This window comes from Streptomonospora nanhaiensis (genome assembly GCF_013410565.1).
GTDB lineage: Bacteria > Actinomycetota > Actinomycetes > Streptosporangiales > Streptosporangiaceae > Streptomonospora > Streptomonospora nanhaiensis.
This window is the reverse complement of the sequence record NZ_JACCFO010000001.1, coordinates 1,254,397-1,312,067: the sequence shown is the minus strand read 5'-3', so window position 1 is coordinate 1,312,067 and position 57,671 is coordinate 1,254,397. Positions and strand designations below refer to the sequence as shown.

Below are 57,671 nucleotides of genomic sequence, written 5' to 3'. Positions count from 1 at the left end.
CGGCCCACTGCGGGCCGGGAAGCGCGCTCCACACCGCGCGCGGCGCCCCGCCCGAGGCCAGCGCCGCCACGAACGACGGCCCGGCCGGGTAGTCGGCCCACGGTCCGGGCTCCGGCGGCGGGGGAGCGGCGGCCGACGCGGAGTCCGGTGAGCCCGGTGCGGCGGGCGCGGGGCCGCCCTGCGGTGCGGACGCCGACGCCACCGCACCGGAGGGGGCCGCCGCGGAGGCGGCACTGGGGGGAGCGCCTTCGGCGGCGGCCGCGTCCTCGCTGTCCGGCGCCGTCCTCGGGGCGCCCCGGTCGCCTTCCGGCGCGGCCGCGCCGTCCCGGTCCGCGGTGCCGTGCGCACGGGCAGGGCGGTCGTCGCCCGCGGTCTCGACGGCCTCCACCGCCTCGCCCGGCGGGTGCGGTGCGGCCGGCGCGCCTTCGGCGTCGGGTGCCGCGACCTCGGCTGCGGCATCGCCGGCCCGCCGGGCCGGGGAACCGTGCCCCGGTGCGCTCGCGCCGCCCCGGCCGGGGGCGCTGTGGTCGCGGGCGGGGGAGTCCCCCGCGGTCTCGACGGCCTCCAGTACCTCGGCCGCCCGGCGCGGCGGGGCCCCCGCGCCTTCGGCGCCCGCCTCCGGGCCCGGGACGGCGGCCGCGGGCGCGGCCCCGTCCGCCGCCGCGCTCTCCCCGCCCCCGGGGCGCGGTGAGGCGGCCTCGGGGTCCTCCTTCTCGACGCGGGCGTGGCGCGGGGGCACGGCCAGCCGCAGGACGTCGCTGAGCGTGCCCGCGTAGCGGTCGGCCACGGCCCGGGCCAGCGCGGCGATCTCAGGCGTCAGCACGGGTTCGGGCGACACCACCTGGTGCAGGTAGGCCAGCCGCCCGGGGAACTCCGAGGTGGCGCGGCGCTCCAGCAGGAACCCCGACAGGAGTTGGCCGTTGAACGGCACCCGCACCCGGCACCCCGGCACCGCCGCCTCGTCCATGGACTCGGGGACCCGGTAGTCGAACAGGCGGTCCAGGTGCGGCAGCGGGGTGTCGACCACCACCCGCGCCACGGGATCGCGCTCGGCCGGGCGGCGCGGCCGGGGCCCGGCCGCGCCCTTGGGGGCCTTGGCCGCCGCCCGCCCGCCGGCGGCCTGGCCCGGCCCCGCCGGCGGCCCGGCGGCGGCCGGACGCGGCAGGTCGAACAGGAGCCCCTCGTCGGGATCGGGCTGGGCGGTCATCAGAACAGGTTTACCAGAGGCCGCCGACACCCCCGTGCCGCGCGCGCCGCGCGCCCGGCCGCCGCGTGTCGGCGCCGCCGTCCTGGTAGACAGGACGCGGTAGCAAGCGGTCAGTGAGGAAGTGCCCAGCAGATGAAGCTCGTCTTCGCAGGAACCCCCGAGGCGGCCGTGCCGTCGCTCAAGACCCTGCTGGCCTCGCGCCACGAAGTCGCGGCCGTGGTCACCCGCCCCGACGCCCGCGCCGGGCGCGGGCGCAAGGTCGTGCCCAGCCCGGTGGCCCAGGTCGCCGCCGAGGCGGGTGTGGAGGTGCTCAAGCCCCACAAGGCCGCCGACCCCGAGTTCCTGGCCCGGCTGCGCGCCATCGCGCCCGACTGCTGCCCGGTCGTCGCCTACGGCGCGCTGCTGCGCCAGGAGGCCCTCGACATCCCCGCCCACGGCTGGGTCAACCTGCACTTCTCGCTGCTGCCGCAGTGGCGCGGCGCCGCGCCCGTCCAGCACGCCCTGCTGCACGGCGACGACCTCACCGGCGCCGCCACCTTCCTCATCGAGCCCGACCTGGACTCCGGCCCCGTGTTCGGCACCGTGGTCGAGCCCATCGGCCCCCACGACACCAGCGGCGACCTGCTGGCCCGCCTCGCCGAGACCGGCGCCGGGCTGCTGCTGCGCACCCTGGACGGCATCGAGGCGGGCACGCTGCGGCCCCAGCCCCAAAGCGCCGACGGCGTGTCCTTCGCGCCCAAGCTCACCAGCGCCGACGCCGAGGTCGACTTCACCGCGCCCGCCATGCGCGTGGACCGGCTGATCCGCGCCTGCACCCCGGCTCCCGGCGCCTGGACCACCTTCCGCGGCGAGCGCCTCAAGCTCGGCCCCGTGCGCCCCCGCACCGACGCCGACGCGCTGCCGCCCGGCGCCCTCGCCGTCACCCGCGCGGGCGTGTTCGCCGGGACCGCCACCCACCCGGTGGAACTGGGCGAGGTCCAGCCGCAGGGCAAGCGCGCCATGCCCGCCGCCGACTGGGCGCGCGGCGTGCGCCCGGCCGAGGCCGACGTCCTGGGCGCCTAGCAGGACCACCGGGCGGGGCGAGGCCGCCCCGGTGCGGCGCGCGCGGCGGCCCGCGCGGCGGCGGCGGTGAGTATCCTCGGTAACCGGCCCGCCCGGTCGCCACGCTCCGCATCGGGCGCGGACGCGGCGGTGGTCGGGTCCTTGGCACACCATCCCCGGCGCGAGGCTGAAGGCTGATTCCAACGTGAGTGACCGTTCCCGTTCGCCCTACCGTTCGACGCGCCGCGGCACCGGCGGCGGCGGTGCCCGGAACGCGCCCCCGCAGCCCAAGGACCCCGCCCGCCGGGCCGCCTACGACGTCCTGCGGGCGGTGCACGACCGGGACGCCTACGCCAACCTGCTCCTGCCCGCCACGCTGCGCGAACGCGGAATCAGCGGGCGCGACGCCGCGCTGGCCACCGAGCTCACCTACGGCGCGCTGCGCCGCCAGGGCACCTACGACGCCGTGCTCGACGCCTGCGTCGACCGCTCGCTGAAGTCCGTGGACGCCGAGGTGCTGCCCGTGCTGCGGCTGGGCGCCCACCAACTGCTGTCCACCAACATCCCGCCGCACGCCGCCGTCAGCGCCACCGTCGACCTCGCCCGCCGCGTCATCGGCCACCACCGCAGCCGCTTCGCCAACGCGGTGCTGCGCAAGGTCGCCGCCCGCGACCTCGCCGCCTGGCTGGAGGTGGTGGCCCCCGACCGCGCCGCCGACCCCGTCGGACACCTCTCCGTCGTGCACAGCCACCCCCGCTGGATCGTCGAGGCACTGGCCGCCGCCCTGGGCGAGGACCCCGCGGCCGGACCCGCCGCGCTCGCCGAGACCGAGCGGCTGCTCGCCGCCCACAACGAGCGCCCCCAGGTCACGCTCGTCGCCAAACCCGGCCGCGCCTCGGTCGCCGACCTCGTGGCGGGCGGCGCCACCGCGGCCCGCTACTCGCCCCACGCCGCCTACCTGGCCGAAGGCGACCCCGCCGGCCTGCGCGAGGTCCGCCAGCGCCGCGCGGCCGTGCAGGACGAGGCCAGCCAGCTCGTGGCGCTGGCGCTGTCCCGGGTGCCCGTGGAGGGCCCCGACTCCCTGTGGCTGGACGCCTGCGCCGGCCCCGGCGGCAAGGCCGGCCTGCTGGCCGGGCTCGCGGGCCAGCGCGAGGCCCGGCTGCTGGCCGCCGAGATCCAGCCCGCCCGCGCCGGGCTCGTCGCCCAGGCGGTCGAGCGCTCGGTGCGCGACGCCGGGCGCGTCGTCGTGGCCGACTCCACCAGCCCGGCCTGGCGCGACGGCGCGTTCGACAGGGTCCTGGTCGACGCCCCCTGCACCGGCCTGGGCGCGCTGCGCCGCCGCCCCGAGTCGCGCTGGCGGCGCACCCCCGAGACCGCCGCCGGGCTCGCGCCCCTGCAGCGCGCCCTGCTGGACCGCGCCCTGGACGCCGCCCGCCCCGGCGGGGTGGTGGCCTACGTGACCTGCTCGCCGCACCTGCCCGAGACCACCGGGACCGTCGCGGCGGTGCTCGCCGACCGCGCCGACGCCGAGCCGCTGCGCGCCGCCGACCACCTGCCCGAGGTCTCCGGCGCCGCGGCCGGGCCCGACGGCGCCTACGCGCAGTTCTGGCCGCACCGCCACGGCACCGACGCCATGTTCCTGGCGCTGCTGCGCAAGCGCTGAGGCGGGCGGGCGGCCGGCGCGGGCCGCGCCCGCGCGCCCGCGACTAGACTCGGCGGCGTGGCAATCCAGATCTCACCCAGCATCCTCTCCGCCGACTTCGCCCGCCTCGCCGAGCAGGCCGAGGCGGTCGCCGGTTCCGCCGACTGGCTGCACGTCGACGTCATGGACAACCATTTCGTCCCCAACCTCACGTTGGGCCTGCCGGTCGTGGAGTCGCTGCTGAAGGCCGTCAGCGTCCCCCTGGACTGCCACCTGATGATCGAGGACCCCGACCGCTGGGCCCCCGCCTACGCCGAGGCCGGCGCGCAGAGCGTCACCATCCACGCCGAGGCCGCCGGCGCGCCCGTGCGCACCCTGCGCGAGATCCGCGCCCAGGGCGCCCGCGCCGGGCTGGCGCTGAACCCGGCCACCGCCCTGGACCCCTACGCCGACCTGATCGGCGAGGTCGACATGCTGCTGCTGATGACCGTCGAGCCCGGGTTCGGCGGGCAGCGGTTCCTCGACCTCGTGCTGCCCAAGATCCGCGCCGCCCGGCAGCTCATCTCGCGCACCGGCGGCTCGGTGTGGCTCCAGGTCGACGGCGGGGTCAGCCCCGAGACCGTGGAGCGCGCGGCCGCCGCCGGGGCCGACGTGTTCGTCGCCGGATCCGCCGTCTACGGCGCCGACGACCCCGCCGCGGCCGTCGACGCGCTGCGCGCCCAGGCCGAGAAGGCCGCCGCGCAGGCCGGGTAGCCGCCCTCCCGCACGCGGGCCGGTCGCCCGCGGGTGTTCGCGCGCGACGTTTGGGTGATCCGCCCCGCGCCGTCTACCATCGGCCCCTGACACCGGGTCTGGACGGCGGCGGGGTCGTTTGGGAGCCGCGCCGGCGGGCACGCTCCAGGCCCTCGACCTTCGCGAGGTGGCCATGGACGCGGTGTGGGACACGGAGATCGCCCTCGTGGCGTGGATCCAGGGCTGGGGCACCTGGCTGCTGGCGCCCATGGAGGCGGTCAGCCTGCTGGGCTCCCAGGCGCTGCTCGTGGTGTTCGTCCCGCTGCTGTTCTGGAGCGTCAGCGCCGGCCTGGGCGCCCGCACCTACCTCGTGGCGGCCGCCGGCGGCGTCGTCAACGGCCTGCTGAAGTTCGCCCTGCACGGCGCCCGCCCCGACTGGTACCACCACGGCGTGCGCTCGCTGGCGCCCTCCCACACCTTCGGCGCGCCCTCCGGCCACGCCCAGAACTCCCTGATGCTGTGGGGCTACCTCGCGCTGCGGCTGGCGCGCCGGTGGGCCTGGTACGCCGCCGCCGCGATCGTCCTGGCCGTCGCCCTCACCCGCCTCTACCTGGGCGCGCACTTCCTCACCGACATCCTGCTGGGGTGGCTGGTGGGCGCCGCCATGCTGTGGGCGGTCGCCCGCAACGAGGACGCCCTGCGCGCCTGGTGGCTGCGCCTGGGCCTGGCCGCGCAGGTCGTGCTGGCGCTGGCGGTGTCGGCCGGGCCGGTGCTGCTCGCCCAGGGCTGGGAGACCCTGGTGCACGCCGGGTGGAGCGCGCCCGAGGACTGGACCGGTGCCGTGCCGCGCGGCCTGGGCGACGGCTCGGTGGAGCACGTGGCCCGCGTCGCCGGCGGCCTGTTCGGCGGCCTGGCCGGGTTCTCCGTGCTCGCCGCGCGCGGCTGGTACAGCGCCGCGGGGCCGCTGGTCTCGCGGGTGGCGCGCTATGTGATCGGCCTCTCGGGAATCGTGCTGCTGCTGGTGGTGATGCGCGTCGCGCTGCCCGAGGCGGGCGGCGCGGCCGGCGCGGCCGTGGACTTCGCGTCCTTCGCGGTCGTGGCCCTGTGGAGCGCGCTGGGCGCGCCCGAACTGTTCGTGCTCACGGGACTGGCCCGCCGGCCCGCCCCCGAGCGCGCCGCCGAGGGACCCGCCGCGCGCCGGGAATGACCCCGCATGGCACACTGTTGCCAGAGACGTTGAGCAAACGCGTGCTCCGGGGTCGGTGCAAGTCCGAACCGGCGGTGACAGTCCGCGACCCGGCCGAATCCATCGGCCGGTTGAACCGGTGGAAATCCGGTACCGACGGTGAAAGTCCGGATGGGAGGCAGTGCGCGTGGGCTCGGCCGAGCCCGGCGCGCCGCTGACGCGCCCCGGCCCCGGCCGCCGCCCTCGACTCGGACCGGTCCGCCCGTCCGCATCCCCGGAGCCTTCGAGCAGGCGAAGGGGTGGGGTGGCAGGTGTTCACCGGGATTGTCGAAGAACTGGGCGAGGTCGCCGCGATCGAGCAGGCGGGCGACTCCCCAGGCGAGGCCGCGCGGATCACCGTCCGCGGGCCCGTTGTGACCTCCGACGCCGCGCACGGCGACTCCATCGCGGTCAACGGCGTGTGCCTGACCGTGGTCGACTCCGCCGACGGCGCGTTCCGCGCCGATGTGATGAAGGAGACCCTGGACCGCTCCAGCCTCGGCGCGCTCGTGCCGGGCTCGCCGGTCAACCTTGAGCGCGCCGCCAAGGTCTCCGACCGGCTGGGCGGCCACATCGTGCAGGGCCACGTCGACGGCACGGCCGAGGTCCTGGAGCGCGTCACCGGGTCACGCTCGGAGACCCTGCGCTTCTCACTGCCCGCCGAGCTCGCCCGCTACGTCGTCGAGAAGGGCTCCATCGCCGTCGACGGGGTCAGCCTCACCGTGGCCTCCGTGGGCGCCGACAACTTCACCGTCAGCCTCATCCCCACCACGCTCGACCTCACCACGCTGGGCCGCAAGGGCATCGGCGCGCCGGTGAACCTGGAGGTCGACGTCATCGCCAAGTACGTCGAGCGCCTGGTCGCCGCCGGCCGCGGGGCGGGCGCCTGATGGCCGGCCCCGCCGGCGCCGGGCGCGGACCCCGCGCCCCCGGCCGTCCCCGCCGGCCCGCCCCCGCCCCGCCCCCCGTGACCCACCGCACCGCAGGCCAAGGAGCAGCACACGCCATGACCAGCACCACCACCGAGCAGCCCGCCCCCTCCCGTGTCGGCGTCCTCGACGACATCACCGACGCGATCGCCGACATCGCCGCCGGGCGCCCGGTGGTCGTGGTGGACGACGAGGACCGCGAGAACGAGGGCGACCTCGTCTTCGCCGCCGAGGCCGCCACCCCCGAGCTGATGGCCTTCATGGTGCGCCACACCTCCGGGCTGGTCTGCGCGCCCATGCTGGGCGAGGACCTGGACCGCCTCCAGCTGCCGCTGATGACCACCGACAACCGCGAGGGCATGCGCACGGCCTACACGGTCACCGTCGACGCCGCCTCCGGTATCACCACCGGAATCTCCGCCGCCGACCGCGCCCGCACCGTCGCGCTGCTCGCCGACGCCGCCACCGGCCCCGCCGACCTCGTGCGGCCCGGCCACGTGCTGCCGCTGCGCTACCGCCCCGGCGGCGTGCTGGCCCGGCGCGGCCACACCGAGGCCTCGGTCGACCTCGCCCGCCTGGCCGGTATGCGCCCGGCGGCGGTCATCGCCGAGGTCGTCAACGACGACGGCACCATGGCGCGCCTGCCGCAGCTGCGCGCCTTCGCCGACGAGCACGGCCTGCGCGTGGTCTCCATCGAGCAGCTGGTGGCCCACCTCCAGCGCCTGGAGGCCCACGCCCCCCGGATCGCCGCCGACCCCGCCACCGGCCCCGTGGTGGAGCGCGTGGTCGAGACCCGGCTGCCCAACGCCCACGGCGAGTGGCGCGCGGTGGGCTACCGGGGCACCGCCGACGGCACCGAGTACGTCGCCCTGGTGTTCGGCGACCTCGGCGACGGTTCGGAGGTCCTGGCGCGGCTGCACTCGGAGTGCCTGACCGGGGACGCGTTCGGCTCCCACCGCTGCGACTGCGGCCCCCAGCTGGAGGCCGCCATGGCGGCCATCGCCGCCGAGGGCCGGGGCGTGCTGGTCTACCTGCGCGGCCACGAGGGGCGCGGGATCGGCCTGCTGCACAAGCTGCGCGCCTACCGGCTGCAGGACGGCGGCGCCGACACCGTCGACGCCAACCTGGAGCTGGGCCTGCCCGCCGACGCCCGCGACTTCACACCCGGCGCCCACATCCTGGCCGACCTGGGCGTCAGATCGGTGCGGCTGCTCAGCAACAACCCCGCCAAGACCGAGGGGCTGACCGCACACGGGATCGCGGTCGCCGAGCGGATCCCCATGCCCACCGCCGTCACCCCCGACAACCTGCGCTACCTGCAGACCAAGCGCGACCGGATGGGCCACGACCTGCCCGGGATCGCCGCCGCCACCTGACCCCGCCCGTGCGCGGCGCCGGCGCGACCCGCCCGGCCACCCGGCCACCCGGTCGCGCCGCGCCCGCACCGGCCCGGTCCCCGCCGTCACCGCCGCGCACGCGGCGCCCCAGCAAGGAAGCACGCACCCATGAGCGGAACAGGACGCCCCGCCGAGCACACCGTCGACGCCTCCGGGCTGCGCGTGGCCATCGTCGCCACCCGGTGGAACGCCGAGGTGGTGGAACCCATGGTCGAGCGCGCACGCGCGGCGCTCGCCCGCACCGGCGCGCACGAACCCGTTGTCGTGCGGGTGGCCGGCGCCGTGGAGATCCCGGTCGTCGCCCAGCAGCTCGCCCGCACCCACGACGCCGTCGTGGCTCTGGGCGCGGTCATCCGCGGCGGCACCCCGCACTTCGACTACGTCTGCCAGTCGGTCACCCACGGCCTGACCGAGGCCGCGCTGCGGGAGTCCACCCCCATCGGCAACGGAGTGCTCACCTGTGATACCCAGGAGCAGGCGCGCGACCGCGCCGGCCTGCCCGGCAGCCACGAGGACAAGGGCTGGGAGGCCGCGATCGCGGCCGTGGACACCGCCGTGGTGCTGCGCGGCCTGCGCGAGGGCGCGGCCGCACCCGCGGCGGGCTAGTCGGCGCGCCGCCACCCCGTTGCACACCGAGGAGAAGGGCGCCGCGTGCGGCCTGGAGACGCGAAAGAAGACGACATGGTGGACGACGCCGCCGCCGAGGTGCCCGCTCCGGCCCTGCCGGTGACCTGGCGGCCCCGCAACATGCGGATCGTCGGCTACGGACTCGCGGCGGTGATCATGGTGACCATGGTGCTGCTGGCGGTCGTGCTGCCGCCGGACTGGCGGCTGGCCGACCGGCTGGGCCTGGTCGCGCTGGGCCTGGTCGGCGTCGGGGTGATGCACCTGCTCGCCCGGCCCCGCCTCACCGCCACCGAGACCCGGGTCACCGTGGTCAACAGCATCCGCACCCACGTGCTGGAGTGGCCCGAGATCGTGGACGCCCGCATGCCGGTGGGCGAGCCCTGGCCCACCATCGACCTCGCCGACGGCTCCACCCTCGCCGTGATGGGCATCCAGAGCAACGACGGCGACCTGGCGCGGACCAACCTCGCCCGGTTCCAGGCGCTGCTGCGCAACCGGGGCGAGGCCCAGGAGCCGCCGCGCCCGGCGTGAGGCGCGGCCGTGCGGCGCGCGCCCTCCCCGGCCGCCCGCCCGCCCGCGGCGACGACCACGTGCCCCCGGTTCGCCATCGGCCGGTTCGCCGACGGCGCCCCGGGCGGTCGCCGCCGTGGTGCTGTTCCTCACGCCGGGGGCGGGGCCGGTGCTGTGGGCCGGGCTCCGGGGACCGCGCCGACACGGCCGCCCGAGACGCGGGAAAATCAGTTGAACACGGAGCGCCACCGCTGCGTCATAAAGGTATGGACACCGAGATCCGGCGCACCGAGCGCACGCGACAGGGGTCGTCCCGCCGTCGGCGCCCCCGCATCACCGTTGTCGCCGCCCTGATCTGGGCGGCCGTCCTGGGCCTCGTCATCGTCGACCTCATCGGGCTGCTGTCCGCCTGACCCCCGCCTTCCGCGCGGCGGCCGCACCGCGGCGGCCGCCGCGCCGGGCGGGAGGGAGCAGGCGGGTCGGAAAAGCGCCTGTGGACACCGCTGTGCGCGCGCCTTCAACCAACTAGCCTGGCCACCAAGGAACGAGGGGGGAGGCCGGGCCCATGGCGCGCACGATTGCCGCCGGCGGTGCCGCGCACGCGGCCGCCGCCGACCGCCCCGCTGCCCCGCTCCGTCCGGTCCAGCGCCGCGAGGGCGCCGAACCCGCCCCGGCCCACCGGGAGCGCCCGCGCCGACCGCGCCCGCGCGCCGCCCACGGCTTCGTGTCCGGGCCCGTCCCGGAGACGCCGGAACCACCCGCCACCGCCGCCTCCGGCGGGCGGGTCCTGGAAAGGAGTGCCCGTGCGTGACATCCGCACGGCCGTCGCCGAACTGTACGCCTCGGGCGACACCTTCGCCCTGGCGACCGTCATCGACACCTACCGCAGCTCCCCGCGCGAACCCGGCGCGGCCATGGCCGTCAGCGCCACCGGCGAGGTCGCCGGCAGCGTGTCCGGCGGCTGCGTCGAGGGGGCCGTCTACGAACTCGCCCAGGAGGTCATGGCCGAGGGCCGCGCCCAAAGAGCCACCTACGGCGTCAGCGACGACGACGCCTTCGCGGTCGGCCTGACCTGCGGCGGAACCCTGCACGTCCTGGTCGAGCCCGTCGACCCCGCCCGCCACCCGCACCTGGGCGGGGTCATCGCCGACATCGAGGCGCACCGCCCGGTGGCCGTGGCCACGGTCGCGGGCGGCCCCGGGCGCCTGGGCGCCCGCCGCGTCATCTGGCCCGACCGCGCCGAGGGCGACCTCGGCGGCAGCCGCCTGGAGGCCGCCGTCGACGACGACGCCCGCGGCATGCTCGCCCAGGGCAGCACCGGGATCCTGCGCTACGGCGCCCAGGGCGAGCGGCGCGGCGACGACCTGGAGGTGTTCGTCCAGTCCTTCGCGCCCGCGCCCCGCATGCTCGTCTTCGGCGCCATCGACTTCGCGGCGGCCGTCACCGAGATCGGCGCCTACCTGGGCTACCGCGTGACCGTGTGCGACGCCCGCCCGGTCTTCGCCACCGCCAAGCGGTTCCCCAAGGCCGACGAGGTCGTCGTGAAGTGGCCGCACGTCTTCCTCGCCGAGATCGAGGCGCAGATCGACGAGCGCACCGCCATCTGCGTCCTCACCCACGACCCCAAGTTCGACGTCCCGGTGCTGGAGGTCGCCCTGCGCACCCCGGCCGGCTACATCGGCGCCATGGGCAGCCGCCGCACCCACGACGACCGCCTCGCCCGGCTGCGCGAGGCCGGAATCCCCGAGGACCGGCTGGCCCGCCTGCGCTCGCCGATCGGGCTGGACCTCGGCGCCCGCACTCCCGAGGAGACCGCGGTCTCCATCGCCGCCGAACTCATCCAGACCCGCTGGGGCGGCAGCGGCCGCCCCCTGTCGGCCACCGAGGGGCGCATCCACATCGACCCGCTCGCGGCCGCGCCCGGCGGCGGCCCCGCGGCCGCGCCCGCGCGCCGACCCGCGGGCACCCGCTGAGGGGCGTCGCGTCGGCGCCGCGCACGGGTCAGGGCCCGTGCGCGGCGCCGCCCCCGGCGGCGACACCCCCGGCCGCGGGGGCGCACGCGGCCGGAACCGGTCAGCCTGTCCCGGTAACGGCGTCGATCGTTCGCCCAGAACCTCCCGGAGTCACCGGATTTCGGCCCGCAGCCTGGGCAAGCGAGCCCGAAGACCGCGTCCCCGGCGGCAGCGGGCGTGGCATCATCACGTCATGACCACACGCGAGCAGAGCATGAACGGCACCGACGACACGTCGATCGCCGGGCTGTTGCTGGCCGCGGGGGAGGGGAGTCGGCTGGGCCGGCCCAAGGCGCTGATCGAGGTGGCCGGGGAGCGGTTGGTCGACCGTGGGGTGCGGCTCCTGCGCGAAGCGGGATGCGCACCGGTCTACGTCGTGACGGGTGCCGCCGAGGTGGAGGTCGAGCACGCCACCCCGGTGCACAACCCGGACTGGGACTCGGGCATGGGGTCCTCGCTGCGCACCGGACTGGACGCCATGCCCGAGGAGGTCGACGCCGTCGTCGTGGCACTGGCCGACCAGCCGCTGGTGACCTCGGCGGCGGTGCGCCGGCTGCTCGACGCCTACGGCGACGGCGCCCGTGCGGCCGTCGCCACCTACTCGGGCAACCTGCGCAACCCGGTCCTGCTGGGCCGCGAGCACTGGCCGAGCGTGCACGCCCTCGCCGAGGGCGATGTCGGCGCCCGGCCGTTCCTGCGGGCCTACTCCCACCTGGTGACCACGGTCCCCTGCGACGACGTCGCGAGCCCCGACGACATCGACACCCCCGAAGACCTCGCCCGGCTGAGCCACTCCCTCGACGCGCCGCACGCGGCACCGCCGCAGCCGGGCTGACCCCTCGTCCCCGTGTTTCGGGCGTGCCCAAATCCCGCCGCGCCCGCGACTCCGCCATCGACCGCCGCCCATCCCGGCCGCCCCGGGCGGGGCGGTCCCGGTCCGCGAGGCCGGGACCTACACCTCGCCCGGGTCCACCGCGCAGATGCCGAACCGCGACCGCACGGCCGCGGCCCCCGGCTCCAGCACCAGCAGGTCCGTCCCCGAGTTGAACGCGTCCGGCGGGCAGGTCATGGGCTCCACCGCGAACGCGCTGCGCGCCAGGCCGCCGGGCAGCCCCTCGGCGCTGAACACCTGGAGCCAGCCGTAGGAGCGGTCGGCCCAGACCCCCACGGCGCGGCCGCCCGCGGCCAGGACCGTCCACGCCCGCCCTTCGGCATCGCGCTCCAGATCGGTGAACGCGGTGTCGAAGGCGGTCGTGCCGATGCGCCGGGGCGTGCGGAAGTCGTGCTCGGTGCCGGCGACCGGTTCGGGCGGGCCGTCGGGCAGCAGGCGGCCGTCGACCGGCAAGCGCTTACCTGCCGGCAGGCGCAGCACCGCGTCGTCCAGCGGCAGCGGCACCCGCAGGTAGGGGTGGGCGCCCACGCCGTAGGGGGCCGCGCCGTCGCCGGTGTTGCGCGCCTCGACCGCGACCTCCAGCCCGCCCGCGGCGTCCAGCGCGTAGGTGACACTCAGCTCCAGCCGGAACGGGTAGCCCGGGGCGCCGTCGATCAGGTGGGTCAGCGTCGTGCGGTCGCCGGCGATCTCCACCGGCAGCCACGGCACCGCGTGCACCAGTCCGTGCAGCGCCGTGCCGCGCTCGGGCTCGGTGACCTCCAGCCGGTGCTCCAGCCCGCCGAAGCGGTAGCGGCCGTCGGCGATCCGGTTGGGCCAGGGCGCCAGCAGTTGCCCCTGGTAGGAGGCGGGGGCCTGCTCCGGCGGGTACCCCCACACCAGGTCCCGGCCCTCGTGCGTCAGGCCGCACAGCGCCGCTCCGCGGCGGCTGACGACGGCCCGGTAGCCGCCCGCCGCCAACTCGATCGCATCGCCCACCGCAGACCGCCTCTCCGCTCCGTTGTCGATCCCGGGCGATCATAGTCCCCCCGCCGACGCTGGCACCCGGCGCCGCGCCCGCGCGGCGCGCCCGGCCCGGCGCGGGGGCGGGGTCAGCCGAAGACGTTGTAGAGCGGGATGAGCACGCCGGCCGCCAGGGTCAGCAGGCCCGTGGACAGCGCCACGATGAGCATCAGCACCGACCCTGCCGCCGCCAGGCGGTAGGCCATCAGCCGGGTCCGGGCGCGCGCCTTGCCCGCCGCCGTGCGGCCCAGGACCAGCAGCACCGCGGCCAGCACCACCGGCGGCCACCACTGCTCCGCCACGGCCCCGGGCAGCAGGCCCACCACGGCGCCGGCGGCGTCGGCCACCGCCGAGACCAGCGGCAGCCCGGTGAACTCCACCATGCCCTCGTAGGCGCCCGCGAACGGGCCGCCGGGGTCGGGGTAGAAGCCGTCGGCGCGCAGCGCCCGGCCCAGCCCGTCGACCAGCCCCGCCGCGGCGGCCGGGTAGGCGAAGCGGCGGGCGCGCCCCGCGCCCATGGCGCGCTCGATCTGCTGCATGCCCCGGTCCACCCGGCGCCGCTCGGTCTCCTCGCGGCGGCGGGCGCGGGCGCGGTCGGCCTCGCTCAGCGGCGCCCCGTAGGGCCCGGCCCCCCACGGGCCGGGCGGTGCGCCGGGCCTGGTGGCATCGTGCGGTCCGGGCACCCCGGCGTTGAGCCGCTCGCGCACCCGCTCCCAGCGGTCGGCCGCCGCGCCCGACACCGCGGCCCAGCGGTCGCGGCGCCGCGAGCGGCTGTCCTGCCGGTCGCGCTCGCGCTGGACCTCGCCCATCCGCACCGCGACCGGGAGCAGCAGGTTGGCCGTCACCAGCGCCGCGTGGGTGGCGGTCTCGGTGGAGCGGCGGCCCAGCCCGGTGTCGCGCTGCTCGCGCCACCAGTCCACCAGCGGCGCGGGGCTGCGGTGGCGCGGGTGCCAGGACTGGGCGCGCAGCAGGCGCCGCGCCCGCCCGCGTGCCTCGGGGTCCAAGACGAGTTCGACGGCCTGCGCCCAGGCGCCGTCCCAGGCGTGCTCGGGCAGGTCGGCGGCCCCGGCGGCGCCCGCCGGGCCGGCCGCCAGGTGGGCCACCGTGGCCTCGACCTGGCGCACGATGAGCGGGGCCTCGTGCTGGACGTGCTCCAGCAGCGCGCACCGCCCCGACCCCTCGGCCCGGCAGCCCGGGTGCCCGCACCAGTGCCGCGCGGCCAGGTTCAGCGCGCCCAGCTCCAGCGCCTCGCGCAGCACGCCGTGCCGGCTGCGGTCGCCCTGGGCGAGGGCGAGCACGCCCTCGGCACTGACCTCCAGCCCCCGGTACCGGGGCGGCATGCCCGGCACGTAGCGCGCGGCCAGCGCGCTGATGGCCAGGTGCACCCGCTCGGGGTGGGCGTCCAGGTCGGTGAGGTAGCTCCGGTCGAACGTGTAGTCGTTGACCTCGCGGTCCAGCCAGGTGCGCAGGGTGGGCCAGTGGGTGCGCAGCCAGACCTCGCCGCGGTCCCAGCGGTCCAGCAGGTCGAACGCCAGGCTCGGCGGGTCGTCGTGGGAGACGTCGGCGAAGCGGATGGGCGCGTGGCTGTGCGGCGTGACGATCTGCGGGCGCTCGCCGGCCAGCCACTGGGTGACCTCGGCGTAGCCCCAGCGCGCCGAGGGCGCCGGGGTGAGCAGGCCCCGGGCCAGCAGCCGCCAGGACTCGTCGGCGATGGCCGACACGTCGATCTCGGTGGTGCGCGCGGTCAGCCAGCTCTCGCCGCGCTCGGGACGGCGCCCGGTCACCAGTTCGTGCACCATGATGCCCAGCGACCACCAGGCGGCGGGCGCCTCGCGCCGGCCCTCGATCACCTCGGGCGCGGCGTAGGCCTCGGTGATGGCCAGGCCGCCGTAGACGCGGCTCATGGTGGCGCGCACGGCGCCGCCGAAGTCGGTGAGCGCGAAGACCGGCGGGTCCAGCGAGCGGATCAGCAGGTTCTCGGGCTTGACGTCGGTGTGGTTGTGCTGGAGGGTCTCCTGCCAGTGGTGCAGGCACTCGGCCACCGCCCGCACGATCGCGCGGGCGCGGGCGTCCTCGACCGGCCCCTTCTCCAGGACCGTGCGCAGCGACCCCTCGGCGAAGTACTCCTGGGCCTCCCAGGCGACGTCCTCGCCCCAGGCGCTGCGCGCCCGCCCGTAGCCGTGGATGGCGGGGGTGTGGGGGTCGGCGGCCCCGCGGGCGCGCAGCCGGTCCAGCAGTTCGCGGTTGACGTCGTGCCCGGGCCGGTAGACCTTCAGCGCCACGCGGGCGGGCGCCGCGCCCCCGGGTTCGGCGCCGGCCGGTTCGGCCAGGTAGACCACTGCCTCGCCGCCGGCGCCGATGTGGCCCAGCACGCGGTAGTCGCGGCGGAGCTGGGCGGGCACCGCGTAGTCGATCTCGCCGGCCGGCCCCACCACCACGCGCGCGATCAGCCGGGGGAACCACGACACCAGCGGCGCGAGGAGCCGCCGCCACCACGGCGCCGGGCCGGCGGAGGAGGGGCCGGCCGCGCCGGAGGGCCCCGCCGCGCCGGGCCGCGCGGGGCGGCGCAACGTGCGGGTGGCGGCGCGCAGCACCCGGGTGGCGCCCCCGGCTCCGCCGGGGGGGCCGTGGCGCGTGGGATCGTCGGGCGCGGCGGCTTCGTCGGAGGCCGGCCCGGGGCGGGCGCCTCCGGGGTTGAGGATGCGGGTGACCCAGCGGGTGCGGGCGCGCCGGGGGTCGAGCCGGGTGGTTGCGGCGACCGGCTCGACTTTGCGGGTGGGAGCGTCGGAATCCGAGGACTCGGGGTGGACCATCGTGGCGGCGGTGTCCCTCGTGGCCTTTCGGCGGTCGGCGGTTGCGCTGGCACCGCCCGGGGGAGGGCGGCCCCTCCAGCCTAGGCGAGGGGGGCGGGCCGCCGCCGCTGCCGGCGACCCGGATTCGTCCCTGATATGGGGGCCGGGGTCAGTGCCGGCCGGGGCCGGCACCGGGGGAGACACCCAGGAGGCCGCACGCCTCCCGGTACATGCGCACCACCTCGGCGCGGACCTGGGCGCGTTCGCGCAGCGGCTGCGACCAGGGGATGCGCACCGCGACCTCGGCGCCGTCGACCACCGCGCGGTAGTCGCCGCCCTCGGCGTCGAGCCCGACCATGCGCGCCGACTCCGCGCGCGGCAGCCCGCCGAGCGCCCGGCAGATGAGCAGGGTCTCGCGGGGGTGGTCGCCGTTCATGTGGGCGGTGACCGCGCGGACGACCTCGGCCGTGAACGGCGTGGCGGGCGGGACGGGATCGGGCTCCATGGGCGCTCCTGGGGCGGCGGGTCCGGCGGGCTCGCGGCGAGGATACCCAGCCCGGGCGCGCCGGGCCGCGCGCGGGCGCTCACTCGCCCTGGTGGGTGAACTCCGCGTCGATGTCGATCTTGATGCGGTCGGCCACCACCACCCCGCCGCCGTCCATGGGCATCTCGATGTCGACGCCGAACTCCCTGCGACTGATCTCGGTCTCGGCGTGGAACCCGGCGCGGGTGAGGCCGTAGGTGTCCAGGGTGACGCCGTTGTACTCCAGGCGGAGTTCGACGGGGCGGGTGGTGCCCTTGACGGTGAGGTCGCCGCGCAGCAGGAAGTCCTCGCCCTGGGTGCCGATCCCGGTGGAGGTGAAGGTCCACTGCGGGTGGTTGGCGACGTCGAAGAAGTCGGCGGAGCGCACGTGGTTGTCGCGGTCGGCGTTGTCGGTGTTGAGTGAGGCGGCGTCGATCGTGGCGCGCACCGAGGACTCCATGGGGTTCTCGGGCACGGTGAGCACGGCGTCGAAGGACTCGAAGCGCCCCCGGACGCGGCTGACCATCATGTGCCGCACCGAGAACCCGATCACGGAGTGGGCGGTGTCGATCCGCCAGGTACCGGGCTTGAGGTGCTGTTCGGCCATGTCTCCCCCTGTGTTGGGCGGGCCTGTCCCGCGACAACCGACATGACCCATCGTAATCACATGACTCCGAATTGTGGCGATCGACATGGTCGGCTGTGGACGAACCGCCCCGACTCGTTCCGGCCCGGGGCACGGCCCCGTACCGCCGCGCCGACGCCCGCCCGGACGGCCCGCACCGTTGGCTAAGCTGGTCCGCGGACATCCCGACAGGGGCGGACACGCCCCGAAACCCAGGAGCCGATCCCGTCGTGACCCGCCCCAGCATCTTCGGCGCGCAGCGCTTTCGCGACGACGACGGATCCGCCGACCCCGAACTCGCCTCCCGCCTCGCCGCCTACTCCCAGGGCGAGGCCGGCGACCGCCAGGTGCTGGCCGCCCTCGGCGCCTCCCGCCTGCTGGTCCCCGTCGTGGCCGTCGCCGGCGAGGTCGAGCGCGACGCCGCCGGGCGCACCCGCGAGAAGACCAGCGACATCGCGCTGCCGCTGATGATCGGCAAGGACGGCCGCCGGGGCGTGCTCGCCTTCACCAGCGTCGCCGCCGCCCGCGCCTGGCGCGAGGACGCCCGCCCGGTGCCGGTCACCGCCGTCGAGGCGTGCCAGGCCGCCCTGGAGGAGGACGCCGACGCCGTCGTGGTCGACGTCGCCGGGCCCGTCACCTACGCCGTCCAGGGCCGGTTCCTCACCACCCTGGCCGAGCACGGCACCGTGCCCGCGCCCAAGGAGGACCCCCAGGTCCTCGCCGTCATCTACCGCGTCACCCACAACGAGTTCGGCATCGGCCGGGTGCGCGTCCACGACTCCGAGCGCGCCGACATCGGCATCCGCCTGGAGCTGGACCGGCGCGACGACGAGTCGCTGCGCCGCGTCGCCGAGCGCCTGTCCGCCCAGCTCGCCCCGATGCTGCCCGGGGGCGTCGAGTTGAGCGCCGTCGTGCGCGCCAGCCGCGGCGACTGACCCCGCCTGTGGACACCGCCGCGCGCACCCCCGGCGCGGTCGGCTAGGTTCCGGCCATGCCCGCCTTGCCCGCCCTCCTCCCCGGCGCCGCCGCCCTGCCGGGTGCCGCCCCCGCCGTGCCCCTGACCGGTCTCGGCCCCGCCGACCTGCTCCTGGCCGCCGCCCTGGCGGCCCTGGGCGCGGTGGCGGGCGCCGCCGGCGCGCGCGTGGTGCCGCTGTTCGCCCGCCACGACCCCGGACCCGCCGACGACACGCCCCCGCCGCCGCCCACCTGCCCGCACTGCGCCCGCCCCGTGCCCTTCCACCGGCTGCTGCCCGTGCCCCGGGGCGGCGCGGTCGCGCTGCGCGGGCGCTGCCCCTCCTGCGCGGCCCGCCTCGCGGCGCCGCCCGGCCTGAGCGCCGCCACCGCCGTGCTGTTCGCGGCGGCGGGCCTGAGCCTGGGGGTCGAGGGGGCCGCCCGCGCGCCCCTCTGGCTCGCCGCCCTGCTGCTCTTCGCCGCCCTGGGCGCGCTGCTCAGCGCCGTGGACATCCGCGTCCACCGGCTGCCCAACGCCCTGGTCCTGGCCGCCTACCCCGCGGCCGTGGCCCTGGTGGCCGGGGCGGCCCTGCTGGCGCCCCTCACCGACCCCGCCGCCGGGCCCGGGCCGCTCGACCCCGCCGGGCTGGTGGGGCCGCTGGGCGGCATGGCCGCGCTAAGCGCCTTCTACTGGCTGCTGTGGTTCGTCCACCCGGCCGGCATGGGCTGGGGCGACGTCAAGCTCGCCGGGCTGGTCGGCCTGCACCTGGGCTGGCTGGGGTTCGGCGCCGTGTTCTCCGGCACCTTCGTCGCGTTCCTGGGGTCGGCCGCCTACGGGTTGGCGCTCATCCTGCTCGGCCGCGCCACGCGCCGCACCCAGATCCCCTTCGGGCCGTTCATGATCGGCGGCGCGCTGGCCGTCCTGCTCGTCGGCGACCCCTCCGGCCTGCTGTTCTGAGCCCGCGGGCGGCACCGCGCCGCCCGCCGCCCCGGCCGCCGCGTCGCGCGCCCGGCGCGGGCGCCGCCCGCTCAGCAGCATCAGCACCGCGCCGCACACCAGCACCACCGCCGTCACCGCGCCCAGCCCGCCGCCGTCGGCCCCCACGGCGGCGCGGAACACCGCGCCGATCCCGATGTGCACCAGCGCCCACAGCGTGCTGCCCGCCATCGCCCAGCCGATGAACCGCCGGTAGGGCATGCCGACCGTGCCCGCCAGCACCGGGACGATCGCGTGCACCACCGCCACGAACCGGGACCCGATGATCGCCAGGCCGCCGCGCGGGCGGGCCAGCACCTCCTCGGCGTGCAGCCACCGGTCCTCGCCGATCCACCGGCCCATGCGGCTGCGGCGGAACCGCTCGCCGCCCAGCCGGCCGATGGCATAGCCCGCCGTCTCGCCGATCAGGGCGCCCCCCAGGGTCGCCGCGCACATCAGCGCGAAGCCGCCCGCGTCGGTGACCGTGGCCCCGGCGAACAGCACGACCGGGTCGCCGGGAGCGAAGAGGCCGATCAGCGCGGTGGTCTCCAGGGCCATGAACACCAGCACCGCCAGCGCGACGGCGGGTGCGGGCAGCCCGGTCAGCGCGTCGATCGCACCCTCGGAGGAAAAGGCCATCACCGGATTGTGCCCCACCCGGGCGCGCGGTGCGGCCGCCGCACCGTATCGGCCGTGCGCCCGGAGCCCGCGGCCCGGCCCCAAACCCCGTCCGACCCCGCGCGCCGGCTCCCGCGCCCGACCTGACGCGGCGCGGGGGCGCGATGTGCCCGCACCCCGCCGACCGTGGGATGATCAGGACATGATGCGCTGGCTGACCGCAGGGGAGTCCCACGGCCCGGCACTCGTCGCGATCCTGGAGGGCCTTCCGGCCGGCGTCGCCGTCACCTCGGACGACATCGCCGCCGCGCTGGTCCGCAGGCGCGCGGGCTACGGCCGGGGCGCCCGGATGAAGTTCGAGCAGGACAGGGTGACCCTGGTCGGGGGCATCCGCCACGGCCGCACCCTGGGCGGCCCGGTGGCCGTCGAGGTCGCCAACTCCGAGTGGCCCAAGTGGGAGAAGGTCATGGCGGCCGACCCCGTCCCGCCCGAGGAACTGGCCGACGCCGCCCGCAACGCCCCGCTCACCCGCCCCCGCCCCGGCCACGCCGACCTCGTCGGCATGCAGAAGTACGGCTTCGCCGAGGCCCGGCCGGTGCTGGAGCGCGCCAGCGCCCGCGAGACCGCCGCCCGCGTGGCCATCGGCGAGGTCGCCCGGCTGTTCTGCCGCCAGGCCCTGGGCATCGAGATCCTCAGCCACGTGGTGTCCATGGGCGAGATCAGCGTGCCCGACACCGTCCTGCCCGGCCCCGGCGACCTCCCCGCCGTCGACGCCGACCCCGTCCGCTGCTTCGACCCCGAGACCAGCGCGCGCATGGTCGCCGAGGTCGACGACACCAAGAAGGCCGGCGACACCCTCGGCGGCGTCGTCGAGGTGCTGGCCTACGGCCTGCCGCCCGGCCTGGGCAGCCACGTCCACTGGGACCGCCGGCTCGACTCCCGCCTGGCCGGCGCCCTCATGGGCATCCAGGCCATCAAGGGCGTCGAGGTCGGCGACGGCTTCCGCACCGCCGCCCGCCGCGGCTCCGCCGCCCACGACGAGATCGAGCCCGGCGCCGACGGCGTGCGCCGCCGCAGCAACCGCGCCGGCGGCGTCGAGGGCGGCATGACCACCGGCGAGCCCCTGCGGGTGCGCGCGGCCATGAAGCCCATCGCCACCGTGCCGCGCGCGCTGGACACCGTCGACGTCGCCACCGGCGAACCCGCCCAGGCCCACCACCAGCGCAGCGACGTCACCGCGGTGCCCGCCGCCGGCGTGGTCGCCGAGGCCATGGTCGCCCTCGTCCTGGCCGAGGCCGTGGTCGAGAAGTTCGGCGGCGACTCCCTGGCCGAGACCGCCCGCAACGCCCGCGCCTACCTCGATACGCTGGAGATCCGCTAGCCGCGCGGCCGCGCCGGGCCGCCGCCCGGCGCCCGCGCCCCCGCACCCGACACGACGGAGACACCGATGAGCACACCGGTCGCGGTCCTGATCGGCTCGCCCGGTGCCGGCAAGACCACCGTGGGCCGCGCCCTGGCCGACCGGATCGGCGTCGACCTGCTCGACACCGACCTGGAGATCGAGGCGCGCGCCGGCAAGCCCGTCGCCGACATCTTCATCGAGGACGGCGAACCCGCCTTCCGCGCCCTGGAGCGCGCGGTCGTGGCCGAGGCCCTGTCCGGCTGGCCCGGCGTGGTCTCGGTGGGCGGCGGCGCCGTTCTCGACCCCGGCACCGCCGCCGCGCTCCGGGACCACCACGTGGTCTACCTGCAGGTGGAGTTCGCCGACGCCGCCAAGCGCGTCGGCCTGGACACCCCCCGCCCGCTGCTGGCCGGCAACCCCCGCGCCAAGCTCAAGCGCCTGCTGGAGGAGCGCCTGCCCGTCTACGAGGGGCTGGCCAGCGTCACCGTGCCCACCAGCGGCTACCACCCCGAGGAGATCGTGGACGTGATCGTCGCCGGACTTCCCGAGCGCCGCGAGCGCGCGCTGTGACCGCCACCCGCATCGGTGTGGGCGGCACCTCCGCCCCCTACGACGTTGTGGTGGGCACCGGCGTGTTCGCCGAACTGCCCGACCTCGTCGGCGGGCGCGCCGAGCAGGTGGCCGTGATCCACCCCGAGCACCTGGGCGAACTCGCCCGGCCCGCGCTGGGCGCGCTGGAGGCCGCCGGCTACACCGCGCACGCCCTGCCCGTGCCCGACGGCGAGGCCGCCAAGACCGCCGAGGTCGCCGCGTCGCTGTGGGCGCGCCTGGGCCAGGCCGGGTTCACCCGCACCGACGCCGTGGTGGGCGTGGGCGGCGGCGCCGTCACCGACCTCGCCGGGTTCGTCGCCGCCACCTGGCTGCGCGGCGTGCGCGCCGTGCTGGTGCCCACCACCCTGCTGGGCATGGTCGACGCCGCGGTGGGCGGCAAGACCGGCATCAACACCGCCGAGGGCAAGAACCTGGTCGGCGCCTTCCACCCGCCCGCCGGCGTGCTGTGCGACCTCGCCACCCTGCCCAGCCTGCCCACCGCCGACTACATCGGCGGCCTGGCCGAGATCATCAAGGCCGGGTTCATCGCCGACCCCGCCATCCTCGACCTCGTCGAGGCCGACCCCGAGGGCGCCACCCGGCCCGAGGGCCGCCACACCCGCGAACTGATCGAGCGCGCCATCGCCGTCAAGGCCGAGGTGGTCTCCTCCGACCTGCGCGAAAGCGGGCGCCGCGAGATCCTCAACTACGGGCACACCCTGGGCCACGCCATCGAGCGCGCCGAGAACTACACCTTCCGGCACGGCTACGCGGTGGCCATCGGCATGGTCTTCGCCGCCGAACTCGCCCGCCTGGACGGCCGCATCGACTCCGCCCTCGTCCGGCGCCACCGCGACATCCTGGCCGCGGTCGGGCTGCCCACCGGCTACGCCGCCGCGGCCTGGCCCGGCCTGCACGAGGCCATGCGCGTCGACAAGAAGGCCCGCGGCGCCACGCTGCGGTTCATCGTGCTCGACTCCCTGGCCGCGCCGGCGGTGCTCACCGGCCCCTCCGCCGACCTGCTCGGCGCCGCCTACGCCGCCATCAGCACCTGAACGCCCGCACCGGCCAGACCCACTAGACTGCGGATACGACGGCGGCGCCGCACCCGCCGGCGGCCCGCGGCACCCCGGCGGCCCGCCGGCCGCGCCGCGACCGTCACCGACCGAGCCGGAACCTCTGGGAGAGACGACCGAAGTGGCCACGACGAACGACCTCAAAAACGGCACGACCCTGAAGCTCGACGGCGGTGAACTCTGGAACGTCGTGGAGTTCCAGCACGTCAAGCCCGGCAAGGGCGGCGCGTTCGTCCGCACCAAGCTGAAGAACGTCACCTCGGGCAAGGTCGTCGACAAGACCTTCAACGCCGGCGCCAAGGTCGAGTTCGCCAACGTCGACCGCCGCGAGATGCAGTACCTCTACTCCGACGGCGACTCCTACATCTTCATGGACACCCAGACCTACGACCAGCTCTCCGTGCCCAGCCAGGTCGTCGGCAAGAACGCCGACTACCTGCTGGAGTCGGCCATGGTCACGGTCGCGGTGAACGACGGCAACCCGCTCTACATCGAGCTGCCCGCCGCCGTCGAGGTCGAGATCTCCCAGACCGACCCCGGTGTCCAGGGCGACCGCTCCACCGGCGGCACCAAGCCCGCCACCATCGAGACCGGCGCCACCATCCAGGTCCCGCTGTTCATCACCACCGGCGAGCGCGTCAAGGTCGACACCCGCACCGGCGACTACCTCGGCCGCGTCAACTGATGGCGGACACCGCGCTCCAGCAGTCCCGGCGGGTCCGCGCCCGGCGGAGGTCCCGGTGAGCGGCGGCGCGCGGCGCAAGGCGCGCAGACGCGCCGTCGAGGTCCTGTACGAGGCCGAGCTCCGCGGGGTCACCGTCGAACAGGTCGTCGAGCGCCGCCGCGCCCAGCCCGAGCCGCCTATCAACGAGTTCACCGAGCACCTGGCCTTCGCCGTCAACGAGCGCCGCGAGCGCATCGACGAACTGCTCGACCGCTACGCCATCGGGTGGACCCTGGAGCGGATGCCGGTCGTCGACCGCAACATCCTGCGGATGGGCGCCTACGAGCTGCTGTGGGCCGACGACATCCCCGACGGTGTCGCGATCTCCGAGGCCGTCGCGGTCGCCAAGGAGCTGTCCACCGACGAGTCGCCGGCCTTCATCAACGGCCTGCTGTCGCGGCTGATGGAGAACAAGGCCGAGCTGGCGCTGTAGCGCCCGGCGGGCGCCGCGCGCGCCCGCGCCGGGCGGCGCCGGCACCGGGCCGAGCACGAAGGGAACGGTGTGAGCGACACCTCCGACCCCGCCACCCCGCCGCGGCCCGCGCCCGGCGGCACGGGCGTCCCGCACCGCGCGGCCACCGCCGCGCGCACCGAGGTCGTCTGGGACGTCCTGCGCGGCGCGCTGGCGCGGCTGGCGCCCGACGGCGGCCAGAACGCCGACGGCGCCGGCACCGCGCTGGACATCGTCGACGCCGGCGGGGGCACCGGCGGCGCGGCCGTGCCGCTCGCGGCGCTGGGCCACCGCGTCACCGTGGTCGACCCCAGTCCCGACTCCCTGGCCGCGCTGGAGCGGCGCGCCGCCGAGGCCGGGGTGCGGGTGCGCGCCCTCCAGGGCGAGACCGGCGACCTCGCCGGCCTGCTGCCGCCCGAGCACGCCCACCTGGTGCTGGTGCACAACGTGCTGGAGTACGTCGAGGACCCGGCGGTGGCCCTCGCCGAGGTCGCCGCGCTCACCCGCCCCGGCGGCGCCGTGAGCGTGCTGGCCACCAACGCCGTCGCCGGCGTGCTGCACCGCGCCCTGGGCGGCCACCTCGCCGAGGCCCGCCGCCTCCTGGGCGACCCCGAGGGCCGGTGGGGGGCCAACGACCCCATGCCGCGCCGCTTCACCGCCGACCAGCTCGTGGCGCTGGCCGAGCACGCCGGTCTGGCCGACACCGCCATCCGCGGCGTCCGGGTGTTCGCCGACCTGCTGCCGGGCCGCGTCATCGACGGCGACACCCAGATCGGCGCGGACCTGGTGGAGCTGGAGCGGGCCGCCGCCGAGCACCCGGCGCTGTCGGGCATCGCCACCCAGATCCACCTGCTGGCCCGCCGCCCCGCCTAGGGACGCACACGGGCCGGGGGCGGTTGGCGCAGGTGGGACGAGGGACGGCAGACTGGTGGTATGAGCCGACGCCAGCTTGAGCGCGGTGCGGCGCTGCGCGGGATGATCGGACCGGAGGGGGTCGAGCCGCTGCCCGGCCCCGACTCCGACGCCGACCGCGACTGCGCCGTCCTGCACATCGACATGGACGCGTTCTTCGCCGGTGTCGAGCGCCTGGAGCACCCCGAGACCCGCGGCCGGCCCATCATCGTCGGCGGCACCGGCCCGCGCGGGGTGGTCTCCTCGGCCGACTACATCGCCCGCTCCTACGGCGTGCACTCGGCCATGCCCATGGTGCGGGCACTGCGGCTGTGCCCCGACGCCGTGGTGTTCCCGCCCGACGGCCCGGCCTACCGCCGGGTCTCCGAGGCCGTCATGGACATCCTGTGCTCGGTCACGCCCGAGGTGGAGCCGGTGTCGCTGGACGAGGCGTTCCTGGACGTCTCCGGCGCCCGGCGGCGCCTGGGCAGCCCGGTGCGCATCGCCGAGCTGATCCGCCGCCGGGTGCGCGAGGAGCAGCGGCTGACCTGCTCGGTGGGCGTGGCCGCGACCAAGTTCGTCGCCAAGCTCGCCTCCACCCAGTGCAAGCCCGACGGCCTGCTGCTGGTGCCCACCGCCCAGGTGACCGCGTTCCTGCACCCGCTGCCCGTGGGCGCGCTGTGGGGGGTCGGCGACAAGACCGAGCAGGCGCTGACCCGGCTGGGCCTGCGCACGGTCGGCGACGTCGCCCGGATCTCGCCGCAGACCCTGCGCCACGAGTTCGGCGCCGCGCTGGGCGACCGCCTGGCCGCGCTCTCGCACGGCCGCGACGACCGCCCGGTGGTGCCCTCCACGCCCGACAAGAGCATCGGCGCCGAGGAGACCTTCCCGCGCGACGTCGACGACACCGGCCTCATCCACCGCGAGCTGCTGCGGCTGTCGGAGAAGGTGGCGCGGCGGGTGCGCGCCTCGGGGCAGGTGGGCCGCACGGTCGTGGTGAAGCTGCGGCGGGCCGACTTCACCACCATCACCCGCTCGCGCACCCTGCCCGAGCCCACCGACGTCGCCCGCGAGATCAACGCCGCCGCGCGCGAGCTGTACGCCGCGGCCGGCCTGGAGCGCGTGCGGCTGCGGCTGGTGGGCGTGCGGGTGGAGGGGCTGATGCCGGCCGCCGAGGCGCACCGCCAGCTCAGCATCGGCGAGCCCGAGACGGGCTGGCGCGAGGCCGAGCGCGCCATGGACGCGGTCACGCGCCGGTTCGGGCCCGACGCCATCCGCCCGGCGGCCTTGGCCAAGCGTGAGGAGAATGACGTATAGTACGGCAACTTTCCGGACGCCCGGTCCGTTGCGCACACAGGGATCCGCGCCCGCCCGGCCCCGCGGGGCGGCGTGCTCCCGCGCGGATCGAGGGCCCCGGCGGAGCAGGGGACAGGAGAAGGCGAGCGAGCGGTGTTGCGGTCAGACGGTGAGGGTAATGTGGCCCATGTGGGCCAGCTGCACTTGCATCTTTTCTTTTCAGTAGGCGCTAAGGCACCTTATTCTGGGCATATCACTGGGCATCAGATTGTTGTTCAGTACCCGTCACCCCACTCGGGGACTGTCATTGGGAGGCGCCGTGCCGCTCTCTGAACACGAGCAGCGAATGCTCGACCAGATCGAGCAGGCGCTGTATGCCGAGGATCCGAAGTTCGCCAACACCGTGCGCCAGACGAACCCGGCCGTCCACTACAAGCGCTGGATCGTCAAGGCGTCCATCGGCTTCGTCATCGGGATCTCACTCCTCATGGGCGGCGCGATCTTCCAGCAGGTCGTGGTCGGCGTCATCGGCTTCATCGTCATGCTGGCCTGCCTGCTGTGGGGGCTGTCGGCGTGGCGGCGGGTCGCCGGCGGCAGCGGCGGCGAGCCCGCGCCCGCCCAGCAGGCCGCGCGGCCCAGGCAGCGCCGGCAGCAGCGCCCCGGAATGATGCACCGCTTCGAGGAGCGGTGGCGCCGTCGCCAGGAGGGCGAGAACAGCTGAGCACCGCGCCCGGCCCGACGGCCGGGGCGGCCCGCCTCCCCGCGAACGCGGCCCGACGGCACACACGAGAACGCGCCCACCGGATCCCTCCCGATGGGCGCGTTCTCGTGTGTGCGCGGTGTCCGCTCTACCCGGCCGCCGGGTCGGGGCGGTAGGCGCGCCGGGCCGCGGCGGCGGGCGCGCGCAGCAGCGACCTCGGCAGCAGCACGGCCGTCAGCGCCGCCGTGCGGCCGCGGGCCGCGCGCAGCGCCGCGCGCACCCGGCGGCCGTCCTCGGGCAGCGCTCCCGCCTCGCTCGGCCGGGGCGCGTACCGGGCGCTCTCCTCGGCCATCGCCAGCCGCCACAGCGCCGCCCGCGCGTCCTCGGCCAGCCCCGACTCCGCCGACAACCGCTCGGCCACCGCACGCGGCGACTCCGCCGCGTTCCAGGCCAGCCCAAGGTCGCGGCAGTCGTCGTGCAGCTCCCGCCAGGCCGCGTGCGCCCGCTCGGCCGCCGTCGCCGCCCGCAGCCACCGGCCGCGCCGCACCAGCCACCGGGCCAGCGCCGGCAGCCCGCCCACCAGCAGCACGGCGCCGGCCACCACGGCGGCCCCCACCAGCAGCCCCCGCCAGGGCAGGCCGCCCCCGCCGCCCGCCGCCGCGCCGTCCTCCGGCTGCTCCGGTCCGGGCTCGGCGCTCTCGGGGCCGCCGCTGGGCCGCTGCGGCTCCGGGGCCCCGCCGCTGGGCCGCGCGCCGTCCTGCTCGGGGGAGGGCCGGTCGACCGAGGGCCGCTCCGCCGCCTCCACGGGCGACTGGGCGTAGTCGGGGACGGTGGCCGTGCCCTGGCCGCCCTCGGCGGCGGGCGTCGGCTCGAACCGCAGCCAGCCCAGCCCCTCGAAGTACAGCTCCGGCCAGGCGTGGGCGTCGGACTCGGTGACCTCCCAGCCGCCGTCGGGCAGCCGGGTGCCGGAGGTGAAGCCCGTGGCCACCCGCGCGGGGACGCCCGCCTGGCGGGCCAGCAGCGCCATGGCCGCCGCGAACTGCTCGCAGTAGCCCACGCGGTTCTCGAAGAGGAAGAACGCCAGCGGGTCGGTGCCCTCGGGCACCTGCGGCGGGGTGAGGTCGTAGGTGAACCGCCCTTCGGCGGTGAACCAGTCCTGCAGCGCCAGGGCCCGCTCGTAGGCGGAGTCGGCGTCGGCGGTGATCTCCGCGGCCAGGTCGGCCGTGCGCGGGTCCACCCCCTCGGGCACGTCCAGGTAGCGCGGGTCCAGGTCGGAGCCGGGCGGCAGGTCGGCGGTGAGCAGGTCGGGGTCGGCGCGGGGCACCAGGCTGGTCACCGCGTAACCGGTGCCCGAGGCCGGGGACCCGGTGGTGAACACCATCAGCGAGTCGGCGTCGGCGAACCACCGGCCCGACACGTCGACCTCGCGCGGGGGGTAGGGCGCGGGCAGGAAGTCGGCGGCGAACCCGTCGGCCAGCGAGACCTCGGTGACGACCCGGTCGCTGCCGATGTCGGTCTGCCCCGGCGGCGAGGGCAGCAGTTCGCCGCCCAGGTCGCCGTCGCCGTCGGCGCGCAGCCGCGACATGGTCCAGTTCTGCCCGTCGAACACGTCCAGCGAGTACATCCGCAGGTATCCGGGGGTGGGCGTGTCGGCGGTGTAGGTGAGCACGGGGCGGTCGGAGGGGGAGTTGAGGTTGCGGCGCAGGCTCACCAGCGGGTGGGTGGTGGTGATGGTGTCGCCGCCCAGCCGGCCGCCGTCGGCCAGCGCGTACAGCGCGCTGGAGGACAGTCCGGGGATCGCCAGCGGCACCAGCAGCGCCAGCACCACGGCGACCGCCGCCACCCCCGCCGTGGTGAGCGCCTGCTGGAACCCGCCCAGCACCGGGGCCGCGGAGCCGCTCTGGTGCGCCACGCGCGCCCCCCACCCGGCGCCGCGCACCGCGCCGTCCACCGCCAGCAGCACGACGTAGCCCACCGCGGCCGAGGCGAAGGCGAAGGCGTCCAGCCCCTGGTCGTCGACCAGCAGCGGCACCACCAGCAGGCCGGCCACCGGCAGCGCCATCAGCGCCGCCGTGCGCGCCGTGACGGCGAGGAAGTCGCCGACGATCGCCAGCGCGCCCATGGCCGCCGCCACGATCAGCGCCAGCGCCGGAGTGGCGGGGATCGGGGTGGTCTCCTGGCCGATCTGGCCGCGCCCCTCCTCGAAGACCCGCAGCAGCTCGCCCAGGGCGGCGGGCGTCGGCACGAACCCCAGCGGCGCGGCGAAGGAGGCGAAGGCGCCCGTCAGCACGCACACCAGCACCACGGCCTGGACCAGCGGCAGCACCACGACGGTCAGCCGCAGGGCGCGCAGGCCCAGACCGGTCAGGGCGACCGCGACGACGGCGAAGGCGGCGGGGCCCCACCAGGCGCCGCCGGCGATCACCGATCCCAGGGCCGGCATCGACAGCAGCAGCGCCGCCGCCGACGCCAGTGTGAGGGCGGCCTTTGCGATCATCGGGTGTCGGCCCGCCCCCGTGCGGGGTGCGCGGGCCTGCCTCCTTACCGGGGTAGCGGGCGGCGGGCGGCCGCGGGGGACGCCGCGGACAGGGGTGCGGCGGCGCCGAGGGGCCGCCGGGGCGGTGCCGGGCTCACCGGTGCGCGCCGGGGTGGAGGCGGGCGGCGCCCAGGCCCTGCCAGCCCGCCGGCAGGTCGCCGGGCGTGCCGATCCCCAGCACCGACCAGCCGGCCTCGCGCAGCACCGCGGCGGCGCCGGCCGGGGGCGCCGCGGCCGGCCAGGCGGCGCCCCCGCACAGCACGGCCACGCAGGCGTGGTCGCGGGCGCCGCTCAGGGCGGTGAGCGCGCCCAGGTCCTCGGCCGAGAGCGCCCCCAAAACCGCGACGAGCAGGCCGCGGCCGCTGACGGCGGCGGCGCGCGCCGACTCCGCCGCGCCGGCCAGTCCCGCCGTCTCCGAGGAGCGGGCCACGGCCAGGGCGTCGAGCAGGGCGTCGCGGCGCGAGGCGGCGACCTCGCCGCTCTCGGTGTGCAGCCGTGTCTCGTGGCCCCGGCCGATCAGGTGCAGCGCGATCGAGGCGGCGGCGGACACCGCGACCTCCTGGGAGGACTCCGGCCCCTCGCCGGCGTGGGCGGCGGCGCGCATGTCCACCAGGACGGCGCTGCGGTCGCTGCGGTGGTGCTCCTCGCGGCGCACCATCAGCTCGCCGTGGCGGGCGGTGCTGCGCCAGTGCACGCGGCGCAGGTCGTCGCCGTGCCGGTAGGCGCGCGGTACCGGGTCGTCGTCGGTGCCGCCGGAGACCGTGCGCACGGCGGTGTCGCCGCCCTCGGCGGCGGCGCCCGGCAGCGGCCCCGCCGGCAGCGCCACCACCGGCGGCGTGACCAGCAGCGTCATCGGCGCGCCCACCCGCCGGCTCACCCGCACGCAGTTCAGCGGGTCGGCGAAGGACGCGGTCAGCGGGCCGATGGCGTAGGCGCCGCGCACGTGGGGGCGCACCCGGTAGGTGACGTCACGCACGGCGCGCGGCGCCAGGAAGCCCACGTTGAACGTGGGGGCGATTCCCAGCGTGTCGGGGAGTTCGTCGGCCACGCGCAGCCCGCCGATGGGCAGCGCGGTGGCGGCGTTGGCCACGCGCACCAGCACCCGCGCGTCGCTGCCGGCGGGTGCGCGGGCGGGCTCCAGCGCGCGGCTGTGCACGACGCGGCCGGGCGCGCCGATCAGGGTGGCCGCGGCCAGCAGCGGCAGCGCGAAGACGAGGACCCCCAGGCCCACCAGGTCGCGCTCGCCGATGATGATCCCGCTGGCCACCAGGCTGGCGCCGCCGCTGAGCAGGCCCCAGCCCCGGGTGGTGAAGGCCGGCAGCAGACTCACCCTTGTGCCCCCGGTTCTCAGCGGGGGCTGGGGATCGGCAGCCGGGCGACGACCTCGGAGACGACCTGCTCCGGGGTGCGGCGCTCCATGCGGGCCTCGGGGCTGGGCAGCAGCCGGTGCGCCAGTACCGGCACGGCCAGCGCCTGGAGGTCGTCGGGCACCACGTAGGAGCGGCCCTCCAGGGCGGCGTAGGCGCGGGCGGCGCGCACCAGGTGCAGGGTGGCGCGCGGCGAGGCGCCCAGCCGCAGCGCGGGGGAGGTGCGGGTGGCGCCCACCAGGTCCACCGCGTAGCGGCGCACCCCCGGCGCCACGTGCACGGTGTGCACGTGCTCCACCATGGCGCGCACGTCGGCGGCGGTGGCCACCGGGGCGAGGTCGGCCAGCGGCGAGCGGGCGCTGTGGGTGTCGATCATGTCGAGTTCGGCCTGGGCGGTGGGGTAGCCCACCGAGATGCGCGCCATGAAGCGGTCGCGCTGGGCCTCGGGCAGCGGGTAGGTGCCCTCCATGTCGGAGGGGTTCTGCGTGGCCACCACCATGAAGGGGCGCTCCAGCGGCCGGGTCTCGCCGTCGACGCTGACCTGCATCTCCTCCATGCACTCCAGCAGCGCCGACTGGGTCTTGGGCGAGGCGCGGTTGATCTCGTCGCCCAGCACGATGTTGGCGAAGACGGGGCCGGGGTTGAACTCGAACTCCCCGCGGTCCTGGTGGTAGACGCTGACCCCGGTGATGTCGGCGGGGAGCAGGTCGGGGGTGAACTGGATCCGCTGCACCGAGCAGTCGACCGCCCGGCCCAGCGACTTGGCCAGCATGGTCTTGCCCACACCCGGGATGTCCTCGATGAGCAGGTGGCCTTCGGCCAGCAGGACGGTCAGGGCGATCCGCACGACCTCCGGCTTGCCCTCGATGACGGTCTCGACGGCCCGGCGGATCCGGTCCGCCACGGCGATGACACCGCCGTCCTCGGGGAGTCCTTCTCCCTGTGTGTTGTGCCGCGTGCCCAGTGACACGAGTTTCCTCTCCCGGAGCCGGACCTGACGGAATTGAGGCTAGGCCCAAAGCAGGCGATTGCAAATCAAAACCGGGAAAGTGCGGCACGTGCTCGGCGGCGCGCCCCGCCGCCCCCGGCGGGTGCGCGGGCGCCGGTTCCCACCGCCCGGCCTTGACAGCGTGGGCGCGGCTGTGCTCTCGCGCGCCGCGCGGGCCGCCCCGGCCGCCCCCGCCCGCTCCACTCCGCACCACCCTCGCTGACCTGCGGTTTTCCGGCCGATATGGCCCGCGAGCAGCGATTCAAACTGTTGACCGTGGGGAAGAGTGGAGTAGAGTGGAGCAACGTGGAGCGGGAGACCGCTCCACTTGGGGGCTGGGGAGGTGGGGCCGATGTTTCTCGGCACCCACGAGCCACGCCTCGACGAGAAGGGACGCCTGTTCCTTCCGGCGAAGTACCGCGACGAACTGTCGGGGGGGCTGGTGATCACGAAGGGACAGGAGCGCTGCCTCTACGTCTTTCCCATGGACGAGTTCCAGCGCATCACCGACGCCCTCCGCTCGGCACCGGTCACCGCCAAGGCGGTCCGCGACTACAGCCGCGTCTTCTTCGCGAGCGCGTCCGATGAGGTCCCCGACAAGCAGGGCCGCATCACCATTCCGCCGGGCCTGCGCAGGTACGCGGGCCTCGACCGGGACTGCGTCGTGATCGGGGCCAACACCCGGCTGGAGATCTGGGCCGCCGCGGCCTGGGCCGACTACGAAGCCCAACAGGAGCAGGCATTCGCGGATCTGTCGGAGGAGGTGTTGCCGGGGGTGCTGTGACTTCGCGCGACCCGCGTGCCGGACCCGACATCCGCGCACACCGGTCACGCCAAGCCACCGCCGTCAAAGCCCTGTTCGGACGTCGGCCTTCAGACGCGAATGCGCGGTCAGCTGACGCATCTTCCCCGGCGCCAGGTGGCCGCCGCGTCTGGAGGCCAGTCCGGACAGCAGGGCCCGAGCCCCGTCCCGGTCCGCCCGGTGCGCGGGCCGGCGCAGGGGCCAGGGGGACACAGCAGACGGCCGCGCACGGCGCGGAGCGCGGCGGCGCGAGGGGGTGCCGCCGCCGGCGGGCCGACCATCCGGCGGCCACGCCCGAACACGGCCGGGCGCACCCGGGGCCCGCGCGGCACCGGAGGCGCCCGCACGCCGCCGACAGCAGGAAGCAGGGGGCATCAGTGCTCATGGGGGACACCGAAAGCCAGGCCGGGGCGGCCCACATCCCGGTCATGCTCGACCGCGTGGTCGAGCTGCTGTCCCCCGCGCTCTCCCGGCCCGGAGCCGTGTTCGTCGACGGCACCCTGGGCCTGGGCGGGCACACCGCGGCCCTGCTGGCCGCACACCCCCACCTGCACGCCGTCGGCGTCGACCGCGACACCACCGCCCTGGACCGCAGCCGCCGCCGGCTCGCGCCCTTCGCCGACCGGCTCGACCTCGTGCACGCCGAGTACGACGACATCCCCGGCGCCCTCGACCGCCTCGGCCGCGCCGAGGCCGACGCCGTCCTGCTCGACCTCGGCGTGTCCTCCCCCCAGCTCGACGAAACCGAGCGCGGCTTCGCCTACTCCCACGACGCCCCGCTCGACATGCGCATGGACCGCTCCCAGCCGCGCACCGCCGCCGAAGTCCTCAACACCTACTCCGCGGCCGACCTCACCCGCGTGCTGCGCGACTACGGCGAGGAGCGCTTCGCCGGCCGCATCGCCCAGGCCGTCGTGCGCCGCCGCGCCCAGGCGCCGCTGTCCTCCACCCGCGAGCTCGCCGACCTCGTGCGCGAGGCCATCCCCGCGGCCACCCGCCGCACCGGCGGCAACCCCGCCAAGCGCACCTTCCAGGCGCTGCGCATCGAGGTCAACGCCGAACTCGACATCCTGCGCCGCGCCCTGCCCGCCGCCACCGGCCGCCTGGCCGTGGGCGGGCGCATCGCCGTGCTGTCCTACCACTCCCTGGAGGACCGCATGACCAAGCGCCACCTCGCCGGCCTGAGCACCGACACCACGCCCCCCGGCCTGCCGGTGCCCCTGCCCGAGGCCAGCCCCGAGTTCCGGCTGCTCACCCGGGGCGCCGAACCCCCCTCCGACGACGAGACCCAGCGCAACCCGCGCGCGGCCTCGGCCCGGCTGCGGGCCGCCGAGCGCATCCGCCGACCATGACCGCCGCCCGGACACCCACACCGCCCAGCGCACCGCACGAGCGGGGAGGACCCAGATGAGCACCGGTACCGAAGAGCCCGGCACCCGGCGCGCCAGGGCCGCCGCCAAGGCCCCGCCGGCGCGCACGCCCGCGCGCACCCGGCCCGCGCCCGCCCGCAGGGGCGCCGCGGGCTCCACGGCCGCGCGCCCGGGGCCGGCCGCGGCCGCCCGCGCCCCGCGCATGCCCTTCGTGCTCCTGGTCCTGGGCCTGCTCAGCGGCGCCCTCATCAGCCTGCTGGCGCTGCGCACCGTCCTGGTCGCCGACTCCTTCGCCATCTCCGAGCTGCAGCAGACCAACGAGGAGCTGGCCCACCAGGAGGAGGGCCTGCGCGAGGAGGTCCTGCGCCTGGAGTCCTCCGAGCGCATCGCCGAGGAGGCCGAGGAGCTGGGCATGCGCCCCGGCGAGGCCCCGCTGTTCATGGACCTCGACGAGCGCACCGTCACCGGCGACCCCGGCGGCGCGGACTCCGGCCTGCCCGGCACCGAGGCCCAGCCCGAGGCGGGCGCCCAGTGACATCGGCCGCCGCCCCCGCCCACCCGCGTCCCAGACCGCAGAGCGGGGGGCGCCGTTGACCTCCCGCGACGGACGCTCCCGCGACCCCCGCCGCCCCGGCCCCTCCGCCCGCCCCGCCCGCGGCACCCCGCCGCGCGGCGGCAGCCAGGCGCGCTCGCGCCAGGGCGGGGCCGGCGCCCAGCGCCGCGCCCCGCGCGAGGTCCCGCCGCCGCGCCGCCCCCAGGTCGGCGGGGGCGCCCGCCGGCCCGGCGGCCCCGCCGGCCCGCGCCCGCCCGCCTCGCTGCTGCGCCGCCCCTTCCGCCGCGGCAACCCGCGGCGCCGCCTCAACATCGCCGTCACCCTCATGGTCGTGGTGCTGATGGTGTTCGCCGGGCGCCTGGTGCAGATCCAGGCCATCGACGCCCCCACCTACGCCGCCGCCGCCGAGGACCTCCGGCTGACCACCATCGACATCCCCACCACCCGCGGCGACATCACCGACGTCAACGGCAACCCCCTGGCCATGTCGGTCGAGACCCGCACCGTGTTCGTCGACCCCGTCGAGATCCGCGACGACGACCGCCAGCGGGTCATCGACGAGCTCTCCGAGCGCTTCGGCCTCGACCCCGCCGAGGTCGCCGAGCACGTCGACGCCCGCCCCAGCCGCTACGAGGTCGTCGCCCAGGACGTCCCGCCCCGCAAGTGGGACGAGATGGCGGAGCTGGGCCTGCAGGGCGTGGGCGCGCTCGTCGACTACAAGCGCGTCTACCCCGAGGAGACCGGTGCCGCCGACCTCATCGGGTTCACCGGCGCCGACGGCCAGGGCCTGGAGGGCCTGGAGGGCGTCATGGACGACACCCTGGCCGGGGAGCCCGGCAAGCAGCAGGTCGAGACGGGCGCCGGCGGGGTGCAGATCCCCATGGCCGACGGCCTGGCCCAGGAGCCCGTGCCCGGCCGCGACGTCCGCCTCACCCTGGACCAGGACATCCAGTGGCACGCCCAGCAGGCGCTGGCCGAGCGCGCCGAGGAGCTGGGCGCCCAGGGCGGCAGCGCCATCGTCATGCGCCCCACCGGCGAGATCCTGGCCATGACCGACTACCCCACCTACGACCCCGCCGACTACGGCGAGTACTCCGCCGAGGACCGCGCCAACGGCGCCGTGGCCGAGGCGTTCGAGCCCGGCAGCACCAACAAGGTCATCACGCTGGCCGGCGCCCTGGAGGAAGGGCTCACCACCCCCGAGACCGTCTACACGGTGCCCTACTCCACGCAGATCCACGACCGCACCTTCAAGGACGACCACTTCCACCCCACCCAGCGGCTCACCCTCAACGGGATCCTGGCCCAGTCCAGCAACGTGGGCACCATCCAGGTCGGCCAGCAGCTGGGGCGGGAGCGGCTCTACGCCTACCTGCGCGACTTCGGCTTCGGCGAGCCCACCGGCCTGGACCTGCCCGGCGAGAACGTCGGCATCCTGTCCAAGCCCGAGGACTGGTGGGGCACCCAGCTGCCGTCCGTCTCCTTCGGCCAGGGGCTGTCGGTCAACGCCATGCAGATGGCCAGCGTCTACGCCACCGTCGCCAACGGCGGGGTGCGGGTCGAGCCCACCCTGGTGGCCGGCACCGTCGACGGCGACGGCGCCTTCACCCCGGCCGAGGAGCCGCCCAGCGAGCGCGTCATCAGCGAGGAGACCGCCGACGAACTGGCGCTGATGCTGGAGGCCGTCACCGGCGAGGAGGGCACCGCCCAGGCCGCGCAGATCCCCGGCTACCGGGTGGCCGGCAAGACCGGCACCGCCAACCGGGTCGACCCCGACACCGGCTCCTACAGCGGCGGCGGGCACACCTCGACCTTCGTGGGGTTCGCCCCCGCCGACGACCCCGAGCTGATCGTCCAGGTCGTGCTGCACAACCCCCAGCGCGACTACTACGGCGGCGAGGCCGCCGCGCCGGTCTTCACCGACATCATGTCCTTCGCGCTGAAGACCGAGAAGGTGCAGCCCACCGGCACCGAGCCGCCCAACATCCGGCTGTTCGGCGATGAGTGAGCCCACCGCGCCCGGCGCACCCGCGCCGGGCGCGCCCCACCGGCGGCGGCGCGGATTTCGGCCCGCGCCGCCGCAGCCGATAACCTCTCGACGTGCCACCGGTAATGCGACCTGAACACACCCAGCCCCGTCCGCTGTCCGAGCTCGCCCGCCTGCTGGGCCCGGACGCGTTCATCACGTGCGTCGAGAACGCCGAGACCGGGCCGGAACCCGGCGGCGCCGCGCAGGCCGGCCCCGACTCCGCCGACCCCGCCGCCGTCCGCATCAGCGGCATCACCCACGACTCCCGGGCGGTGCGCCCCGGCGACCTCTACGCCGCCCTGCCGGGCAGCCGAGCCCACGGCGCCGACTTCGCCGCCCAGGCCGCCGCCGCCGGAGCCGTGGCCATCCTCACCGACCCCACCGGCTACGACCGCGCCGCCGCCACCCGGCTGCCCGTGGTCACCATCGCCGACCCCCGCGCCCGCCTCGGCGAGGTCGCCTCGTGGGTCTACGGCGCGCCCGCCGCCGACCTGCTGCTGATCGGCACCACCGGCACCAGCGGCAAGACCACCGTCACCTACCTGGTGGAGTCGGGCCTGCGGGCCGCCGGGCTGCGCACCGGGCTCGTGGGCACCGTCGAGATCCGCGTGGGCGACGACCGCGTGGCCGCCTCGCTGACCACGCCGGAGGCCACCGACCTCCACGGGCTGTTCGCGCAGATGCGCGAGCAGGGCGCCACCGCCGCCGCCATGGAGGTCTCCAGCCACGCCCTGGCCCTGGGCCGGGTGGGCGGCGCCCGCTACAACGCCGCCGTCTTCACCAACCTCTCCCAGGACCACCTGGACTTCCACAGCGACCTGCGCGACTACTTCGACACCAAGGCCCGCCTGTTCACCCCGGAGTTCTGCGAGATCGCCGTGGTCAACAGCGACGACCGGTTCGGGCGGGTGCTGATCGACCAGGTGCGGGCGCGCGGCGACGTCCCCGTCACCACCTTCTCCGCCGAGGGCGACCCCGACGCCGACTGGCGCGCCGTCGACGTCCGCCTGGGCGCCGAGGGCAGCACCTTCCGCATCGCCGGCCCCGGCGGCATGGAGGCCGACGCCTCCGTGGCGCTGCCCGGCGCCTTCAACGTGTCCAACGCCATAGCCGCGATCGTCGGCCTGGTCGAGGCCGGGATCCCGCTGCACACCGCCATCGAGGGCGTCGCCGCGGCCCCGGGCGTGCCCGGGCGCATGGAGCGCGTGGAGGCCGGCCAGGACTTCACCGCCGTCGTGGACTACTCCCACAAGCCCGGCGCGATCGAGGCGGTCCTGACCGCGCTGCGCGGGATCACCGAGGGCGAGCTGACCATCGTGGTGGGCTGCGGCGGCGACCGCGACCGCGCCAAGCGCCCGCTGATGGGCGAGGCCGCCGCCCGGCTCGCCGACGCCGTCATCCTCACCGACGACAACCCGCGCACCGAGGACCCCGTCACCATCGTCACCGCCATGCTCGACGGCGTGGCCAAGGTCCCCCAGGACCAGCGGGCCCGCGTCACCGTCGAGCCCGACCGCGCCGCCGCCATCGAGCTGGCCGTGGCGCGCGCCCGCCCCGGCGACGTCGTCGTGGTGGCCGGGAAAGGTCACGAAACCGGCCAATATGTCGCCGGTTCGGTTCTTCCGTTCGACGACCGCGACGTCCTGCGCGCCGCGCTGGCCCGCCGCCTCGCCGACTGAACAGGGGGCCGTCAACCACGCACCGACGACACAGCGCACGCGCGCACACCCAGGTCAGGGCGGGGGAGACCGCGCACACCGCGCGTCCCGCGCCCCGCGGCGCCCCGTCGCGGCGCCGCCGCGCGCCCCGCACCGCCCGCGCCGTGTCTGCCGCGGCGGCCGCTCCGGCGGCCCGCACCGGGCGCGGGGGATCGCGGTCGGGGCGCAACACGGGTGACCAAATGTTCTAAGGTAGGTCCGGCAATCGCAGCCCGGCCCCGGTGTGTTCGACACCGCCTCAGGGTCGACGGAGCGCGCCATCCCCTGACAACCGCGCCGTCACCTTGGTTGAGGCGCATTCTCGCGCAATGGGCCGGGCCAGACATGAGGAGTGGATTTGATCGCGCTGACGCTCGATCGGATCGCTGAGATCACCCAATCCCGACTAAGCGGGTCGGCGCGTCCAACGGATGTCGTGTCGGGTCCGGTCGTCATCGACTCACGACTGGCCGAGCCCGGGTCGCTCTTCGTCGCCCTGAGCGGCGAACGGGCCGACGGGCACGACTTCGCCGAATCCGCTGTCGCCGCGGGCGCCGCGGCGGTTCTGGGATCCCGGCCGGTCGCGGCGCCGCAGTTGCTCGCCGAAGGAGGCGACGAAGGAGTGGTGGCCGCGCTGGGCCGCCTGGCCCGGGCCGTGGCCGGCGAGCTGACCGACGCCGACATCGTCGGCGTCACCGGCTCCTCGGGCAAGACCACGACCAAGGACCTGCTCGCCCAGGTCCTCAGCGGTCTGGGCAGCACCATCGCCCCCGCCGGCTCGCTCAACAACGAGATCGGCCACCCGCTCACCGTGCTGCGCGCCGACGAGAGCACCCGGTTCATCGTCCTGGAGGTCGCCGCCCGCGGGCGCGGCCACATCGCCCACCTGTGCACCATCGCCCCGCCGCGCATCGGGGTGGTGCTCAACGTCGGCAGCGCCCACGTCGGCGAGTTCGGCAGCCGCGCCGCGATCGCCCAGGCCAAGGGCGAACTGGTGGAGGCGCTGCCCGCCGCCGCCGACGGCGGGGTCGCGGTGCTCAACGCCGACGACGACGCCGTCATCGCGATGGCCGCCCGCACCTCGGCCCGCGTCGTCTCCTACGGGCTCGCGCCCGAGGCCGACGTCCGCGCCGAGGACGTCCGGCTCGACGCCGCCGGCCGCGCCGCGTTCACCCTGCGCCTGGGCGGCGGCAGCGCGCCGGTGCGCCTGGCGCTCGTGGGCGCCCACCAGGTGCACAACGCCCTCGCCGTGGCGGCCGTGGCCGCCGAGTTCGGCATGGGGGCCGAGGCGGTCGCCGAGGCGCTGGGCAAGGCCGGCCCGGTGAGCCGCTGGCGCATGGAGGTCAGCGAGCTGCCCGACGGCGTGACCCTCGTCAACGACGCCTACAACGCCAACCCCGAGTCGGTGGCGGCGGCGCTGCGCACGCTGGAGGCCATCTCCGCGGACGGGCGCCGGCCGCTGGCCGTCCTGGGCGTCATGGCCGAACTGGGCGCGGCCCACGACGAGGAGCACCGCGCGGCCGGCCGGCTGGCGGCGCGGGCGGGCGCCGCCGCCCTCGTGGTCGTCGGCGACGACGCCGCGCCCATCGCCGAAGGGGCACGCGAGGTGCCCGAATGGCGCGGGGAGGTCGTGCGTGTCCCCGACGCCGCCCAAGCCGCCGCCGCGCTGCGCGCGCGGCTGCGGGCAGGAGACGTCGTCATGGTGAAGGGATCACGCGTGGCCGGGCTGGAGAAAGTCGCCGAGCTGCTGATGTCCGGGGAGGACGCCAAGTGACCGGCATTCTCGTCGCGGCGGGCCTGTCCCTGCTGGTCTCGCTGCTCATCATGCCGCTGGTGATCCGGATCCTGTACCGGTTCAAGTTCGGCCAGGAGGTCCGCGACGACGGCCCCGAGGGCCACAAGACCAAGCAGGGCACGCCCACCATGGGCGGCATCGTCATCATCCTGGGCGCCATCATCGGCTACTTCGGCTCCCACCTGGTGCTGATGACCCGGCCCACGGTCTCGGGCCTGCTGGTGATCTTCCTGTTCGTCGGCATGGGCGCCGTGGGCTTCCTCGACGACTTCATCAAGATCTACAAGCGGCGCAGCCTGGGCCTGCGCAGCGGCGCCAAGATGCTGGGCCAGACCATCGTCGGCGCCGGGTTCGCGGTCGGGGTCACCCAGTTCCCCAACGGCTACGGCTACACCCCCGCCTCGCCGCAGCTGTCCTTCCTGCGCGACTTCGGCCCGCCGCTGATGATCGGCGTGTTCGTGCTGTGGGCGCTGTTCCTCATCGTCGGGTTCTCCAACGCGGTCAACCTCACCGACGGCCTGGACGGCCTGGCCACCGGCGCGATGATCCTCTCGCTGGTCGCCTACGTCATCATCGGCAACTGGCAGCTGCGCCAGAGCTGCGTGGCCTACCTCTCGCCCAGCTGCTACCCGGTGCGCGACCCGCTGGACCTCGCGGTGGTGGCCGCCGCCTGCCTGGGCGGCTGCATCGGCTTCCTCTGGTACAACGCGCCGCCCGCCAAGATCTTCATGGGCGACACCGGCTCCCTGGCCCTGGGCGGCCTCATCGTGGGCCTGGCCATCACCACCCGCACCCAGCTGCTGCTGCTGATCATCGGCGGCCTGTTCGTGCTCATCACCCTGTCGGTGATGATCCAGATCAGCTCGTTCCGGCTCACCGGCAAACGGGTCTTCCGCATGGCGCCCCTGCAGCACCACTTCGAGCTGAAGGGCTGGGCCGAGACCACCATCGTCATCCGGTTCTGGATCATCCAGGGCCTGATGGTCGGCGTGGGCATCGGCCTGTTCTACCTGGAGTGGATGCCGCGGTGACCCCGGAGACCCCCGACTTCGCGACCGGGCTCAAGGACCGCGCGGTCTGCGTCGCCGGCCTGGGCGTCACCGGGCCGCCCACCGTCCGGGCGCTGCTGCGCCGCGGCGCCCGCGTCACCGTGGTCGACAACCGCGACGACGACGCCGCGCGGGCCGCGGCCGAGGAGCTGCGCGCCGAGGGCGCCCGCGCCGTACTGGGCGACTCCGCGCTGCCCGAGGGCACCGAGCTGGTCGTCATCTCGCCCGGCTGGCGCCCCGACTCCCCGCTGGCGCTCGCGGCGGCCGCCGCCGGGGTGGAGGTCATCGGCGACGTCGAACTCGCCTGGCGGCTGCGCCCGGCCACCCAGCGCTGGCTGGCCATCACCGGCACCAACGGCAAGACCACCACGGTGCGGATGCTGGAGGCGATGCTGCGCGCCGACGGCCGCGACGTCGCCGCGGCCGGCAACGTGGGCACCCCCCTGCTCCAGGCGGCCCTGCCCGACGACCGCGGCACCGCGCCCGACCTGCTCGTGGTGGAGCTGTCGAGCTTCCAGCTGCACTGGTCGGCCACCCTGGCCCCGCACGCCGGCGTCGTGCTCAACCTGGCCGCCGACCACCTCGACTGGCACGGCGGCCTGGAGCCCTACGCCCAGGCCAAGGGCCGCGTCTACGCCCGCGGCACCGTCCGGATCGCCAACGCCGACGACGACTGGTCGGCGCGCCTGGCCCAGCAGGGCGACCCGCACGCCCCCCTGCACGGGTTCACCCTGGGCGTGCCGCGCCCCGGCCAGCTCGGCGTGGTCGAGGACCTGCTGGTGGACCGCGCGTTCGTGGCCGACCCGCGCACCAGCGCCGAGGAGCTGGCCGCGGTGGGCGACGCCGTGCCGGCCGCGCCGCACAACGTCGCCAACGCGCTGGCGGCGGCGGCCCTGGCCCGCTCGGTGGGCGCCGCGCCGGAGTCGGTGCGCGCCGGGCTGCGGGCCTTCGCCCCCGAACCCCACCGCATCGCCCACGTCGCGCGGGTGGCCGAGGTCGACTACGTCGACGACTCCAAGGCCACCAACCCGCACGCCGCCGCCGCCTCCCTGGCCGCCTACCCCTCCGTCGTGTGGGTGGCCGGCGGCCTGCTCAAGGGCGCCGAGGTCGACGACCTGGTGCGCACCGCCGCGCCCCGGCTGCGCGCGGCCGTGCTGCTGGGCCGCGACCGCGACCGGCTGGCCCGCGCGCTGGCCGTCCACGCGCCCGAGGTCCCCGTGGTCGAGGTCGCCGGCACCGGCGAGGACGCCATGGCCGAGGCCGTCGCCGCCGCCGCGCGCCGGGCGCGCCCCGGCGACACCGTGCTGCTGGCCCCCGCCGCCGCGTCGATGGACATGTTCCGCGACTACAACGCGCGCGGCGACCGGTTCGCGGAGGCCGTGCGCGCGCTGTGACGCGCGGCCGCCCGCCGCAGCGCCCCGCGGGCGCCCGGCGGCGGGCGGCCCGCCGCCCCGTGGCCGCCCCTCAGCCGCCCACCTGCGGCGCGGTCGCGGCCGGATCCGGCCGCGCGCGTAGAAAGAAGCCCAACACGCGGAATATGTCCGAGGCTTCGCGGTCCGCACCCGCCAGACTTGTTCGTCGCTGGACAACGACGGCACGGGCGGAGGTGGCCAATGGCGGTGCCGACAACGATCCCCACGGCCGAGCGGGCGAGCACGACCCCCCGGAAGGTCGAGGAGCGGGGACGGTCGCCGCTGCGCGAACTGCCCGGGATCCTCAACCGGCCGCTGACCTCCTACTACCTCCTGGCCGGCGGCACCGCGCTGCTGACCACGCTGGGCCTGACCATGGTGCTGTCCTCCTCCATGGTGGACTCCTACACCGAGACCGGCTCGGCGTTCTCCCTGTTCGAGAAGCAGGTGTTCGCCGCCTCGGTGGGCCTGCCGCTGCTGGTGGTCGCCTCCCACCTGCCCATCCGGGTCTTCCGGATGCTGGGCTACCCGGCCATGCTCGCCTCGGTGGTGCTGCTGGTGCTCACCGTCTTCCACGGCGACGCCTACGGCAGCGGCGCCGTGCGCTGGATCGAGATCGCCGGGGTGACCGTCCAGGCGTCGGAGCCGGCCAAGCTCTCCTTCGCCCTGTGGGGCGCCAACGTGCTGGCGCGCCGCGAGGAGCTGCGCCAGCTGGTGGAGTGGCGCCAGTTGCTCATCCCGCTGCTGCCGGGCTGCGGCGTGCTCGTGGTGCTGGTGCTGATCGGCACCGACCTGGGCACCACGTTCGTGCTGCTGGCGATCTTCCTGGCGCTGCTGTGGGTGGTGGGCGCGCCCGGGCGGCTGTTTCTGGCGATGATCGGCCTGGTCATCTCGCTGGCCGGCATCATGATCGCGGTCGAGCCGTTCCGCCTGGCCCGCGTGACCTCCTTCCTCAACCCCCAGGCCGACCCCACCGACTCCGGCTTCCAGGCGCTGCACGGCCTCTACGCGCTGGGCACCGGCGGCGTGGTCGGCGTGGGCATCGGCGGCAGCCGCGAGAAGTGGGGCTTCCTGCCCCACCCCGAGAGCGACTTCATCTTCGCCATCATCGGCGAGGAGTTCGGCCTCATCGGCACCCTGGTCGTCGTGGGCCTCTTCGGCGTCCTCGGCTACGCTGGGCTGCGCGTCGCGTCGCGGGTCGGCGACCCCTTCGGCCGCCTCGCCGCCGCGGCCATCACCTGCTGGATCGTCATCCAGGCGATGGTCAACATCGGCACGGTCATCGGCGTCATGCCCATCACCGGCATCCCGCTGCCGCTGGTCTCGGCCGGGGGCTCCTCGCTGATCCCCACGATGCTGGCGCTGGGCATCCTGCTGGCCCTGGCCAAGGCCGAGCCCGATGCCCGCGCGGCCCTGGCCGCCCGCGGTCCGAGCCGGGTGCAAAGGGCTCTAAGCTGGCTGGGCCTGGAGTACTCGGCATCCGGCGCCCCGTCCAGGCGGACCGGAGCCGCGGCGCAGGCCCACAACGGATCGCGCGCGACGCAGGTTCAAGCGAGGAGGAATCGGCGACGATGAGGGTAGCCCTCGCCGGAGGCGGCACGGCCGGGCATATCGAGCCCGCGCTCTCCCTGGCCGATGCGCTTCGGCGCATCGACCCGCAGACCCAGATCCTGTGTCTGGGCACCGAACGAGGACTGGAGACCCGCCTCGTTCCCATGCGGGGCTACGAACTGGGGACCATCCCGGCGGTGCCGCTGCCCCGCCGGCTCACCCCGCAGCTGCTGCAGGTGCCCGGCAAGCTCGCCAGCGCCATCAGCGCGGCGGGGGCCCACCTGGACCGCCTCGGCGCCGACATCCTGGTCGGGTTCGGCGGCTACGTCGCCACCCCCGGCTACCTCGCGGCGCGCCGCCGCAGGATCCCCCTGGTGATCCACGAGGCCAACCCGCTGCCGGGCCTGGCCAACCGGCTCGGCGCGCGGCTGACCCCGCACGTGTTCACCGGGCACCCCCACTGCGACATCCGCCACGGCCGCTTCATCGGCATCCCGCTGCGCGAGCAGATCTCCCAGCTGGACCGGCTGGCCACCGGCGACAAGGCGCGGGCGCACTTCGGGCTGCGGCCCGAGCTGCCCACCCTGCTGATCTTCGGCGGCTCCCAGGGCGCCCAGGCGCTCAACCAGGCCGCGTTCGACTCCGCCGACCACTTCCGGCTGGCCGGGGTGCAGGTGCTGCACGTGGTCGGCCCCAACAACGCCACCGAGCCCGAGGACCGCACCCGCGACGGCGTGCCCTACGTTGTGGTGCCCTACGTGGACCGCATGGACCTCGCCTACGCCGCGGCCGACGTCGCCATGTGCCGCTCCGGCGCCATGACCTGCGCCGAGCTGACGGCCGTGGGCCTGCCCGGCGCGTTCGTGCCGCTGCCCATCGGCAACGGCGAGCAGCGCCTCAACGCCGAGCCGATCGTCGAGGCCGGCGGCGGCCTGCTGGTCAACAACGCCGACCTCACCCCGCAGTGGATCGCGCAGTACCTCATCCCGCTGCTCACCGACACCGACCGGGTGGTCGCCATGTCGGAGGCCGCCTCGCGCATGGGCCGCCGCGACGCCGACATGGAGCTGGCCCGCGAGGTCATGGCGATCGCGCGCGGCGAGCGCCCCGCCCCCGAGCCGCCGATCTACGACGACCCCGACGACGACGCCTACGTCGACGACGGGAAGGACCTGCGGTGAGCCTGGTCGAACACACCGAGCCGGTGCCGGTCGGCAAGCTGGGCCGGGTGCACTTCGTCGGCATGGGCGGGGTCGGCATGTCCGGGATCGCCCGCGTGCTGCTCCAGCTGGGCGTGGAGGTCAGCGGCAGCGACGCCAAGGACGGCCGGCTGCTGCGCGACCTCGCCGAACTCGGCGCCGACGCCCACGTCGGCCACGACGCCGCCCACGTGGGCACCGCCGACACCGTGGTGGTGTCCTCGGCGGTGCGCCCCGACAACCCCGAACTGGTCGAGGCCCGCCGGCGCGGGCTGCGCGTGCTGCCCCGCGCCGCCGCGCTGGGCGCGCTGCTGCTGGAGCGCCGGGGCGTGGCCGTGGCCGGCACCCACGGCAAGACCACCACCACCTCGATGCTGACCGTCGTCCTCCAGCAGGCCGGCGCCGAACCCGGCTACGTCATCGGCGGATCGCTGGCCACCACCGGGCTGGGCGCCGACGCCGGGGCCGGCGAGGTCATCGTGGCCGAGGCCGACGAGAGCGACGGCTCCTTTCTGATGCTCTCGCCCGAGGTCGCGGTCGTGACCAACGTCGAGGCCGACCACCTGGACAACTACAGCGGCGGCCTGGAGCAGATCCACGCCAACTTCGCGGCGTTCGCCGGGCGCGTGGGCGCCACCCTCGTCGCGGGCGCCGACGACCCCGGCGCGCGGCGCGTGGCCGAGACCGCCGCCCGCCTGGGTAAGCGGGTCGTCACCTTCGGTGAGGCCGCAGACGCCGACTACCGGGTCTCCGACGTCGCGGCCGAGGGGTTCCGCACCGCCTTCACGCTCACCCCGCCCGGCGGCGAGCCGCTGCGCGGGGAGCTGGCCGTGCCGGGCCGGCACAACGTGCTCAACGCCGCGGCCGCCGTGGCGGCGGCCGACGTGCTGGGCCACGACCCCCAGGTCGCGCTGGCCGGGCTCGCCGCCTTCACCGGGGTGGGCCGCCGCTTCGAGCTGAAGGGCACCTCCGGGGGGGTGGCGGTCTACGACAGCTACGCCCACCACCCCACCGAGATCGCGGCCGACCTGCGCGCCGCGCGTGCGGCCCTGGACACCCGCGAGCCCGACGGCGCCGCGCCGGGCCGGGTCGTGGCGGTGTTCCAGCCCCATCTGTACAGTCGCACCCGGATCTTCGCCGCGGAGTTCGCCGAGGCGCTGGCCCTGGCCGACGAGGCCGTGGTGCTGCCCGTCTACGCCGCGCGCGAGGACCCCGAGCCCGGGGTCGGCGCCGAGCTGATCACCGACCGGATCCCCGGCGACGGCGCGCACGTCCACCTCATCGCCGACCGCGACGATGCGGTGGCCCGCGCCGCCGCGCTGGCGCGGCCCGGCGACATCGTGCTGACCATGGGCGCGGGCGACGTCACCGAGCTGGGGCCGCGCATCGTCGCGGCGCTGCCGGGGGCCAAGGACTGACCGCCGGTCCGGGCGGCGGCCCGCGCCGGCACCGGCGCGCCGCCCGCCCGGGCGGACGGCCGGGGGAGTGCGCGGGGCAGCGAAGGACGGTGAGGGCAGGGGTGAGCGCGACCACCGAGGAGTCCGCGCCGCGCGGCGCCGACGGCGGCGCGCGGCGGCCCGGCCGGCGCCGGTCGGACCCCTGGAAGGTCGCCTTCGTGGTCCTGCTCATCGTCACGGCGCTGACCGTGGTCACCTGGCTGCTGCTGGGCTCGCGGCTGCTGGTGGTGCGCGAGGTCGAGGTCACCGGCACCGACCGGCTCGACCCCGCGCAGGTCGCCGCGGCCGTGGACGTCGCCACCGGCACGCCGCTGGCCCGCGTCGACACCGCCGCGGCCGAGCGGCGGGCGCGCGAGCTGCGCCTGGTGGAGTCGGTCGAGGTCTCGCGGGGCTGGCCGGCCACGCTGCGGGTGGAGGTCGTGGAGCGCACCCCCCGACTGGCCATGCGCGCCGGCGACGGCTTCCGCCTGGTCGACGGCGACGGCGTGCGGGTGGCCGACACCGACACCCGCCCCGAGGACTACCCGCTGATCACGGTCGACGGCGAACCCGAGGGGGACCCGGCCGTCGCGGCGGCCGCCGAGGTCGTGGCCCAGATGCCGGCGGCCGTGGCCGGGCGGGTGGAGGAGATCGACGCCCAGGAGCGGGCGGCGATCACGCTCACCCTGGACGACGGCGCCGTGGTCCAGTGGGGCGGCACCGAGCGCACGGCCGAGAAGAGCGAGATCCTCACCATCCTGCTGCACGAGCACCCTTCGGGGCCCGACCGCAGCTACGACGTGAGCGCGCCGGACATGGCCGTCGTGAAGTAGGTGCGCCACGCCTGCCCGGACCGGGTGGCCCGGACGGCTTCCGGACGCAGGAGGCCGACATTCCCGACGCGACGCGCCGGGATCGGACATCGCCTCACCGTGCGACACGCCGTTAGGCTGAACTCCGTGGTTAGTTGCCCCTTGGCAGGCCGCGGCCTACTGTCGGGAAGCACTACCGTTGGTTGACATAAGTATGGATCTGAGACTTTAGGGCGATTGCGGCGGGCGCCCGGCAGGGCGCCGCCCGGCGCCCGCACCGGGAACCCGGTCGGCACTCGCCGGCACCACGGGCACCCGCAAGAGGAAGACTGTAGAACCGGACAGCCAACCGTCCGGGCCGCCACCGGGGGACACAGCGTCCCGCTGCGGTGGGACGGCGGTTGGCCGATGCGAGCGGAAAGGCCCCTCGTCGTGGCAGCACCGCAGAATTACCTCGCGGTCATCAAGGTCGTCGGCATCGGCGGCGGCGGCGTCAACGCCGTCAACCGGATGATCGAAGAGGGACTCAAGGGCGTCGAGTTCATCGCCATCAACACCGACGCTCAGGCGCTGCTCATGAGTGATGCCGACGTCAAGCTCGACGTGGGCCGCGAACTGACCCGCGGACTGGGCGCGGGGGCCAACCCCGAGGTCGGCCGCAAGGCCGCCGAGGACCACCGCGAGGAGATCGAGGAGGTCCTCAAGGGCGCCGACATGGTCTTCGTCACGGCCGGCGAGGGCGGTGGCACCGGCACCGGCGGTGCGCCCGTGGTCGCCGACATCGCCCGCTCGCTGGGGGCCCTCACCATCGGCGTGGTCACCCGCCCGTTCGGCTTCGAGGGCAAGCGCCGCGCCACCCAGGCCGAGGCCGGGATCGCGATGCTGCGCGAGGAGGTCGACACCCTCATCGTGATCCCCAACGACCGGCTGCTGTCGATCTCCGACCGCCAGGTCAGCGTGCTCGACGCGTTCAAGGCCGCCGACCAGGTGCTGCTGTCCGGTGTGCAGGGCATCACCGACCTGATCACCACGCCCGGCCTGATCAACCTGGACTTCGCCGACGTGAAGTCGGTCATGCAGGGCGCGGGGTCGGCCCTGATGGGCATCGGCTCGGCGCGCGGCGACGACCGCGCCGTGGCCGCCGCCGAGATGGCGATCTCCTCGCCGCTGCTGGAGGCCAGCATCGACGGCGCCCACGGGGTGCTGCTGTCCATCCAGGGCGGCTCCGACCTCGGTCTCTTCGAGATCAACGAGGCCGCTCAGCTCGTGGCGAACTCCGCGGCGCCCGAGGCCAACATCATCTTCGGCGCGGTCATCGACGACGCCCTGGGCGACGAGGTCCGCGTCACCGTCATCGCGGCCGGGTTCGACGAGCCGCGCAACGAGGCGCTGGGGCCCCAGCGCGACGCCGCGCCGGCGCCCGAGCGCCCGCGCGAGGCCGCCGCCCCGCCGGCGCCCCCGCGCGCCGAGGTGCGGCCGGTGGCCGCCGAGCCGTGCCGCCCCGAGCCCGCGCCGGAGCCCGAACCCGAGCCCGAGCCGGTGCGCGAGGAGCCGCGGCGCCCCGAGGCGGCGGCCGAGCCGGAGCCCGAGCCCGCCCCCGAGCCCGAGCCGGAGGCCCCCGAGGCCCCCGAGGCCCCCGAGGCCCGCGATCCCGATCCCGACCCCGAGGACGACCACCGCGCGCGCGGCATCCGCGCCGTCAACGACGCCGGCTACACCCAGGTGCGCGGCACCGGCACCGACGGCTCGTTCACGCGTTCGGGCGACGTCCCCACGCCGCGCCGCCGGGTGATCTTCGACGACCCCGACGACCTCGACGTTCCCGACTTCCTGAAGTAGGCACCCGGGCGCCGGCCCCCGCGGACGGCGCCCGACCCGGGCGTACCGGCGGCGGCGCACCCCGCCGCCGGTACGCTTTTTCGCGTCCGCGAACCGGCGACGAAAGGTGCAGCGCAGGCAATGGACCAGGCTACGGATGCCGCGATCGGGCTGGCCCCCGGAGTGCGCGCCGGGTTCACCCGGCGCCACGACGGCGGGGTCAGCGCCGCCCCCTACGACTCCCTCAACCTCGGCCTGGGTGTCGGCGACGACCGCGCCGCGGTCCTGGAGAACCGGCGCCGGGCGGCCGCCGGCCTGGGCTTCGACCCTGACCGGGTGGTCTGGATGGACCAGGTGCACAGCGCAGAGGTCGCGGTGGCCGAGGAGCCCGGCGTGGTGGGCCGGGTGGACGGCGTGGTGACCGCGCGGCGCGACCTGGTCCTGGCGGCGCTGGCCGCCGACTGTCTGCCCATCCTGGCCGCCGACCACGAGGCGGGCGTCATCGGCGCGGCCCACTCCGGCCGCCTGGGCACCGCCGCCGGGATCGCCGGGGAGCTGGTGGCCGCCATGGTGCGGCTGGGCGCCCGGCCCGAGCGCCTGCGCGTGCTCCTGGGCCCGGCCATCTGCGGGGAGTGCTACGAGGTCCCGGCCGGGATGCGGGACGAGATCGCCCGGACCGTGCCAGAGGCGGCCGGCCGCACCCGGGCCGGGACCCCCGCGATCGACATGCGGGCCGCGGCGGCCGCCCAGCTGCGCGCGGCCGGTGTCGGCCACATCGCGGTGGACGGGCGGTGCACCCTGGAGACCCCGGAGATGTTCTCCCACCGGCGCGGCGCGCCCACGGGCCGGTTCGCGGGGTATGTCTGGTGGCATGGCGATGACCAGGGATGACATCACGGGCGCCGGGGGCGCCGGTGCGGACGCGCCGGCGGGGCCCGCCCGGCGCGAACGGCTCCGGGCCAACCTGGCGGCCCTGCGCGAGCGCGTCGCGGCCGCCTGCGCCGCGGCGGGCCGCCCGCCCGAGGAGGTGAGCGTCATCGCGGTCACCAAGACCTTCCCGGCCTCCGACGTGCGCGCCCTGGCCGAACTGGGGGTCACCGACGTGGGCGAGAACCGCGACCAGGAGGCCGCGGCCAAGGCGGCCGCCTGCGCCGACCTGCCGCTGCGCTGGCACTTCGTGGGCCAGTTGCAGACCAACAAGGCCAGGTCGGTGGCCCGCTACGCCCACCTGGTGCACTCGGTGGACCGGGAGCGCCTGGTCCGCGCCCTGGGCGCCCGGGCCCGCGCGGAGGGGCGCGAGGTGGGCTGCCTGGTGCAGGTCAACCTGGACCCCGACTCCGCGGCAGGGGTGCTGGGGCCCCGGGGCGGCGCCGACCCCGGCGACGTCCTGGCCGTGGCCGACGCCATCGCGGGGGAGGAGGGGCTGCTGCTGGAGGGGGTTATGGCGGTCGCTCCGCGCGAAGGCGACCCCGATGCGGCGTTCGCCCGGCTATATGCGGTCGCCGAGCGGGTCAGGGATCGCTACGCTCAGGCCAGGACGATCTCGGCCGGGATGAGCGGTGACCTGGAGGCCGCCGTCCGTCAAGGTGCGACACATCTGCGGGTCGGAACGGCGTTGCTCGATGATCGCAACCCGAACGTGGGGTAATGTCCCCACATGGACCTTGGCGCCCAAGTGTCGAGTTCGCCCGTCTGGCGGACCCGGGCGGACCTGGGCCGACACGGACACAGTCATCTGCGGTGCAGCACCACAGGGACGACGGAGGACAAGAGATGGCCGGCGCGATGCGCAAGATGGCGGTCTACCTCGGCCTCGTGGAGGACGACCGCTACGATCACCGCTATGCGGACGAATACGATGACTTCGACGACTTCGAGGAAGGCGTCGAGGGCCGCCGCGACCGCGACATCGATCACGGCGGCGATCCCCGTGTCGACTCCATGACGGATGCGGATGACTACACCATGTCCCCTTCAGAGCGGCGCATCCCGACTCACACCACCCCCGCCACCGCGGACCTCGCGCGTATCACTACGCTGCATCCCCGGACGTACAACGAAGCGCGTACTATCGGAGAGCATTTCCGGGAAGGTATACCGGTGATCATGAACCTGACCGAGATGGTCGACAGTGACGCCAAGCGTCTGGTCGACTTCGCGGCGGGGCTGATCTTCGGTCTGCATGGCAGTATCGAGCGCGTGACCAACAAGGTGTTCTTGTTGTCCCCGGCTAATGTTGAGGTGACCGCTGAAGACAAAGCACGCATCGCCGAGCGAGGGTTCTTCAACCAGAGTTAGATCATCACAGATGTCCAGAGATTGGGTCGGGGAACGACCGTGAGTATCGTGCAGTCCGTCGTCATCATCCTGCTGAACCTGTTCATGCTGGTGCTGATCGCGCGGCTCGTCTTCGAACTCGTACAGTCGTTCGCACGCTCGTGGCGACCGAGCGGGTTCGTACTGGTACTCGCGGAGACCACATACACCATCACCGACCCGCCCCTGAGGTTCCTGCGTCGGTTTATCCCCCCCGTACGTTTGGGGAGTGTGGCGCTTGACCTGAGCTTCACCGTCCTCTTCCTCTTCGTGGTGATCCTTATCCAGATCGTAAGTTCGATCTCGTTCATCTAGAAGGTCACAGATGTCGGAAAGGTAAGCCCTGGTTTCGATATGTGGCCTTGGTCATGATCTGGATTGCCGTAAGGTCACGATCAGGTAGCGTCCCTACGGACACAGTCCAAGCGCGCCAAGGAGACGAACATGCCGCTTACACCCGCGGATGTGCGGAATAAGCAGTTCAGTACGACCCGGCTCCGGCCGGGGTATGACGAGGAAGAGGTCGACGCGTTCCTCGACGAGGTCGAGTCCGAGCTGGACCGGCTCATCCAGGAGAACGAGGAGCTGCGTGGCAAGCTCGCCGAGTGCCTGCGGGGCAAGGTGCCCAACGCGGGCATGCAGGACTTCCAGCAGCCCCAGGACCAGCTCCCGCCCGAGCCGCCGCAGCCCGAGCCGATCCGGCCCGAGCCGCCGCAGCCGCAGGTGGAGCAGCAGATCCCGGCCATGGCCGGCATGGGCCTGCCCGGCTCCGAGGAGAACATGGACACCGCGGCGCGCGTGCTCGCCCTCGCGCAGCAGACCGCCGACCAGGCGATCTCCGACGCCCGCCGCGAGGCCGACGAGACCCTGGGCCGCGCCCGCCACGAGGCCGACGACATCCTCGGCAAGGCCCGCCGCCAGGCCGAGCAGATCGTCAACGAGGCCCGCGCCCGCTCCGAGAACCTCGACCGCGACGCGCAGGAGCGCCACCGCCAGGTCATGGGCTCGCTCGTGCAGCAGCGCGAGGAGCTGGAGCACAAGGTCGCCGGGCTCAAGGACTTCGAGCGCGAGTACCGCAGCCGGCTGAAGGACTACTTCGAGCGGCAGCTCCGGGAGCTGGCCGAGGGCGCCACCGACAACGAGCCCGGCCCCAACCCCAACACCACCGGCGGCTTCCAGACCATGGCCCCCACCGGCGGTCAGCCCGGCATGCAGCACACCGGTCCCGGTGGCGGCGTCCCCGGCAACCCGTTCGCCCAGCCCGAGCCCGCCCAGCACGGCGGCTACCACCCGGGCGACGGACCGCACGACCGCCGCTGAGCCCCACCGCTGCCGCAACTCCGGTGCGCCGCCCATCCGCGGCCTCCGGCGTACCAGCGGTAGCAGGCGCGCGGCACGGCGGGCGGCCCCGGGCCGCTCCGCCGCGCAGTACCGCACAACACAACCCTTGAGTGAAGGCTTTCCTGTTCCGTGTTCATCCTCAGCCTCGTCACCCTGGTGGCGGCTCTGGCGGTCATCGCCTTCGGGGTGATGCTCGCCGAGACCACGTTGGTCTACATCGCCCTCGGCCTGGGCGGCCTCGGTGCCGTCCTGCTGGCGGTCGAGGTGGTCCGGTCACGCGCCTACCTGGGTCTCCCGGGCGGGGCTGAGCCGGCGGCACCGGCCGCCGCGGCGGGAAGCGGGTCGTACGCGGCCGGTCGGGCACGGACGGACGGTTTGGGGAAGTCGTCCGTCCCCGCCCCGGCGGCCGCGCCGGGCGCGCCCCCCGCGCCCACGCGGACCGGAAGCACCAGGGGAGACGGGTTGTTCGCGCCCGCGCTGACGGAGGAGTCGGTGCGGGCCGCGGCGTACCGGCAGCCCCCGAGCGGGGCGCCGGGCCGCCCCACGGGCGCCGCGGCCTCCGGCGGCCACGGGCCCTACCGCTACCCGGCCGCGGCCGGATCCGGCCACACCGCACCGGCGGCGCCCGCCCCCACGGGCGGACCCGGAGGACCGGGCGGAGCGGACCGGCCGGAGCAGGCCGACACCACCGCAGGCCGCGTGAGCGAGCCGACCGGCGAGGAGCGAGTGGAGCAGCCGGCCGCGGCGGCGAGCGCCGCCCCCACGGCGGATGCCGAGCCGCGCACCGAGTCCGAGGCTCCGCGCGAGGACACCCCGCACGGCGCCGCGGAGCCGGAGGCCGACGTGCCGGAGCCGTCGGCGGCCGAGACGCCCGAAGAGCGCGGCGTCCCCGACTTCGCGGAGTCGGCCGTGGTGGGCTCCACCACCCCCGCCGTCGATTCGTCGGAGCGGGCTTCCGAATCACCGGCCGCACCCACTGAGGGTCCGGCCGACGAAACCACGCCCGAAGCCGCCCCGGCGTCCGAGCCCCTCGGCTCACGCGAACCGGTCGACGGCGTCGAGGCGATCGACGAGTCCGACCGCGACCTGTCCTTCAGCGCCTTCGTGCAGGGCCTGCGCACGGACGACACCGACGAGGACACCGACGACGCCGCCTACGAGGTGCGCACCGGGCCGGAGGCGCCGGAGGGCGTGGCCGAGGCGGCGGACGCCGAGCCCGAGCCCCGGCAGGCGGCCGGGGACGGGGAGGAACCCGCTTCGGCCGCCGGCGCGGTCGAAGCCGGGGGCCCCGACCGCCCCGAGTCGGAGTCCGGTCGGGGTGCCGAGGCCGGGGAGCCCGCTCCGGACGCGCCGCCCGAGGCGGCGGACACCGCCGACGAGCCCGCGGCGGCGACCGGGGCCGCCGAGGACGCGGCGGAGACAGCGGACACAGGGGACACCGCGGCCGCTCCCGACGCCGATGCCCGGCCCGTGCGGGAGGAGGTGCCGGAGGACCCGGCCACCCAGCCCATCGACCTGAGCGCCCTGGCTCCGTCGGAGCCCGAACGCGACGCCGCGCCGGAGGAGTCCGCCGCACCGTACTTCAAGCCCGAGGCCGAGTCCGCGGAGACGGACGACCCCGAGTTGACCGCCTCGTCGCCGTCGATCCAGCGGCCCGAGGAGCAGCGGGAGCCTTCGGCGGACACCGCGTCCGCCGAGGACGAGTCCGCCGCCGACGAGGACCAGGACCCCGACCAGACGGTCGTCATCCGCCGCAGGACGGACGACGAGGACCGCGCCTAGGAGTGCCTGGAGACGTCCTAGGAGGTAAAACCCTTCTCGAACAGGTCCGCCACACTGGTGACGGTCGCCGCGCGGCGGATCCAGGTGTCCAGTTGGTCGGGGTCGCCGCAGGCGGTGATGCGCCGGCGGACGGAGTCGCTCGCGTCGAGTCCCCGCGCCTCCAGGACGGCGAGGATGCTCTCGGCCTTGCCTTCGGCTTTGCCCTTGGCTTCCCCTTCGGCCAGGAACTTGTTGGCGAATTCGCTCTTGAACGTGTAGGTCCTGCTGGTCATGACCGCCTTTCCGGATGCGGCGTGAAGCGCGTGTGGCCTACTGGAACAGGTCCTCGGCGGCGGTGACGGTCGCCGCGCGGCGGATCCAGGTGTCCAGTTGGTCGGGGTCGCCGCAGGCGGTGATGCGCCGGCGGACGGCGTCGCTCGCGTCGAGTCCCCGCGCCTCCAGGACGGCGAGGATGCTCTCGGCCTTGCCTTCGGCTTTGCCTTCGGCTTTGCCTTCGGCTTTGCCCTTGGCTTCCCCTTCGGCCAGGAACTTGTTGGCGAATTCGCTCTTGAACGTGTAGGTCCTGCTGGTCACCAGTGCCTCCCAGGTGCGGCTCGCGTCGGCGGACAACGCGTTGTCTACGAACTCATAGTAGAGAGTGAACACGGTCGTGTCTTTGAGCGCGCGTAGCGCGTACGCGCAGGCCAGTAGGGCTTTTTCGTTCTCGTTTCCGTGTGCGGCGGCTGACAGGACGGCCAGTTCGGGGACGGCCACCGCCGTCTCCTGATCCACGACGACCGGGGTCTGGTCGGGCCGTAGCACCAGCGGGGCGAGGGTCAGCCCCGGGTGACCCAGGCTGAAGGGCTGCGCCGCCCACGAGGCCGTTTGCGGGTCTGTGGGGCACAGCACCAGGAGCACCGCCGGGCAGCGGAGCCGGGCGCGGACGGTGGTCAGGTACACCGGCCAGGAGAAGCGCTTGTTCGCGTCCTTCTTCAACTGCACCTCGACCACGACCGCGAGGACCGGTGTCTCGTTGCGCTTGAGGGAGACCACGGCGTCGGCGCGGTACTCCTTGGGCTGGAGGTCGGTGCAGTTCTCCGACGCCAGTTCGGCGGCGTCGTGTTCGGGGATGGAGACGCCGAGCGCGTCCTGCAGCAGCCGCACCGCGAGGTCGGGGCGGTTGCGCACGAACTCGATCGGCGCCTCGTGCTCGTTTGTTGGCATGGCGGGACGCTATCGGCACTGGTCAGGGCTTCGGAGGTGATTCCGGGAAAGTCGGCAGGCGCTTGACCCGCGGCCGATGGCCATTGGTGTCCGAATACCGCGGGCCGTCGTTTCGGAACTTTCGGTGTTCGTTTCCTTGCCCTCGGTGAGCTGGGGCGATGGCGGAGCGCGCCGTGCAGGCGGCGGCGGGGTGCGCCTCCACACCCGCGCCGAGGAAACGGAAGAGCCGAGCCGATATCTCGGCCGAAAAACGCGTGAAAATGTCTTTCTGGGAAAGGAAAAGTCTTCCTGGAAAAAGAAAGCAGCCCGGCTCCGTCAACGAGACGGAGCCGGGCCGCTGGGTGGCCGGAGCGCGGTCAGTCCTCCTGGGCGCCGCTCCTGCGCAGGCGGATGGTCACCCCGAACTCCGCCGACCGCACGGTGTGGGCCTCGCCCTCCGGTGCGCCCTCGGTGAAGGTCCGGGCCAGGACCTCGCCGGCGATGGCCTCCGCGTGCTCGGTGAGGGCCTGGGCGGTCAGCGGGTCCTCCGCCGACCACCACAGGTCGATGCGGTCGGAGATCTCCAGACCGCTGGACTTGCGGGCGTCCTGGACCAGGCGGATCAGCTCGCGGGCCAGGCCGGCGCGCTGGAGTTCAGGGGTGATCTCCAGGTCCAGGGCCACGGTCTCACCGGCCTCCGCGGCCACCGTCCAGCCCTCGCGCGGCTGCTCGGTGACCAGCAGCTCCTCCGCGCTGACCTCGACCTGCTCGCCCTCCACCTCGACGTGCGCCCAGCCGGTCGCGCGGACCTGCTCCACAAGCGCCCGCGCCGGCGCCGCGCCGATCGCCCGCGCCACCAGCGGGGTGCGCTTGGCGAACCGCTTGCCCAGGGCCCGGAAGTTCGGCTTGACCGTGTAGTCGACCAGGTCGCCGCCGACCGCCGACAGCGGGTCGAGTTGCTGCACGTTCAGCTCCTCGGCGATCTGCGCCCGCAGCTGCTCGGGCAGCCGGTCGAATCCGGCGGCTCCCACCAGCACGCGCGACAGCGGCTGGCGGGTGCGCACGCCCGAGTCCACGCGGGCGGCGCGGCCAAGGTCGACCAGGCGGCGGGTCAGCGCCATCTGCTCCGACAGCTCGGTGTCGATCAGGTCCTCGCGCACCTGCGGCCAGGAGGCCAGGTGCACCGACTCCGGCGCCTCGGGGCGGCGCAGCGCCGCCCACACGTGGTCGGTGATGAACGGCACCAGCGGCGCCATCACCAGGGTGAGCGACTCCAGCGCCTCGAACAGGGTCGCGAACGCCGACGCGCCCTCGGCCGTGCGCGCGCCCGACCAGAACCGCCGCCGGGAGCGCCGCACGTACCAGTTGGACAGGTCGTCCACGAACGCGGTGAGCAGACGGCCCGCACCGGCGGTGTCGAACCGGTCCAGCGCCTCGCCCACGCCCTTGACCACCCGGTTCAGCTCCGACAGCAGCCAGCGGTCCAGCAGCGGCCGGTCCTCGGGCGCGGGCGCGTCCGCGAGCATGGAGTGGTCCCAGGTTCCGTTCGTCCCGGCGTAGAGGGTGAAGAAGGAGACCGTGTTGTAGTAGGTCAGCAGGACCTTGCGGACGATCTCCTCCAGCGCCTCGTGGCCCACCCGGCGCGGCGTCCACGGCGACCCGCTGGCCGCCATGAACCAGCGCAGCGCGTCGGCGCCGTGGCGCTCCATGACCTCCATGGGCTCCAGGATGTTGCCCAGGTGCTTGCTCATCTTGCGGCCGTCCTCGGCGAGGATGTGGCCCAGGCAGACCACGTTCTCGTAGGAGG

The 57,671-nt window shown here is 75.5% G+C and carries 51 protein-coding genes, 1 pseudogene and 1 riboswitch (2 of these 53 only partly in view); of the genes and pseudogenes, 40 read left to right on the top strand and 12 right to left on the bottom strand.

All coding sequences use genetic code 11. From position 1 onward, the window contains the following. Positions 1–1,207, bottom strand: partial view of a primosomal protein N' family DNA-binding protein gene (locus HNR12_RS05680; RefSeq protein WP_179766510.1) — the start only. 1,457 nt of this gene lie to the left of the window's left edge; the window shows 1,207 of its 2,664 coding nt (coding positions 1–1,207); its start codon is at positions 1,205–1,207; the stop codon falls past the left edge of the window. A gap of 132 nt (positions 1,208–1,339) precedes the next feature. On the opposite strand from HNR12_RS05680, the gene fmt reads away from it, so the two are divergent. The 11 genes from fmt to HNR12_RS05625 all read left to right on the top strand — a co-directional run bounded on the left by fmt (position 1,340) and on the right by HNR12_RS05625 (position 12,157). Further along, positions 1,340–2,269 carry a methionyl-tRNA formyltransferase gene (fmt, locus tag HNR12_RS05675; protein ID WP_179766509.1) on the top strand — a complete coding sequence of 310 codons (930 nt, stop codon included), beginning with the start codon at positions 1,340–1,342 and terminating at the stop codon, positions 2,267–2,269. 184 nt (positions 2,270–2,453) lie between these two features. Then, entirely contained in the window at positions 2,454–3,911 is a 1,458-nt protein-coding gene (locus HNR12_RS05670) for a transcription antitermination factor NusB (protein ID WP_179766508.1), read from the top strand. A gap of 57 nt (positions 3,912–3,968) precedes the next feature. Further along, a complete protein-coding gene (gene rpe, locus HNR12_RS05665) occupies positions 3,969–4,643 on the top strand; it encodes a ribulose-phosphate 3-epimerase (RefSeq protein ID WP_179766507.1) in 675 nt (224 codons plus the stop codon). A gap of 118 nt (positions 4,644–4,761) precedes the next feature. After that, entirely contained in the window at positions 4,762–5,829 is a 1,068-nt protein-coding gene (locus HNR12_RS05660) for a phosphatase PAP2 family protein (RefSeq protein ID WP_246425007.1), read from the top strand. Positions 5,830–5,866: 37 nt separating this feature from the next. After that, positions 5,867–5,997, top strand: a riboswitch (FMN riboswitch). Positions 5,998–6,119: 122 nt separating this feature from the next. Next, on the top strand, positions 6,120–6,737 hold the full coding sequence (locus HNR12_RS05655) for a riboflavin synthase (protein ID WP_179766506.1): 618 nt from the start codon (positions 6,120–6,122) through the stop codon (positions 6,735–6,737). A gap of 116 nt (positions 6,738–6,853) precedes the next feature. After that, positions 6,854–8,152: a bifunctional 3,4-dihydroxy-2-butanone-4-phosphate synthase/GTP cyclohydrolase II gene (locus tag HNR12_RS05650; RefSeq protein ID WP_179766505.1), complete on the top strand. Its 1,299-nt coding sequence runs from the start codon at positions 6,854–6,856 to the stop codon at positions 8,150–8,152. 129 nt (positions 8,153–8,281) lie between these two features. Further along, entirely contained in the window at positions 8,282–8,779 is a 498-nt protein-coding gene (gene ribH, locus HNR12_RS05645) for a 6,7-dimethyl-8-ribityllumazine synthase (protein ID WP_179766504.1), read from the top strand. Positions 8,780–8,854: 75 nt separating this feature from the next. Beyond that, the gene (locus tag HNR12_RS05640) at positions 8,855–9,331 is read left to right on the top strand and encodes a PH domain-containing protein (RefSeq protein WP_179766503.1); all 477 of its coding nucleotides are present in this window, start codon (positions 8,855–8,857) and stop codon (positions 9,329–9,331) included. Positions 9,332–9,576: 245 nt separating this feature from the next. After that, positions 9,577–9,723 carry a hypothetical protein gene (locus HNR12_RS05635; RefSeq protein ID WP_179766502.1) on the top strand — a complete coding sequence of 49 codons (147 nt, stop codon included), beginning with the start codon at positions 9,577–9,579 and terminating at the stop codon, positions 9,721–9,723. 390 nt (positions 9,724–10,113) lie between these two features. After that, positions 10,114–11,283, top strand: a complete 1,170-nt coding sequence (locus HNR12_RS05630) for an XdhC family protein (RefSeq protein WP_179766501.1) — start codon at positions 10,114–10,116, stop codon at positions 11,281–11,283. A gap of 232 nt (positions 11,284–11,515) precedes the next feature. Next, on the top strand, positions 11,516–12,157 hold the full coding sequence (locus tag HNR12_RS05625) for a nucleotidyltransferase family protein (protein ID WP_179766500.1): 642 nt from the start codon (positions 11,516–11,518) through the stop codon (positions 12,155–12,157). A 117-nt stretch (positions 12,158–12,274) separates the two neighbouring features. On the opposite strand, the gene HNR12_RS05620 is transcribed toward HNR12_RS05625, so the two are convergent. The 4 genes from HNR12_RS05620 to HNR12_RS05605 form a co-directional block, all read right to left on the bottom strand. Then, a complete protein-coding gene (locus HNR12_RS05620; RefSeq protein WP_179766499.1) occupies positions 12,275–13,189 on the bottom strand; it encodes an aldose epimerase family protein in 915 nt (304 codons plus the stop codon). A 113-nt stretch (positions 13,190–13,302) separates the two neighbouring features. Continuing rightward, positions 13,303–16,026 carry a protein kinase domain-containing protein gene (locus tag HNR12_RS05615; protein WP_179766498.1) on the bottom strand — a complete coding sequence of 908 codons (2,724 nt, stop codon included), beginning with the start codon at positions 16,024–16,026 and terminating at the stop codon, positions 13,303–13,305. Positions 16,027–16,174: 148 nt separating this feature from the next. Next, positions 16,175–16,510 (bottom strand): DUF2470 domain-containing protein, encoded by a 336-nt coding sequence (locus tag HNR12_RS05610; RefSeq protein ID WP_179766497.1) that lies wholly within the window; start codon positions 16,508–16,510, stop codon positions 16,175–16,177. Between the two features lie 79 nt (positions 16,511–16,589). Next, entirely contained in the window at positions 16,590–17,135 is a 546-nt protein-coding gene (locus HNR12_RS05605) for a YceI family protein (RefSeq protein ID WP_179766496.1), read from the bottom strand. 248 nt (positions 17,136–17,383) lie between these two features. On the opposite strand from HNR12_RS05605, the gene HNR12_RS05600 reads away from it, so the two are divergent. After that, the gene (locus HNR12_RS05600; RefSeq protein ID WP_179766495.1) at positions 17,384–18,088 is read left to right on the top strand and encodes an SseB family protein; all 705 of its coding nucleotides are present in this window, start codon (positions 17,384–17,386) and stop codon (positions 18,086–18,088) included. A gap of 56 nt (positions 18,089–18,144) precedes the next feature. After that, a complete protein-coding gene (locus HNR12_RS05595) occupies positions 18,145–19,062 on the top strand; it encodes a prepilin peptidase (RefSeq protein ID WP_179766494.1) in 918 nt (305 codons plus the stop codon). Between the two features lie 174 nt (positions 19,063–19,236). On the opposite strand, the pseudogene HNR12_RS28240 reads toward HNR12_RS05595, so the two are convergent. Further along, a pseudogene (locus tag HNR12_RS28240) lies at positions 19,237–19,638 on the bottom strand (DedA family protein); the annotation flags it as partial. Positions 19,639–19,900: 262 nt separating this feature from the next. On the opposite strand from HNR12_RS28240, the gene aroC reads away from it, so the two are divergent. The 8 genes from aroC (at position 19,901) to HNR12_RS05555 (ending at position 26,850) form a co-directional block, all read left to right on the top strand. Continuing rightward, positions 19,901–21,079, top strand: coding sequence for a chorismate synthase (aroC, locus tag HNR12_RS05590; protein ID WP_179766493.1), 1,179 nt, complete (start codon positions 19,901–19,903; stop codon positions 21,077–21,079). Between the two features lie 66 nt (positions 21,080–21,145). Continuing rightward, complete coding sequence (locus HNR12_RS05585) at positions 21,146–21,670, top strand: shikimate kinase (RefSeq protein WP_179766492.1); 525 nt, start codon at positions 21,146–21,148, stop codon at positions 21,668–21,670. Continuing rightward, positions 21,667–22,746 (top strand): 3-dehydroquinate synthase, encoded by a 1,080-nt coding sequence (aroB, locus tag HNR12_RS05580; protein ID WP_179766491.1) that lies wholly within the window; start codon positions 21,667–21,669, stop codon positions 22,744–22,746. Before HNR12_RS05585 ends, aroB begins: the two co-directional genes overlap by 4 nt. Before the next feature lie 142 nt (positions 22,747–22,888). After that, complete coding sequence (gene efp, locus HNR12_RS05575; RefSeq protein WP_179766490.1) at positions 22,889–23,452, top strand: elongation factor P; 564 nt, start codon at positions 22,889–22,891, stop codon at positions 23,450–23,452. Between the two features lie 55 nt (positions 23,453–23,507). Then, positions 23,508–23,924, top strand: coding sequence for a transcription antitermination factor NusB (nusB, locus tag HNR12_RS05570; protein ID WP_179766489.1), 417 nt, complete (start codon positions 23,508–23,510; stop codon positions 23,922–23,924). Positions 23,925–23,993: 69 nt separating this feature from the next. Continuing rightward, a complete protein-coding gene (locus tag HNR12_RS05565) occupies positions 23,994–24,815 on the top strand; it encodes a methyltransferase (RefSeq protein WP_179766488.1) in 822 nt (273 codons plus the stop codon). Between the two features lie 60 nt (positions 24,816–24,875). Next, a complete protein-coding gene (locus HNR12_RS05560) occupies positions 24,876–26,150 on the top strand; it encodes a DNA polymerase IV (protein ID WP_246425006.1) in 1,275 nt (424 codons plus the stop codon). Between the two features lie 298 nt (positions 26,151–26,448). Continuing rightward, positions 26,449–26,850, top strand: coding sequence for a DUF3040 domain-containing protein (locus HNR12_RS05555; RefSeq protein ID WP_179766487.1), 402 nt, complete (start codon positions 26,449–26,451; stop codon positions 26,848–26,850). Positions 26,851–26,977: 127 nt separating this feature from the next. Here the strand turns inward: HNR12_RS05555 and HNR12_RS05550 are convergent, their stop codons facing one another. The 3 genes from HNR12_RS05550 to HNR12_RS05540 all read right to left on the bottom strand — a co-directional run bounded on the left by HNR12_RS05550 (position 26,978) and on the right by HNR12_RS05540 (position 31,702). After that, positions 26,978–29,326 (bottom strand): transglutaminase family protein, encoded by a 2,349-nt coding sequence (locus tag HNR12_RS05550; protein WP_179766486.1) that lies wholly within the window; start codon positions 29,324–29,326, stop codon positions 26,978–26,980. Positions 29,327–29,459: 133 nt separating this feature from the next. Continuing rightward, positions 29,460–30,695 carry a DUF58 domain-containing protein gene (locus HNR12_RS05545; RefSeq protein ID WP_308118576.1) on the bottom strand — a complete coding sequence of 412 codons (1,236 nt, stop codon included), beginning with the start codon at positions 30,693–30,695 and terminating at the stop codon, positions 29,460–29,462. 17 nt (positions 30,696–30,712) lie between these two features. Further along, entirely contained in the window at positions 30,713–31,702 is a 990-nt protein-coding gene (locus tag HNR12_RS05540) for an AAA family ATPase (protein WP_179766485.1), read from the bottom strand. A gap of 370 nt (positions 31,703–32,072) precedes the next feature. Between HNR12_RS05540 and mraZ the strand changes: the two genes are divergently transcribed. The 19 genes from mraZ (at position 32,073) to HNR12_RS05445 (ending at position 54,682) form a co-directional block, all read left to right on the top strand. Continuing rightward, positions 32,073–32,504 carry a division/cell wall cluster transcriptional repressor MraZ gene (gene mraZ, locus HNR12_RS05535; protein WP_179766484.1) on the top strand — a complete coding sequence of 144 codons (432 nt, stop codon included), beginning with the start codon at positions 32,073–32,075 and terminating at the stop codon, positions 32,502–32,504. A 401-nt stretch (positions 32,505–32,905) separates the two neighbouring features. Further along, complete coding sequence (gene rsmH / locus HNR12_RS05530) at positions 32,906–33,874, top strand: 16S rRNA (cytosine(1402)-N(4))-methyltransferase RsmH (RefSeq protein ID WP_179766483.1); 969 nt, start codon at positions 32,906–32,908, stop codon at positions 33,872–33,874. Positions 33,875–33,929: 55 nt separating this feature from the next. Then, positions 33,930–34,427 carry a hypothetical protein gene (locus tag HNR12_RS05525; protein WP_179766482.1) on the top strand — a complete coding sequence of 166 codons (498 nt, stop codon included), beginning with the start codon at positions 33,930–33,932 and terminating at the stop codon, positions 34,425–34,427. 343 nt (positions 34,428–34,770) lie between these two features. Next, complete coding sequence (locus HNR12_RS05520; RefSeq protein ID WP_246425322.1) at positions 34,771–36,453, top strand: peptidoglycan D,D-transpeptidase FtsI family protein; 1,683 nt, start codon at positions 34,771–34,773, stop codon at positions 36,451–36,453. A 104-nt stretch (positions 36,454–36,557) separates the two neighbouring features. Next, complete coding sequence (locus HNR12_RS05515; protein WP_179766480.1) at positions 36,558–38,153, top strand: UDP-N-acetylmuramoyl-L-alanyl-D-glutamate--2,6-diaminopimelate ligase; 1,596 nt, start codon at positions 36,558–36,560, stop codon at positions 38,151–38,153. Between the two features lie 376 nt (positions 38,154–38,529). Next, on the top strand, positions 38,530–39,945 hold the full coding sequence (locus HNR12_RS05510; protein ID WP_179766479.1) for a UDP-N-acetylmuramoyl-tripeptide--D-alanyl-D-alanine ligase: 1,416 nt from the start codon (positions 38,530–38,532) through the stop codon (positions 39,943–39,945). Next, complete coding sequence (gene mraY / locus HNR12_RS05505; protein ID WP_179766478.1) at positions 39,942–40,997, top strand: phospho-N-acetylmuramoyl-pentapeptide-transferase; 1,056 nt, start codon at positions 39,942–39,944, stop codon at positions 40,995–40,997. Before HNR12_RS05510 ends, mraY begins: the two co-directional genes overlap by 4 nt. Then, positions 40,994–42,409: a UDP-N-acetylmuramoyl-L-alanine--D-glutamate ligase gene (gene murD / locus HNR12_RS05500; RefSeq protein WP_338119723.1), complete on the top strand. Its 1,416-nt coding sequence runs from the start codon at positions 40,994–40,996 to the stop codon at positions 42,407–42,409. Before mraY ends, murD begins: the two co-directional genes overlap by 4 nt. 219 nt (positions 42,410–42,628) lie before the next feature. After that, positions 42,629–44,002, top strand: a complete 1,374-nt coding sequence (gene ftsW, locus HNR12_RS05495) for a putative lipid II flippase FtsW (RefSeq protein WP_179766476.1) — start codon at positions 42,629–42,631, stop codon at positions 44,000–44,002. Then, entirely contained in the window at positions 43,999–45,159 is a 1,161-nt protein-coding gene (gene murG / locus HNR12_RS05490) for an undecaprenyldiphospho-muramoylpentapeptide beta-N-acetylglucosaminyltransferase (protein ID WP_179766475.1), read from the top strand. The genes ftsW and murG overlap by 4 nt, the downstream gene beginning before the upstream one ends. Continuing rightward, on the top strand, positions 45,156–46,595 hold the full coding sequence (gene murC / locus HNR12_RS05485) for a UDP-N-acetylmuramate--L-alanine ligase (protein WP_179766474.1): 1,440 nt from the start codon (positions 45,156–45,158) through the stop codon (positions 46,593–46,595). Before murG ends, murC begins: the two co-directional genes overlap by 4 nt. Positions 46,596–46,696: 101 nt before the next feature. Beyond that, complete coding sequence (locus HNR12_RS05480) at positions 46,697–47,446, top strand: cell division protein FtsQ/DivIB (protein WP_179766473.1); 750 nt, start codon at positions 46,697–46,699, stop codon at positions 47,444–47,446. Between the two features lie 411 nt (positions 47,447–47,857). Further along, positions 47,858–49,264 carry a cell division protein FtsZ gene (gene ftsZ, locus HNR12_RS05475; RefSeq protein ID WP_179766472.1) on the top strand — a complete coding sequence of 469 codons (1,407 nt, stop codon included), beginning with the start codon at positions 47,858–47,860 and terminating at the stop codon, positions 49,262–49,264. A 120-nt stretch (positions 49,265–49,384) separates the two neighbouring features. After that, on the top strand, positions 49,385–50,134 hold the full coding sequence (gene pgeF / locus HNR12_RS05470) for a peptidoglycan editing factor PgeF (RefSeq protein WP_179766471.1): 750 nt from the start codon (positions 49,385–49,387) through the stop codon (positions 50,132–50,134). Next, positions 50,121–50,891, top strand: coding sequence for a YggS family pyridoxal phosphate-dependent enzyme (locus HNR12_RS05465; protein WP_179766470.1), 771 nt, complete (start codon positions 50,121–50,123; stop codon positions 50,889–50,891). Before pgeF ends, HNR12_RS05465 begins: the two co-directional genes overlap by 14 nt. Before the next feature lie 125 nt (positions 50,892–51,016). Beyond that, positions 51,017–51,541 carry a cell division protein SepF gene (locus HNR12_RS05460; protein ID WP_179766469.1) on the top strand — a complete coding sequence of 175 codons (525 nt, stop codon included), beginning with the start codon at positions 51,017–51,019 and terminating at the stop codon, positions 51,539–51,541. Between the two features lie 39 nt (positions 51,542–51,580). Next, on the top strand, positions 51,581–51,874 hold the full coding sequence (locus HNR12_RS05455) for a YggT family protein (protein ID WP_179766468.1): 294 nt from the start codon (positions 51,581–51,583) through the stop codon (positions 51,872–51,874). Between the two features lie 129 nt (positions 51,875–52,003). Continuing rightward, the gene (locus tag HNR12_RS05450; protein WP_179766467.1) at positions 52,004–52,879 is read left to right on the top strand and encodes a DivIVA domain-containing protein; all 876 of its coding nucleotides are present in this window, start codon (positions 52,004–52,006) and stop codon (positions 52,877–52,879) included. A gap of 150 nt (positions 52,880–53,029) precedes the next feature. Continuing rightward, complete coding sequence (locus tag HNR12_RS05445) at positions 53,030–54,682, top strand: hypothetical protein (RefSeq protein ID WP_179766466.1); 1,653 nt, start codon at positions 53,030–53,032, stop codon at positions 54,680–54,682. Positions 54,683–54,699: 17 nt separating this feature from the next. On the opposite strand, the gene HNR12_RS05440 is transcribed toward HNR12_RS05445, so the two are convergent. The 3 genes from HNR12_RS05440 to ileS form a co-directional block, all read right to left on the bottom strand. Then, positions 54,700–54,954, bottom strand: a complete 255-nt coding sequence (locus HNR12_RS05440; RefSeq protein WP_179766465.1) for a hypothetical protein — start codon at positions 54,952–54,954, stop codon at positions 54,700–54,702. A 37-nt stretch (positions 54,955–54,991) separates the two neighbouring features. Next, a complete protein-coding gene (locus HNR12_RS05435) occupies positions 54,992–55,885 on the bottom strand; it encodes a hypothetical protein (RefSeq protein WP_179766464.1) in 894 nt (297 codons plus the stop codon). Positions 55,886–56,241: 356 nt separating this feature from the next. Next, a protein-coding gene (gene ileS, locus HNR12_RS05430; RefSeq protein ID WP_179766463.1) for an isoleucine--tRNA ligase crosses the window boundary here: on the bottom strand, positions 56,242–57,671 show its end. 1,762 nt of this gene lie beyond the right edge of the window; only the last 1,430 of its 3,192 coding nucleotides appear in the window; its start codon lies off the right edge, out of view; it ends in the stop codon at positions 56,242–56,244.

What these genes read in the sequence shown, in the direction of transcription:
- fmt (WP_179766509.1), top strand. Translation starts at nt 1,340, where the DNA reads ATGAAGCTCGTCTTCGCAGGAACCCCCGAGGCGGCCGTGCCGTCGCTC.
- HNR12_RS05650 (WP_179766505.1), top strand. Translation starts at nt 6,854, where the DNA reads ATGACCAGCACCACCACCGAGCAGCCCGCCCCCTCCCGTGTCGGCGTC.
- ribH (WP_179766504.1), top strand. Translation starts at nt 8,282, where the DNA reads ATGAGCGGAACAGGACGCCCCGCCGAGCACACCGTCGACGCCTCCGGG.
- HNR12_RS05640 (WP_179766503.1), top strand. Translation starts at nt 8,855, where the DNA reads ATGGTGGACGACGCCGCCGCCGAGGTGCCCGCTCCGGCCCTGCCGGTG.
- HNR12_RS05635 (WP_179766502.1), top strand. Translation starts at nt 9,577, where the DNA reads ATGGACACCGAGATCCGGCGCACCGAGCGCACGCGACAGGGGTCGTCC.
- HNR12_RS05625 (WP_179766500.1), top strand. Translation starts at nt 11,516, where the DNA reads ATGACCACACGCGAGCAGAGCATGAACGGCACCGACGACACGTCGATC.
- HNR12_RS05615 (WP_179766498.1), bottom strand. Translation starts at nt 16,026, where the DNA reads ATGGTCCACCCCGAGTCCTCGGATTCCGACGCTCCCACCCGCAAAGTC.
- HNR12_RS05610 (WP_179766497.1), bottom strand. Translation starts at nt 16,510, where the DNA reads ATGGAGCCCGATCCCGTCCCGCCCGCCACGCCGTTCACGGCCGAGGTC.
- HNR12_RS05605 (WP_179766496.1), bottom strand. Translation starts at nt 17,135, where the DNA reads ATGGCCGAACAGCACCTCAAGCCCGGTACCTGGCGGATCGACACCGCC.
- HNR12_RS05595 (WP_179766494.1), top strand. Translation starts at nt 18,145, where the DNA reads ATGCCCGCCTTGCCCGCCCTCCTCCCCGGCGCCGCCGCCCTGCCGGGT.
- aroC (WP_179766493.1), top strand. Translation starts at nt 19,901, where the DNA reads ATGATGCGCTGGCTGACCGCAGGGGAGTCCCACGGCCCGGCACTCGTC.
- HNR12_RS05585 (WP_179766492.1), top strand. Translation starts at nt 21,146, where the DNA reads ATGAGCACACCGGTCGCGGTCCTGATCGGCTCGCCCGGTGCCGGCAAG.
- HNR12_RS05560 (WP_246425006.1), top strand. Translation starts at nt 24,876, where the DNA reads ATGAGCCGACGCCAGCTTGAGCGCGGTGCGGCGCTGCGCGGGATGATC.
- HNR12_RS05550 (WP_179766486.1), bottom strand. Translation starts at nt 29,326, where the DNA reads ATGATCGCAAAGGCCGCCCTCACACTGGCGTCGGCGGCGGCGCTGCTG.
- mraZ (WP_179766484.1), top strand. Translation starts at nt 32,073, where the DNA reads ATGTTTCTCGGCACCCACGAGCCACGCCTCGACGAGAAGGGACGCCTG.
- rsmH (WP_179766483.1), top strand. Translation starts at nt 32,906, where the DNA reads ATGGGGGACACCGAAAGCCAGGCCGGGGCGGCCCACATCCCGGTCATG.
- HNR12_RS05525 (WP_179766482.1), top strand. Translation starts at nt 33,930, where the DNA reads ATGAGCACCGGTACCGAAGAGCCCGGCACCCGGCGCGCCAGGGCCGCC.
- HNR12_RS05520 (WP_246425322.1), top strand. Translation starts at nt 34,771, where the DNA reads ATGGTCGTGGTGCTGATGGTGTTCGCCGGGCGCCTGGTGCAGATCCAG.
- HNR12_RS05515 (WP_179766480.1), top strand. Translation starts at nt 36,558, where the DNA reads ATGCGACCTGAACACACCCAGCCCCGTCCGCTGTCCGAGCTCGCCCGC.
- ftsW (WP_179766476.1), top strand. Translation starts at nt 42,629, where the DNA reads ATGGCGGTGCCGACAACGATCCCCACGGCCGAGCGGGCGAGCACGACC.
- murG (WP_179766475.1), top strand. Translation starts at nt 43,999, where the DNA reads ATGAGGGTAGCCCTCGCCGGAGGCGGCACGGCCGGGCATATCGAGCCC.
- pgeF (WP_179766471.1), top strand. Translation starts at nt 49,385, where the DNA reads ATGGACCAGGCTACGGATGCCGCGATCGGGCTGGCCCCCGGAGTGCGC.
- HNR12_RS05465 (WP_179766470.1), top strand. Translation starts at nt 50,121, where the DNA reads ATGACCAGGGATGACATCACGGGCGCCGGGGGCGCCGGTGCGGACGCG.
- HNR12_RS05460 (WP_179766469.1), top strand. Translation starts at nt 51,017, where the DNA reads ATGGCCGGCGCGATGCGCAAGATGGCGGTCTACCTCGGCCTCGTGGAG.
- HNR12_RS05450 (WP_179766467.1), top strand. Translation starts at nt 52,004, where the DNA reads ATGCCGCTTACACCCGCGGATGTGCGGAATAAGCAGTTCAGTACGACC.
- HNR12_RS05440 (WP_179766465.1), bottom strand. Translation starts at nt 54,954, where the DNA reads ATGACCAGCAGGACCTACACGTTCAAGAGCGAATTCGCCAACAAGTTC.
- HNR12_RS05435 (WP_179766464.1), bottom strand. Translation starts at nt 55,885, where the DNA reads ATGCCAACAAACGAGCACGAGGCGCCGATCGAGTTCGTGCGCAACCGC.